45 protein-coding genes (1 of these 45 only partly in view) are annotated in these 57,671 nt (G+C 69.7%); 24 read left to right on the top strand and 21 right to left on the bottom strand.

Annotated elements, in window-relative coordinates; genetic code table 11:
- From EZ242_RS14925 to ppsR, 8 genes are all read right to left on the bottom strand, one after another.
- A protein-coding gene (locus tag EZ242_RS14925) for a (2Fe-2S)-binding protein (protein WP_135285957.1) crosses the window boundary here: on the bottom strand, window positions 1-94 show its 5' end (the start). Its footprint begins 146 nt before the window's first position; the window shows 94 of its 240 coding nt (coding positions 1-94); it begins with the start codon at window positions 92-94; its stop codon lies beyond the left edge, outside the window.
- A gap of 82 nt (window positions 95-176) precedes the next feature.
- Window positions 177-1,295: an alpha-hydroxy acid oxidase gene (locus tag EZ242_RS14920; RefSeq protein WP_135285956.1), complete on the bottom strand. Its 1,119-nt coding sequence runs from the start codon at window positions 1,293-1,295 to the stop codon at window positions 177-179.
- Window positions 1,292-1,978, bottom strand: coding sequence for a Fe2+-dependent dioxygenase (locus tag EZ242_RS14915; RefSeq protein ID WP_135285955.1), 687 nt, complete (start codon window positions 1,976-1,978; stop codon window positions 1,292-1,294). The genes EZ242_RS14920 and EZ242_RS14915 overlap by 4 nt, the downstream gene beginning before the upstream one ends.
- A gap of 5 nt (window positions 1,979-1,983) precedes the next feature.
- Window positions 1,984-4,107: a TonB-dependent receptor gene (locus EZ242_RS14910; RefSeq protein ID WP_338101468.1), complete on the bottom strand. Its 2,124-nt coding sequence runs from the start codon at window positions 4,105-4,107 to the stop codon at window positions 1,984-1,986.
- Between the two features lie 217 nt (window positions 4,108-4,324).
- Window positions 4,325-4,801, bottom strand: coding sequence for a bacterioferritin (bfr, locus tag EZ242_RS14905; protein ID WP_135285953.1), 477 nt, complete (start codon window positions 4,799-4,801; stop codon window positions 4,325-4,327).
- An 86-nt stretch (window positions 4,802-4,887) separates the two neighbouring features.
- Complete coding sequence (ahpF, locus tag EZ242_RS14900) at window positions 4,888-6,453, bottom strand: alkyl hydroperoxide reductase subunit F (protein WP_135285952.1); 1,566 nt, start codon at window positions 6,451-6,453, stop codon at window positions 4,888-4,890.
- 99 nt (window positions 6,454-6,552) lie between these two features.
- Complete coding sequence (gene ahpC / locus EZ242_RS14895; protein WP_135285951.1) at window positions 6,553-7,116, bottom strand: alkyl hydroperoxide reductase subunit C; 564 nt, start codon at window positions 7,114-7,116, stop codon at window positions 6,553-6,555.
- A 157-nt stretch (window positions 7,117-7,273) separates the two neighbouring features.
- Window positions 7,274-8,095: a posphoenolpyruvate synthetase regulatory kinase/phosphorylase PpsR gene (gene ppsR / locus EZ242_RS14890; protein WP_135285950.1), complete on the bottom strand. Its 822-nt coding sequence runs from the start codon at window positions 8,093-8,095 to the stop codon at window positions 7,274-7,276.
- A 184-nt stretch (window positions 8,096-8,279) separates the two neighbouring features.
- Between ppsR and ppsA the strand changes: the two genes are divergently transcribed.
- Window positions 8,280-10,676, top strand: a complete 2,397-nt coding sequence (ppsA, locus tag EZ242_RS14885; RefSeq protein ID WP_135285949.1) for a phosphoenolpyruvate synthase — start codon at window positions 8,280-8,282, stop codon at window positions 10,674-10,676.
- Between the two features lie 300 nt (window positions 10,677-10,976).
- Here ppsA and EZ242_RS14880 read toward each other — a convergent pair whose 3' ends face one another.
- Window positions 10,977-11,387: a hypothetical protein gene (locus EZ242_RS14880; RefSeq protein ID WP_135285948.1), complete on the bottom strand. Its 411-nt coding sequence runs from the start codon at window positions 11,385-11,387 to the stop codon at window positions 10,977-10,979.
- 246 nt (window positions 11,388-11,633) lie between these two features.
- Between EZ242_RS14880 and rpsF the strand changes: the two genes are divergently transcribed.
- Genes rpsF through rplI form a run of 4 tightly spaced genes read left to right on the top strand, consistent with a single transcriptional unit; the run spans window position 11,634 to window position 13,090 of the window.
- The gene (gene rpsF / locus EZ242_RS14875) at window positions 11,634-12,008 is read left to right on the top strand and encodes a 30S ribosomal protein S6 (protein WP_135285947.1); all 375 of its coding nucleotides are present in this window, start codon (window positions 11,634-11,636) and stop codon (window positions 12,006-12,008) included.
- Window positions 12,009-12,031: 23 nt separating this feature from the next.
- Complete coding sequence (priB, locus tag EZ242_RS14870; RefSeq protein ID WP_135285946.1) at window positions 12,032-12,322, top strand: primosomal replication protein N; 291 nt, start codon at window positions 12,032-12,034, stop codon at window positions 12,320-12,322.
- A 20-nt stretch (window positions 12,323-12,342) separates the two neighbouring features.
- Entirely contained in the window at window positions 12,343-12,624 is a 282-nt protein-coding gene (gene rpsR, locus EZ242_RS14865) for a 30S ribosomal protein S18 (protein ID WP_135285945.1), read from the top strand.
- 13 nt (window positions 12,625-12,637) lie between these two features.
- Window positions 12,638-13,090 carry a 50S ribosomal protein L9 gene (gene rplI, locus EZ242_RS14860; protein WP_135285944.1) on the top strand — a complete coding sequence of 151 codons (453 nt, stop codon included), beginning with the start codon at window positions 12,638-12,640 and terminating at the stop codon, window positions 13,088-13,090.
- A 57-nt stretch (window positions 13,091-13,147) separates the two neighbouring features.
- Here rplI and EZ242_RS14855 read toward each other — a convergent pair whose 3' ends face one another.
- The gene (locus EZ242_RS14855) at window positions 13,148-14,173 is read right to left on the bottom strand and encodes a serine hydrolase domain-containing protein (RefSeq protein WP_135285943.1); all 1,026 of its coding nucleotides are present in this window, start codon (window positions 14,171-14,173) and stop codon (window positions 13,148-13,150) included.
- Window positions 14,174-14,177: 4 nt separating this feature from the next.
- Entirely contained in the window at window positions 14,178-14,657 is a 480-nt protein-coding gene (locus EZ242_RS14850; RefSeq protein WP_135285942.1) for a VOC family protein, read from the bottom strand.
- 192 nt (window positions 14,658-14,849) lie between these two features.
- On the opposite strand from EZ242_RS14850, the gene dnaB reads away from it, so the two are divergent.
- Window positions 14,850-16,256, top strand: a complete 1,407-nt coding sequence (gene dnaB, locus EZ242_RS14845; protein WP_135285941.1) for a replicative DNA helicase — start codon at window positions 14,850-14,852, stop codon at window positions 16,254-16,256.
- 6 nt (window positions 16,257-16,262) lie between these two features.
- On the opposite strand, the gene EZ242_RS14840 is transcribed toward dnaB, so the two are convergent.
- The 4 genes from EZ242_RS14840 to EZ242_RS14825 all read right to left on the bottom strand — a co-directional run bounded on the left by EZ242_RS14840 (window position 16,263) and on the right by EZ242_RS14825 (window position 22,044).
- Window positions 16,263-18,989, bottom strand: coding sequence for a cation-transporting P-type ATPase (locus tag EZ242_RS14840; protein WP_135285940.1), 2,727 nt, complete (start codon window positions 18,987-18,989; stop codon window positions 16,263-16,265).
- A 120-nt stretch (window positions 18,990-19,109) separates the two neighbouring features.
- The gene (locus tag EZ242_RS14835; RefSeq protein ID WP_135285939.1) at window positions 19,110-20,828 is read right to left on the bottom strand and encodes a PhoH family protein; all 1,719 of its coding nucleotides are present in this window, start codon (window positions 20,826-20,828) and stop codon (window positions 19,110-19,112) included.
- Between the two features lie 218 nt (window positions 20,829-21,046).
- Entirely contained in the window at window positions 21,047-21,523 is a 477-nt protein-coding gene (locus tag EZ242_RS14830; RefSeq protein WP_135264847.1) for a peroxiredoxin, read from the bottom strand.
- A 143-nt stretch (window positions 21,524-21,666) separates the two neighbouring features.
- A complete protein-coding gene (locus EZ242_RS14825) occupies window positions 21,667-22,044 on the bottom strand; it encodes an Mth938-like domain-containing protein (protein ID WP_135285938.1) in 378 nt (125 codons plus the stop codon).
- A 60-nt stretch (window positions 22,045-22,104) separates the two neighbouring features.
- Between EZ242_RS14825 and EZ242_RS14820 the strand changes: the two genes are divergently transcribed.
- From EZ242_RS14820 to moaE, 7 genes are read left to right on the top strand one after another with little or no spacing between them, the layout of a single operon-like run.
- Entirely contained in the window at window positions 22,105-23,331 is a 1,227-nt protein-coding gene (locus tag EZ242_RS14820) for a pyridoxal phosphate-dependent aminotransferase (RefSeq protein WP_135285937.1), read from the top strand.
- Window positions 23,328-24,638 carry a homoserine dehydrogenase gene (locus tag EZ242_RS14815; RefSeq protein WP_135285936.1) on the top strand — a complete coding sequence of 437 codons (1,311 nt, stop codon included), beginning with the start codon at window positions 23,328-23,330 and terminating at the stop codon, window positions 24,636-24,638. The genes EZ242_RS14820 and EZ242_RS14815 overlap by 4 nt, the downstream gene beginning before the upstream one ends.
- Window positions 24,638-26,047: a threonine synthase gene (gene thrC, locus EZ242_RS14810; protein WP_135285935.1), complete on the top strand. Its 1,410-nt coding sequence runs from the start codon at window positions 24,638-24,640 to the stop codon at window positions 26,045-26,047. Before EZ242_RS14815 ends, thrC begins: the two co-directional genes overlap by 1 nt.
- A 25-nt stretch (window positions 26,048-26,072) precedes the next feature.
- Window positions 26,073-26,606: a molybdopterin-guanine dinucleotide biosynthesis protein B gene (mobB, locus tag EZ242_RS14805; RefSeq protein WP_135285934.1), complete on the top strand. Its 534-nt coding sequence runs from the start codon at window positions 26,073-26,075 to the stop codon at window positions 26,604-26,606.
- Complete coding sequence (locus EZ242_RS14800; protein WP_135285933.1) at window positions 26,603-27,859, top strand: molybdopterin molybdotransferase MoeA; 1,257 nt, start codon at window positions 26,603-26,605, stop codon at window positions 27,857-27,859. The genes mobB and EZ242_RS14800 overlap by 4 nt, the downstream gene beginning before the upstream one ends.
- On the top strand, window positions 27,856-28,107 hold the full coding sequence (gene moaD / locus EZ242_RS14795; RefSeq protein WP_135285932.1) for a molybdopterin converting factor subunit 1: 252 nt from the start codon (window positions 27,856-27,858) through the stop codon (window positions 28,105-28,107). The genes EZ242_RS14800 and moaD overlap by 4 nt, the downstream gene beginning before the upstream one ends.
- An 11-nt stretch (window positions 28,108-28,118) precedes the next feature.
- On the top strand, window positions 28,119-28,598 hold the full coding sequence (moaE, locus tag EZ242_RS14790; protein ID WP_135285931.1) for a molybdopterin synthase catalytic subunit MoaE: 480 nt from the start codon (window positions 28,119-28,121) through the stop codon (window positions 28,596-28,598).
- A 4-nt stretch (window positions 28,599-28,602) separates the two neighbouring features.
- Here the strand turns inward: moaE and EZ242_RS14785 are convergent, their stop codons facing one another.
- Window positions 28,603-29,577 carry a Bug family tripartite tricarboxylate transporter substrate binding protein gene (locus tag EZ242_RS14785; protein WP_135285930.1) on the bottom strand — a complete coding sequence of 325 codons (975 nt, stop codon included), beginning with the start codon at window positions 29,575-29,577 and terminating at the stop codon, window positions 28,603-28,605.
- Window positions 29,578-30,012: 435 nt separating this feature from the next.
- Here EZ242_RS14785 and clpB point away from each other — a divergent pair, with 435 nt between their 5' ends.
- The gene (clpB, locus tag EZ242_RS14780; protein ID WP_135285929.1) at window positions 30,013-32,634 is read left to right on the top strand and encodes an ATP-dependent chaperone ClpB; all 2,622 of its coding nucleotides are present in this window, start codon (window positions 30,013-30,015) and stop codon (window positions 32,632-32,634) included.
- Window positions 32,635-32,736: 102 nt separating this feature from the next.
- The gene (locus EZ242_RS14775) at window positions 32,737-33,081 is read left to right on the top strand and encodes a hypothetical protein (RefSeq protein WP_135285928.1); all 345 of its coding nucleotides are present in this window, start codon (window positions 32,737-32,739) and stop codon (window positions 33,079-33,081) included.
- A 98-nt stretch (window positions 33,082-33,179) separates the two neighbouring features.
- Here EZ242_RS14775 and EZ242_RS14770 read toward each other — a convergent pair whose 3' ends face one another.
- The 5 genes from EZ242_RS14770 to EZ242_RS14750 all read right to left on the bottom strand — a co-directional run bounded on the left by EZ242_RS14770 (window position 33,180) and on the right by EZ242_RS14750 (window position 44,235).
- Window positions 33,180-33,788, bottom strand: a complete 609-nt coding sequence (locus EZ242_RS14770; RefSeq protein ID WP_135285927.1) for a thioredoxin fold domain-containing protein — start codon at window positions 33,786-33,788, stop codon at window positions 33,180-33,182.
- A 73-nt stretch (window positions 33,789-33,861) separates the two neighbouring features.
- Window positions 33,862-38,247 carry a translocation/assembly module TamB domain-containing protein gene (locus EZ242_RS14765; RefSeq protein ID WP_135285926.1) on the bottom strand — a complete coding sequence of 1,462 codons (4,386 nt, stop codon included), beginning with the start codon at window positions 38,245-38,247 and terminating at the stop codon, window positions 33,862-33,864.
- Complete coding sequence (locus EZ242_RS14760; RefSeq protein WP_135285925.1) at window positions 38,244-40,127, bottom strand: autotransporter assembly complex protein TamA; 1,884 nt, start codon at window positions 40,125-40,127, stop codon at window positions 38,244-38,246. Before EZ242_RS14760 ends, EZ242_RS14765 begins: the two co-directional genes overlap by 4 nt.
- Window positions 40,128-40,140: 13 nt before the next feature.
- Window positions 40,141-41,412 carry a phospholipase D-like domain-containing protein gene (locus tag EZ242_RS14755; RefSeq protein ID WP_135285924.1) on the bottom strand — a complete coding sequence of 424 codons (1,272 nt, stop codon included), beginning with the start codon at window positions 41,410-41,412 and terminating at the stop codon, window positions 40,141-40,143.
- Window positions 41,413-41,454: 42 nt separating this feature from the next.
- Window positions 41,455-44,235, bottom strand: a complete 2,781-nt coding sequence (locus EZ242_RS14750; RefSeq protein ID WP_135285923.1) for a PAS domain-containing protein — start codon at window positions 44,233-44,235, stop codon at window positions 41,455-41,457.
- A gap of 127 nt (window positions 44,236-44,362) precedes the next feature.
- Here EZ242_RS14750 and EZ242_RS14745 point away from each other — a divergent pair, with 127 nt between their 5' ends.
- The 9 genes from EZ242_RS14745 (at window position 44,363) to EZ242_RS14705 (ending at window position 57,464) form a co-directional block, all read left to right on the top strand.
- Window positions 44,363-46,750 (top strand): DNA internalization-related competence protein ComEC/Rec2, encoded by a 2,388-nt coding sequence (locus EZ242_RS14745; protein ID WP_135285922.1) that lies wholly within the window; start codon window positions 44,363-44,365, stop codon window positions 46,748-46,750.
- Window positions 46,751-46,822: 72 nt separating this feature from the next.
- Window positions 46,823-48,289 carry a circularly permuted type 2 ATP-grasp protein gene (locus tag EZ242_RS14740; RefSeq protein ID WP_135285921.1) on the top strand — a complete coding sequence of 489 codons (1,467 nt, stop codon included), beginning with the start codon at window positions 46,823-46,825 and terminating at the stop codon, window positions 48,287-48,289.
- 16 nt (window positions 48,290-48,305) lie between these two features.
- Window positions 48,306-49,265, top strand: a complete 960-nt coding sequence (locus EZ242_RS14735) for an alpha-E domain-containing protein (RefSeq protein ID WP_135285920.1) — start codon at window positions 48,306-48,308, stop codon at window positions 49,263-49,265.
- 139 nt (window positions 49,266-49,404) lie between these two features.
- Window positions 49,405-51,465, top strand: a complete 2,061-nt coding sequence (locus tag EZ242_RS14730; protein ID WP_135285919.1) for a hybrid sensor histidine kinase/response regulator — start codon at window positions 49,405-49,407, stop codon at window positions 51,463-51,465.
- Between the two features lie 9 nt (window positions 51,466-51,474).
- Window positions 51,475-51,939, top strand: coding sequence for a tellurite resistance TerB family protein (locus EZ242_RS14725; RefSeq protein ID WP_135285918.1), 465 nt, complete (start codon window positions 51,475-51,477; stop codon window positions 51,937-51,939).
- A gap of 132 nt (window positions 51,940-52,071) precedes the next feature.
- The gene (locus EZ242_RS14720; protein ID WP_135285917.1) at window positions 52,072-53,091 is read left to right on the top strand and encodes an SDR family oxidoreductase; all 1,020 of its coding nucleotides are present in this window, start codon (window positions 52,072-52,074) and stop codon (window positions 53,089-53,091) included.
- Between the two features lie 254 nt (window positions 53,092-53,345).
- Window positions 53,346-56,291 carry a N,N-dimethylformamidase beta subunit family domain-containing protein gene (locus EZ242_RS22060; protein ID WP_167784754.1) on the top strand — a complete coding sequence of 982 codons (2,946 nt, stop codon included), beginning with the start codon at window positions 53,346-53,348 and terminating at the stop codon, window positions 56,289-56,291.
- Window positions 56,292-56,314: 23 nt separating this feature from the next.
- Window positions 56,315-56,713, top strand: coding sequence for a hypothetical protein (locus tag EZ242_RS14710; protein ID WP_135285916.1), 399 nt, complete (start codon window positions 56,315-56,317; stop codon window positions 56,711-56,713).
- 97 nt (window positions 56,714-56,810) lie between these two features.
- Window positions 56,811-57,464, top strand: coding sequence for a DsbA family oxidoreductase (locus tag EZ242_RS14705; RefSeq protein ID WP_135285915.1), 654 nt, complete (start codon window positions 56,811-56,813; stop codon window positions 57,462-57,464).
- Window positions 57,465-57,671: the final 207 nt, after the last annotated feature.

The raw sequence follows: 57,671 nt of genomic DNA, 5'->3' as shown, positions 1-57,671 counted from the left end.
CCAGCTCGAGCTGGATGTCGCTGAAGTCCATGCCGGCATGCACATGGCGTGCGATGTCACGGTCGGAGACGCGGTTGCAGACGCAGACGATCATGGTGGAAAGCGGGCGGGGCTGGCCAGTGGATTTGCGAGCTGCCAGTATAAATGCGAATCGATCGCATTTGCAATCATCGCGATCAGATATCCCTACCGAGGAGAGGTGGCGCGTCGGCGAGCAGCAGGGACCGGTCGAGGTCAGCGAGGCGCGCCGCCCCGCACTGCGCCAGCGCCACGGCCAGCTCGTCCCGCAGCAGCCGCAAACCATGCGCGACCCCGGCGGCCCCCGCGCTGGCCAGGGCCCAGATCAGTGGCCGCCCCACCAGCACCGCCCGGGCGCCGAGCGCCAGGGCCTTGAGCGCGTCGGTGCCTCGAACCACGCCGCCATCCACCAGCAAAGGCAGCGCGCCCGCGACCGCGTCGGCCATGGCCGGGAGCGCCTGCGCCGTCGCGATCGCCGAATCGAGCGTGCGACCGCCGTGGTTGGAGACGATGAGCCCATCCACCTGCAGCCGCGCCGCCTCGCGGGCATCCTGTGGATGCAGCACGCCCTTGAGCAGCAGCGGCAGTCGCGTGCGCGCTTTCAGCCAGGCCACGTCGTCCCAGGTGGGCGCACGCGCGAGGAGCGCGCCGAGGGAGCCGGCCGATGCGGCTTCCGAGGCGGGGAGGTTGACCATGCCGACGCCCGCAGGCAGCTTGAAGCCGGCCCGCTGTTCGGCGGCGCGCGGTGTGCGGACGGCGGCATCGACCGTGAGCACCAGCGCCTCGTAACGCGCGGCCTCGGCGCGCTGGACGAGTTCGAGCGTCGCGGCGCGATCCGAGAGGAAGTACAGCTGGAACCACAAGGGCCCCCGTCCGGAGTCGTCCCTGCGCACGGCCGCCGCCACCGTTTCGAGCAGCGTGCTGGCCTGGCTGCTCAGGACGAAGCCGGCGCCTTGCGCGGCCGCGGCAAGTGCCATGCCGACTTCGCCGTCGGGATGGGCAAGTCGCTGCAGGGCCATGGGCGCCACGAGCAGGGGGCAGGGAAGGGGGCGGCCGAAGAGGGTCGCATCGGTCCGCACTTCACGGACGGCGCGCAGCACCCGAGGCACCAGGCCGATGCGGTCCCAGGCCGCGCGGTTGGCGCGTCGGGTGAGTCCATCGCCAGCGTGCGCGCTGAAGTAGGCCCAGGCGCCTTCATCCAGCCGCTGGCGCGCAGCGGCCTCGTAATCGGCCAGGCTCAGGATGCCGGGAGGGATCGGTTCCAGTGTGGCGCTCATGGGGTGGCCCACAGGCGCAGCAGGTTGTGGTACGTGCCCGTGAGCTGCACCAGGGCCGGGTCTTCGCCGCGCTGGCGCAGCTTGAGCAGGGCCATGTCCATCTCGAAAAGCAGCTGCCGCTTTTCGCCGCCACGCACCATGCTCTCGATCCAGAAGAAGCTCGCCAGCCGCGCGCCCCGGGTGACGGGCGTGACCTCGTGCAGCGTGGTGCCGGGATAGAGGAGCAGGTCGCCCGCGGGCAGCTTGAAGCGCCGCTCACCCTGCGGCTCGTGCACGAGCAGCTCGCCGCCTTCGTACTCGTGCGGCTCGGCCAGGAAGAGGGTGCAGGACAGGTCCGTGCGCACCCACTGCCCGGGCTCGCGCGAATGGACGACCGCGTTGTCCACGTGCGCGCCGTAGTGGCTCGCATGGGGCGTGTAGCGGTTGAACAGCGGGTTGAAGATGCGGCGGGGCAGGGCGGCTGAGAAGAAGAGCGGATCGCGCCCCAGCGCTGCCAGCACCAGGGCCTGCAGGCCGCGGCAGGCGTCGCTGTCCTGCGCAAGCTGCTCGTTGTTCTTGCGGGCGACCGCCTGGTCGCCCGCGCTGCTGCGCCCGTCGATCCACGGCGCCTGCGCATCGAGCAGCACCGCGCGCGCGGCACGCAGCTCGTCGGCCGTGAGGATGCCTTGAAGGTGCAGCAGCATGGGGGCTAGAACATCGCTTTGAGGGTCAGTTCCACCCGTCGCGGCGCGCCCGGCGCGTAGAAGCCGCGGTAAAGGGCATCGGCGTAGAGCTCGTCGGTGAGGTTGGTGACGTTCACCTTCGCGGACCAACGCTCGTCGAAGGTGTATTCGGCCATGGCGTCCGCGGTCACGAAGTTGTCGGCCAGCACGTGGCGGGCGCCCTCGGGGTTCTGCTCGCCGCGCCAGGTCAGGCCCGCCCCCAGGCGCAGCTGGGGCAGCACGCGGTAGGTGGTCCAGAGGCTGCCGCTGTGCCGGGGCGTGAGGCCCGGGCGGTCGCCCTCCACCTGTGCGCCGGTGCCGGCGGCATTGAGCTGCACGTTGCTCTCGTCGATCTGCGCGATCGGGATCCAGGTGTGATTGAAGAACACGTCCCACTTCGCGTTCACGCGCCCGGCCAGGTTGAATTCCAGCCCGGCGGCGTGGCGTTTGCCCGAGAGCAGCTCCTGCAGGGCGGCGCTATCCGGGTCGGTGTTGCGCTCGTTGAATTTCTCGCTGTAGAAGGCCGCGACGCCGAAGAGGGCGCGCCGCTCGAACAGCTCCCACTTGCCGCCCACCTCGAGGTTGCGGCTCTTCTCGGGCGGCGTGTTGGCGGTGCGCTGCGCGCCGGCAGTGAAGTTCACCGCGAACTGGTAGGCGTCGCCCGAGGTGTTGTACGACGTGCCGTAGGACACGTAGTAGGAGCTGGTATCGCTCGGCTGCCACAGCACGCCCACGCGCGGGCTCCAGAGCTTGTCGGTGCGCTCGCCGGTCACCGTGCCGGCGGCGTCGCGGTAGGAGGCGGTGAACCGGTCGAAGCGCAGGCCGCCCACCAGCTTGAGGGTGGGGGTGATGCCGTAGGTGTCCTGCGCGTACAGGCCGATGTCCTTTGCATCGAAGGTGTTGAACGGCGCGGGGCCGCGCGTATCGGGCCGCACCGCACCGTCGTTGGGCGTTGCCACCGTGGTCGTGGGCGAGGGAGCCAGGCCGGTGGTGAAGTTGTTGTTCCGCTTCGCGTCTTCGTGGTACAGGTCCACGCCGGCCAGCAGCTCGTGCGCGCCGAAGCGGCCCGAATAGTCGCTCGCGATCTGGGTGAGCTCGCTCTCGCCCTGGCGGGCCTTGGGCGCGCGGGTGATCACGGTGGCGTCGCCGAGGTTGGCCTGCGTGGTGCCGGGGGCGAAGCGGACGACGCTGGCCAGCAGGTCGCGTTCGAAGCGGCCGTGGCGGATGCGCGTGCGCAGCTCGCCGGGGTGGTCGAAGCGATGGACGTGCGAGAAGGTGGCGTAGGTGGCGCCGGTGTCGAGCCGGTCGTTGGCCAGGCCGTAGTAGTTGCGGGCGGGCAGCGAAGGAATGCCTTCGCCGTTCACCACGAACCAGGGGTGGTTGTAGAGGGGGCGACCCTCCACCTGCAGGTGGTACAGGCCCACGGAGAATTCGTTGCGCGTGCCGATGCCCCAGCGGTAGGTGGGGGCGATGCCCAGCTTCTCCTGCTCGGCGCCCCAGTTCCGCGCGTCGTGGACCATGGCGTTCAAACGGAATGCGGCGTTCTCGCCGGTGTGGAAGTTGAAGTCGCCCGTGAGCCGGTGGAAGTTGCCCGTGCCGACGGTGTAGTCCACCTCGTGCTGGGTCATCAGGAAGGGCTGCTTGCTCACCTGGTTGACCACGCCGCCGGTGGACCCCTTGCCGAACAGCATGGAGGCCGAGCCCTTGAGCACCTCGATGCGGTCGTTGTTGAAGGTGTCGCGCTCGTACAGGGCGCCGTCGCGCAGGCCGTCGGTGTAGATGTCACCGGCCTGGCCGAGCGAGAAGCCGCGCAGGCGCACGTCTTCTTCGCCGGTCTCGCCGGCCTGGAAGGTCACGCCGGCGGTGGTGCGCAGGACTTCGCGGAAGTCGTCGAGGTTGCGGTCGTCCATCAGGCGCTCGGTCTGCACGGTGACGGACTGCGGGATGTCCTTCAGCTCCTGGCTGCCCTTGCCGATCTGCGTCTTGCGCACCCGCAGGCTGTTCTTGGTCTGCGGCGATTCGGCCTGCTCGGTGACCGTGACGGTGCCCAGGGTGCGCTCGCCGCTGCGGGCCGTCTGCGCGGTTACGCCGGCCGACGCGGCCAGGAGCATGGCGCCCAGCGGCAGCAGGGCGTGGTCGGACAAGGAAGATCGCGGATGGGTCAGGGTCGCCAAGAAAGCCTCCGGCATCCCGCACGCGGCGGGTGGGTTGTCGATGAGGCTGGCTGGGGGGGCGCGGGACGCGCGAGCGTGGCTGGCCGGGTGGATCAGCCGCGGATGTTACATCAAATGCGAATCAATCGCATTTGCGGTGGTCGCGTGAAGGCGATCAGGAAGGCTCGTCCATGATGGACTGCAGGTAGTTCTGCAGCCCGACCTTGCCGAGGACGTCGAGTTGCGTCTCCAGGAAGTCGATGTGCTCTTCAGTGTCGCGCAGGATGTATTCGAGCAGGTCGCGCGAGACGTAGTCCTGGCCCTGCTCGCACGCGGCGATGCCTTCCTTGAGGGTGGTTTGCGCGCCGCGCTCGCTGCGCAGGTCGCAGTCCAGCAGCTCGGGAACGTCCTCGCCGATGAGGAGCTTGCCCAGGTCCTGCAGGTTGGGCAGGCCGCCCAGCATCAGGATGCGCTCCATCAGCTTGTCGGCGTGCTTCATCTCGCCGATGGACTCCTCGTACTCCTTCTTGGCGAGCTTGCCGAAGCCCCAGTGCTTGAGGATGCGGTAGTGCAGGAAGTACTGGTTGGTGGCTGTGAGCTCGTTGCGCAGCTGGGCCTGGAGGAGGTGGATGATCTTGGGGTCGCCTTGCATGGGTGCTCCGGGAGAATTCCCGGACGATTGTGGACCAAGTGACCCGGCCTGGGCGAGGGGGCGACAAGCCCTCGCCCAGGGCGCGATCAGGCCGGCGCCGTGGTGCGGATCAGGTGGTCGAAGGCGCTGAGCGCCGCCTTGGCGCCATCGCCTGCGGCGATGATGATCTGCTTGTACGGCACGGTGGTCGCGTCGCCCGCGGCGAAGACGCCCGGCATGGAGGTCTGCCCCTTCGCATCGACCACGATCTCGCCATACCGGGACAGCTCGATCGTGCCCTTGAGCCAGTCGGTGTTGGGCACCAGGCCGATCTGCACGAAGATGCCCTCCAGCGGCACCTGCTTGATCTCGTCCGTGGCGCGGTCCTTGTAGTGCAGTCCGGTGACCTTCTGGCCGTCGCCCGTGATCTCGGTGGTCTGCGCGTTCAGGATCACCGTGACATTGGGCAGGCTTTGCAGCTTGCGCTGCAGCACGGCGTCGGCACGCAGCTTGGTGTCGAACTCGATCAGCGTCACGTGGCCCACGATGCCGGCCAGGTCGATGGCCGCTTCCACCCCGGAGTTGCCGCCGCCGATCACGGCCACGCGCTTACCCTTGAAGAGCGGGCCGTCGCAGTGCGGGCAGTAGGCCACGCCCTTGTTCTTGTATTCCTGCTCGCCGGGCACGTTGATGTTGCGCCAGCGCGCGCCGGTGGACAGGATCACGGTGCGTGACCTGAGCGAGGCGCCGTTCTCCAGCTGCACCTCGACCATGTTCTCGTCCGCGTGCGGCACCAGCGCCTTGGCGCGCTGCAGGTTCATGATGTCCACGTCGTAGTGGCGCACGTGCTCCTCCAGCGCCAGCGCGAAGCGCGGGCCTTCGGTCTCCTTGATGGAGATGAAGTTCTCGATGCCCAGGGTGTCCAGCACCTGACCGCCGAAGCGCTCGGAGGCGATGCCGGTGCGGATGCCCTTGCGCGCTGCGTACACCGCGGCCGCCGCGCCGGCCGGACCGCCGCCCACGATCAGCACGTCGAAGGGTTCCTTGGCGGCCATCTTGGCGGCCTCGCGCTCGCCGCTCTTGCTGTCGATCTTGGCGACGATCTCCTCCACCGTCATGCGGCCCGAGCCGAACATGGTGCCATTGAGGAAGACCGTGGGAACGCCCATGATCTGGCGCTCCTTGACCTCGTCCTGGAACAGCCCGCCCTCGATCATGGTGGCCTTGATGCGCGGGTTCTGCACCGCCATGAGGTTCAGCGCCTGGACCACGTCGGGGCAGTTGTGGCAGGTGAGCGAGACGTACACCTCGAATTCGAAGTCGCCGTCCAGCGCGCGGATCTGGTCCAGCAGTGCCTGCTCCACCTTGGGCGGATAGCCGCCTACCTGCAGCAGCGCCAGCACCAGCGAGGTGAACTCGTGGCCCATGGGCAGGCCGGCGAAGCGCGGCCCCGTGCTGTGGCCGGGGCGGTGGATCATGAAGGAGGGCGTGCGATGAGGCCCGCCCCGGGTTTCCGTGATGGTGATGAGCCTGGAGCTGTCGGCCACGTCGCGCAGCAGCGCCTGCATGTCGCGCGAGGCCTGCGTGTCGTCCAGCGAGGCGGTGATCTCCACCGGCTGGGTGATGCGTTCGAGGTAGCTGGCGAGCTGGGCTTTCAATGCGGCTTCGAGCATGCGGATCTCCCGTGATTCGAGGTGTTCGGAAACGAAAAGGCCCGGGGGCAGGGTGCGCGCCCGGGCCTCCTGAGATGCGCCCAGAGGGCGCGCGCGGGCTTAGATCTTGCCGACCAGGTCCAGCGAAGGCTTGAGCGTGGCCGAGCCTTCCTCCCACTTGGCCGGGCAGACTTCGCCCGGATGCGCCGCGACATACTGGGCGGCCTTGACCTTGCGCACCAGGTCGGTGGCGTTGCGGCCGATGCCCTCGGCGGTGATCTCGATCGCCTGGATCACGCCCTGCGGGTCGACGATGAAGGTGCCGCGGTCGGCCAGGCCTTCGGCTTCACGCATGCATTCGAAGTTGCGGGTCAGCGCGCCGGTGGGGTCGCCGATCATCGTGTACTGGATCTTGCGGATGGTGTCCGAGGCGTCGTGCCAGGCCTTGTGGGTGAAGTGCGTGTCGGTGGACACGGAGTACACCTCCACGCCCATCTTCTGCAGCTGCTCGTACTGGTCGGCCACGTCGCCCAGCTCGGTGGGGCACACGAAGGTGAAGTCGGCGGGGTAGAAGAAGAACACCGCCCACTTGCCCTTGACCTGCTCGTCGGTGACCTCGATGAATTTGCCTTGCCGGAAGGCCTGGTTCTTGAAGGGCTTGATCTGGGTGTTGATGACGGACATTGGTTTCCTCTGGGTTGGTTGTCGCGCACATTCTTGGCGAACAGGCGCGATCTTAGAGGGACCTCATGCCGTGATCCATTCGATTGCTGCAATGCGCAAGATTTAGTTTGACTATCGGGAGGTGTCCGTCCATCGTCTGCACCGCCCCAATGGCGCTTCAGTACTCCAGCCGCTCCGGCCGCAACTCCTGCAGGATCGTCGTCGCGATCTCCTCGATCGACTTGGTGGTGGTGGACAACCAGCGGATGCCGGCCCGCCGCATCATGGCCTCCGCCTCGGCCACTTCCATACGGCAGTTCTCCAGCGCGGCGTAGCGCGAGTTGGGGCGCCGCTCGTTGCGGATCTGCGAGAGGCGCTCGGGCTGGATGGTCAGGCCGAAGATCTTCTTGCGGTGGGGAATGAGGGCGCCGGGCAGCTGCTGGCGGTCGAAGTCCTCCGGGATGAGCGGGTAGTTGGCCGCCTTCAGGCCGTACTGCATGGCCAGGTACAGGCTGGTGGGTGTCTTGCCGCTGCGGCTCACGCCCACCAGGATCACGTCGGCCTGCTCCAGGTCGCGGTTGCTCTGGCCGTCATCATGGGCCAGGCTGAAATTGATGGCTTCGATGCGGTCGTGGTAGGCCTGGCTCTGGCTCACGTCGGAGAACCGGCCCACGCGGTGGTTGGACTTCATGCCCAGCTCGATCTCCAGCGGCCGCACGAAGGTGCCGAACATGTCCAGCAGCATGGCCTTGCAGCCGGCCTCGATGACCTGCAGGATCTCCACGTTCACCAGCGTGGTGAACACGATGGGCCGCCGGCCCTCGATCTCGGCCACGTGGTTGACCTGCCGCACCACCTGATGGGCCTTGTCGACCGTGTCGATGAAGGGCAGCCGCACGTGGCGCGGCTTGAACTCGAACTGCGCGAGGATGGCGTTGCCGAAGGTCTCGGCCGTGATGCCGGTGCCATCGGAAATGAAGAAGACGGTGCGGTTGGGCATGGGGCCTTTCAGGGGCGGACAAGGGGCCACCGCCAGTGCAGCGCCGCCTACAATGGCCTCGATTATCCGAATTCCCCCTCATGCATCGCAGCTGCCCACCAGAACAAGCACAAAGCCGCTCGCCGTGTCATGGGAAAGAGCGCCCCGCGGGCGCCGCACAGGTTTCAACTTCCGGAGCTTTCCCATGTCTTCTTCCACCCGCTTCGAGGCGACCGCCCTGGTCGTTCCGTTTGAGAACCTGAGGATGACCGACGTCGAGGTCGTCGGCGGCAAGAACGCCAGCCTCGGCGAAATGATCTCGCAGCTGCCCGAGGGGGTGCGCGTGCCCACGGGCTTCGCCACCACCGCCCATGCGTTCCGGCAGTTCCTGGCCTATGACGGCCTGGCCGAGCGCATCCACCAGCGCCTGGAAACGCTCGACACCGAGGACGTGCGCGCGCTGGCCGCCGCGGGGGCCGAGATCCGGCAGTGGGTCGAGGCGCAGCCCTTCCCCAAGGACCTGGAAGCCGCGATCCGCGCCGCGTTCGAGACGCTCGCGGCCGGCAATGCCCAGGCCAGCTTCGCGGTGCGCTCCTCCGCCACCGCCGAGGACCTGCCCGACGCCTCCTTCGCCGGCCAGCAGGAGACCTTCCTCAACGTCGTGGGCATCGAGCAGGTGCTGCACAAGATGAAGGAGGTCTTCGCCTCCCTCTACAACGACCGCGCCATCAGCTACCGCGTGCACAAGGGCTTCACCCATGCCGAGGTGGCGCTCTCGGCCGGCGTGCAGCGCATGGTGCGCAGCGACCTGGGCGCGGCCGGCGTGATGTTCACCATCGACACTGAGTCGGGCTTCGAGGAAGTGGTCTTCATCACCTCCAGCTACGGCCTGGGCGAAACCGTGGTGCAAGGCGCCGTCAACCCCGACGAGTTCTACGTGCACAAGCCCATGCTGCAGGCCGGCAAGCGCGCGGTCATCCGCCGCAACCTGGGCTCCAAGCTGCTGCAGATGGTCTTCGCCTCGCCTGCCGAGCAGGCGGCCGGCGCCAAGCTGGTCAAGACCGTGGACGTGCCGCTGGAGCAGCGCAACCGCTACTCGCTCTCCGACGCCGACGTCGAGCAGCTCGCCCATTACGCCCTGGTCATCGAGAAGCACTACGGCCGGCCGATGGACATCGAGTGGGGCAAGGACGGCCAGGACGGACTGCTCTACATCCTGCAGGCCCGCCCCGAGACGGTGAAGAGCCAGGCGCAGGGCAAGGCCGAGCTTCGCTACAAGCTCAAGGGGAAGGGCACCGTGCTGGCCGAAGGCCGCGCCATCGGCCAGAAGATCGGCACCGGCCCCGTGCGGCTGGTCCACAGCACCAACGAGATGGACCGGGTGCAGCCTGGCGACGTGCTGGTCACCGACATGACCGACCCGAACTGGGAGCCGGTGATGAAGCGCGCCAGCGCCATCGTCACCAACCGCGGCGGGCGGACCTGCCATGCGGCCATCATCGCGCGCGAGCTGGGCATCCCCGCCGTGGTCGGCTGCGGCAACGCCACCGACACGCTCAGCGACGGGACGCTGGTGACCGTGAGCTGCGCCGAGGGCGACACCGGCTTCATCTACGACGGCCTGCTTGAGACCGAGGTGAGCGAGGTCCAGCGCGGCGCCATGCCCGCGATCGCGACCAAGATCATGATGAACGTGGGCAACCCCCAGCTGGCCTTCGATTTCGCGCAGCTGCCCAACGAGGGGGTGGGCCTGGCTCGGCTGGAGTTCATCATCAACAACAACATCGGCGTGCACCCCAAGGCCATCCTCGACTATCCCAACGTCGATTCGGACCTGAAGAAGGCCGTGGAGTCGGTGGCCCGCGGGCATGCCTCGCCGCGCGCCTTCTACGTGGACAAGGTGGCCGAAGGCGTGGCCACCATTGCCGCGGCCTTCTGGCCCAAGCCGGTGATCGTGCGCCTGTCGGACTTCAAGAGCAACGAGTACCGCAAGCTGATCGGCGGCTCGCGCTACGAGCCCGAGGAAGAAAACCCCATGCTGGGCTTCCGCGGCGCCGCGCGCTACCTCAGCGCGGAGTTCGGCGAGGCCTTCGCCATGGAGTGCGAGGCCCTGCGCCGCGTGCGCAGCGAAATGGGCCTGACCAATGTGCAGGTGATGGTGCCCTTCGTTCGCACGCTGGGGCAGGCCGAGCGGGTCACGACGCTCCTGGGCAAGTTCGGCCTGGAACGCGGCAAGGAGGACCTGAAGCTCATCATGATGTGCGAGGTGCCGAGCAACGCGATCCTGGCCGACGAGTTCCTGCAATACTTCGACGGCTTCTCCATCGGCTCCAACGACCTCACCCAGCTCACGCTGGGGCTGGACCGCGATTCCGGACTGGAGCTGCTGGCCGTCGATTTCGACGAGCGCGACCCGGCCGTCAAGGCCCTGCTGCAGCGGGCCATCGAGGCCTGCCTCAAGCAAGGCAAGTACGTGGGGATCTGCGGCCAGGGGCCCAGCGACCATGCCGACTTCGCCCAGTGGCTCGCGCAGCAGGGCATCTCGTCCATCTCGTTGAACCCGGACAGCGTGATCGAGACCTGGCAGAAGCTCGCGGGCTGACCTCTACAGGGTGACAGGGGTCGCCCGACCAAACACATCCGTTCGCCCTGAGCGTTTATTCACCGCGGCCGCAGCCGCGGTGACAGACATCCCCGATCACATCCGTTCGCCCTGAGCCTGTCGAAGGGCTCGCGTGGTGAGTCTCGCGCGATGGGCTTCGACAAGCTCAGCCCGAACGGTGCGACCCGACGGAGTCCGTGGATTCGCTGCTTGTTGAGAGCCTGTCGAAGGGCTCGCGTGGTCGTCTGGCGCAGGGGCTTCGACAGGCTCAGCCCGAACGGTTGGGGGCCGCTTACCCGGTCAGTCGTCGGCGATGACCCAGGGATGGTCGCAGCGGCGGCAGCGCACCTGGGTCATGCGGGCGCGGCGATCTTCCCCGGTCACCTGGAAGCGGCCGTACTCGCCGCACTCCGCGCAGTTGGCCTGGTGCGCCAGCGCCTCGGCCCGCATCAGCAGGTAGAGGTAACGGCGCAGGGCCCACAGTGCGATGGCGCCGCAGGCCAGGCCCATCAGGGCGTCGAGCAGGCGCTCGCCGCCGCTGCCGCCGGCGAAGGCTTCCACGCTGGCCAGCATGGCGAAAAAGCTCAGGAGCGCCAGCAGCATGTGCCCATGGCTGGACAGCAGCTGGCGCTCATACCACTTGCGGAAACCGTGCCGCGCGACCCCTTCGGCCAGGCGGGTGTCAAGCGCTTTTTCGGGCAGGATCTTCATGATGCCGGTCATCATGCGCCCCGGCCGCTGCGGCTCCAAGCTACAAAGCCCTGCACCGGCGTAGGTCGGTACCGCGGCCTCGGTGCGCGGCTTTCCCGGCGGCTTGAAGGACGTGCGGACCGGACTGCTACAATCGCCGGCTTTGCCTTGCCACACCACCTGGATTTCGGGGCCGCATGCCCGGGAAGTCCTCGACGCCCGGGCGCCAGTCCGGAAGGTGGGTGGCTTCATCCACAAGGAGAAAACATGCGTCATTACGAGATCGTCTTGCTGATCCATCCGGATCAGAGTGAACAGGTTCCGGCCATGCTGGAGCGCTACAAGGGCATGATCACCGCCGGCGGCGGCAAGATCCACCGCGTGGAAGACTGGGGCCGCCGCCAGCTGGCCTACCAGATCAACAAGCTCGCCAAGGCGCACTACCTGTGCGTGAACATCGAGGCCGACCAGGCCGTGATGAACGAGCTGGAGCACGCCTTCCGCTTCAACGACGCCGTGCTGCGCCACCTCACCGTCGTGCGCAAGAAGGCCGACACGGGCCCGTCCTCCATGATGAAGACCGTGGAGCGCGAGGAAGCCCGCAAGGCGCAGCAGGCGGAGTTCCAGCAGCAGCAGGCCTGAGCCGCGAGGGCTGCGCCGCACGCGTGAACCAGCTTGTCCTGAGTGCCCGTATCGCCGAAGCCTTCGTGCTGCGATACACACCGGCCGGACTCCCGGCCCTGGACCTGAGGCTCGAACATGAGTCCGAGGTCCGGGAAGCCGGAACCACCCGGCAGGTGAAGGTGGCCCTCAAGGCCGTGGCGTTCGGCACCGATGCCGAAACCCTGGCCCGGCAGGCGGTGGGAAGCCAGTGGCGATTCGCCGGCTTTCTCGCCAACCCGCGCAACGGCAAGCACCCCGTGCTCCACATCCAGCAGTTCCAGATTCAAGACTAGTTTTTCGAGAGAGGTCCCACATGGCCACGTTCAAGAAGTTCAACAAGGACAAGCGTCCGAAGCGCAACACCCAGTCGCTGCTGTTCAAGCGCAAGCGCTTCTGCCGCTTCACGGTCGCCGGTGTCGAAGAGATCGACTACAAGGACGTCGACACCCTGCGTGATTTCGTTGCCGAGAACGGCAAGATCATCCCGGCCCGCCTGACCGGCACGCGCGCCATCTACCAGCGCCAGCTCAACACCGCCATCAAGCGTGCCCGCTTCCTGGCCCTGGTGCCCTACACCGACCAGCACCGCATCTGAGGAGCGCCAGACCATGCAAGTCATTCTTCTCGACAAGGTCCTCAACCTGGGCAACCTGGGTGAGATCGTCAAGGTCAAGGACGGTTACGCGCGCAACTTCCTGATCCCCACCGGCCGCGCCCGTCGCGCCACGGAAGCCAACAAGGCGGAGTTCGAAGCCCGCCGCGTGGAGCTGGAGAAGGCTGCCGCCGCCAAGCTGGCGGAGTCGCAGTCCCAGGGTGAGAAGCTGTCCGGCAGCACCGTGAAGCTGACCCAGAAGGCCGGCGTCGACGGCCGCCTGTTCGGCTCGGTGACCAACCAGGACATCGCCGAGGAACTCGGCAAGATGGGTTATCCCGTCGCCAAGTCGCAGGTTCGCATGCCCAATGGTCCCATCAAGCATGTGGGCGACAGCAACGTGAGCGTGGCCCTGCACACCGACGTGGTGGTGGAGATCAACGTCACCGTGTACGGCGAAACGGCCTGAAGCCGCTTGACGCTGCACAAGCCGCCTTCGGGCGGCTTTTTTTCTGGGCGCCTGCTTTCATCCACGCACGAAGCGGCTTTGCGCCGCCGCGACCACGCCGCCCCTGAGCATCTGCAGCGCGTGTCCGCGCTGCTGGCTCGCGGCCGAGATGGTGGAGGTCGCCGCCACCACCAGTTCCAGCGGTGGGTGCACCCAGATCATCTGGCCTGCGTAGCCGCTGGCAAGGAAGGTGCGCCGCGGCGCTTCGCCGGGGATGATCCACCAGAGATAGCCGTACGGCATGGCTGCGGGCGGACCGCCCCGGTTCTGGGGTCGCGTGGCATCGGCGACGTAGTCGGCCGCGAGGATCTGCCGCTCGCCCCAGCGTCCCTGCTGGAGGAGCAGCTGTCCGAGCGCCGCCATGTCCCGGGTGCGCAGGTGCAGCTGTCCGTAGCGGGGCTCCGCCATGCCCAGGGGCTGCACCAGCTCGCGGCGCGCGAACTCCGGCAAAGCCATTCCCGAGACCCGCTCGAGCAGGCCGACGAGCATTCCCACCACCGCGTTGTCATAGGCGAAGCGTTCACCCGGGGCGGCGGCGAGCGCACGAGCCCACCCGCGCTGCGGCGGCATCTTCCCGCTGATGGCGGTGGCCGATCCCAGGTCGAAGCCCGGCGTCATGGTGAGCAGGTGGCGCACGGTGATCGCCTGCACGCGGGGATCCTCGTTCACGCCGGCCCACTCGGGCACCAGCGCGAGCACCGGCTGGTCGAGGCTGGCGACCAGGCCTTGCCGCAGTGCGACGCCCACCAGCGCGGACAGCGCACTTTTTTCGACCGATTGCACGTTGCGCAGCCGCTCGGGTTCGGCGTCGCGGTAGAACTCGAAGACGCTGCGCCCCTGCACGGCCACGTACATGCTCTCCACGTCGGACCAGCGCGAGCCCAATTCCGCCAGCACGTCGGCGAAGGCGCCTTCGTCCGCGGCGCGATCAGCGGCCAGGGGAGGGCGTATCTGCGCGAAGGCGCTCGCGCGCCACCCCAGGCCGGCCGCGCCGGTGGCTGCGATGACGAGGGCGCGCCGCACGAAGGAAGGAGGAGGTGTCACGCGATCACCCGCGCCACGCTGCCTCGATCGCCGCGACGTCGATCTTCGTCATCTGCATCATGGCCTCGAAGGCCCGCCGCGCGGCCGCGCGGTCCGGGTCGGCAATGGCCTGGGTGAGGACGCGCGGCGTGATCTGCCAGGACACGCCCCACCGGTCCTTGCACCAGCCGCAGGCGCTTTCCTGGCCGCCGTTGCCCACGATGGCGTTCCACAGGCGGTCGGTCTCGTCCTGGTCGTCGGTGGCGACCTGGAAGGAGAAGGCCTCGGTCTGCGGAAAAGCCGGACCGCCGTTCAGGCCCAGGCAGGGAATGCCCAGGACGGTGAATTCGACGGTGAGGACGTCGCCTTCCTTGCCGGCGGGATAGTCGGCCGGCGCGCGGTGCACGGCGCGGACCTCGCTGTCCGCAAAGGTGCGGGCATAGAACTGCGCCGCTTCCAGGGCGCCGCCGTCGTACCAAAGGCACAGGGTGTTCTTCGGATGCATCACGGGTCTCTCCTCGCCGGTGCCGCCGGCGGCCGCCGGGCAGTCTGCCACGAATGTCACGGCTTCGGGCCAGCGCAGGAGCTGCCCACAGCTTCCGGGCGGTTGTGCCCCGATTGACCACCTGTTTTCCACAGGCTTGTCCAGTGACCGGCGGGCTCATCCCCTCTACCATTGGCGCCCGAAAGAACCTCCATGTCTGCAGTACTGACAAGCGTCGAAGACGACTTCCCGCGCGACCGCGAAGTCGCGAAACTGAGGGTGCCGCCGCACTCCATCGAAGCCGAATCCAGCGTCCTGGGTGGACTGTTGCTCGATAACGGCGCCTGGGACCGCATGGGCGACCTGCTGTCCGACAACGATTTCTACCGCTACGAGCACCGCCTGATCTTCAAGGCCGTGGCCGACCTGGTGAACGCCACCAAGCCGGCCGACGTGATCACGGTGTTCGAGCACCTCCAGAGCCTGGGCAAGGCCGAGGAGGTCGGCGGCCTGGCCTACCTCAATTCGCTTGCGCAGTACGTGCCGAGCGCCGCCAACATCCGGCGCTACGCCGAGATCGTTCGCGAGCGCGCCATCCTGCGCAAGCTGGTCACCGCCTCGGACGAGATCGCCACCGCGGCCTTCAACCCGCAGGGCAAGGCCGTGGACAAGATCCTGGACGAGGCCGAGCAGAAGATCTTCCACATCGGCGAGGAGGGCTCGCGCAACAAGCAGGGCTTCCACGACATGGGGGCGCTGGTGGTGGACCTGCTGGACCGGGTCCAGGAGATGGCCGACAACCCCAGCGACATCACGGGCGTGCCCTCCGGCTTCTACGACCTGGACCGCATGACCTCGGGCCTGCAGGCCGGCGACCTGATCATCCTGGCCGCGCGGCCGTCCATGGGAAAGACCTCCTTCGCGATCAACATCGCCGAGCACGTGGCCATGAACGAGGAGCTGCCGGTGGCGGTGTTCTCCATGGAAATGGGCGCCGCGCAGCTGGCCATCCGTATCGTGGGTTCCATCGGACGCATCGACCAGGGGCATCTGCGCACGGGCAAGCTGAACGACGAGGAGTGGCCGCGCCTGACCGAGGCCATCGAGAAGCTGCGCAACGTGTCGCTGCACATCGACGAGACGCCCGGCCTCACCGTCAGCGAACTGCGCGCCAACGCCCGGCGCCTGGCGCGCCAGTGCGGCGGCAAGCTGGGGCTGATCGTCATCGACTACCTGCAGCTCATGAGCGTGTCCACCGGCATGAGCGACGAGAACCGCGCCACCGCCGTCGGTGAAATCTCGCGCGGCCTCAAGATGCTGGCCAAGGAGCTGGGCTGCCCCGTGATCGCGCTGTCGCAGCTGTCCCGCGGCGTGGAGTCGCGCACCGACAAGCGGCCCATGATGAGCGACCTGCGCGAGTCCGGCGCCATCGAGCAGGATGCCGACGTCATCATGTTCATCTACCGCGACGACTACTACAACAAGGACTCCAAGGAGCCGGGCGTCGCCGAAGTCATCATCAGCAAGCAGCGAAACGGCCCCACCGGCACGGTGAAGCTGGCCTTCCTGCGCCAGCTCACGAAGTTCGAGTCGCTCGCCTCGGGCAGCGACGACTTCTGATCCGCCTCAGGCGGCGCGCTCGCGCAGGCGCGCCGCGAGCGGCCCGCGCAGGCGCCGCACCAGGGCCTTCTCGCCCTCCGCGGCCAGGAACACGAAGAGTCCTGCGCCCACCACCCGCAGCCACTCGCCCACCGAGAGCGGCGCCGTTCCGAACCACTCGTTCATCTGCGGCGTGTACGTGAACAGGAGCTGCAAGGGCACGCAGGCCGCGATCGACAGCAGCACATACGGATTGCCGGTCAGTCCCTCGCGCGTGAGCACCGGCGCCAGGACGTAGCGGCTGTTCAGGAGGTAGAACATCTCGGCAGCCACGATGGTGTTCACGGCCATCGTGCGTGCCGTCTCCACGCCCGTGCCGCGCTCCAGCTCCCACAGGAACAGGCCGAGGGCGGCCACCATCATCAGCACCGACACCATCACGACGCGCCAGGCGAACAGGCCCGTCAGCAGCGATTCGCCAGGCGGGCGCGGCCGACGCGCCATGATGCCGGGCTCGGGCGGCTCGAAGGCCAGGGCCAGGCCCAGCGCCGCGGAAGTCACCATGTTGATCCACAGCACCTGGGCCGCGGTGAGCGGCAGCGTGAGCTCGAACAGGATGGCGGAGATGACGATCAGCGCCTCGCCGCCGTTGGTCGGCAGGATGAAGAGGATGAACTTGCGGATGTTGTCGTAGACCGCGCGGCCTTCGCGCACCGCCAGCACGATGGTGGCGAAGTTGTCGTCGGCCAGCACCATGGCGGCGGCCTCCTTGGCGGCTTCGGTGCCCTTGTGGCCCATGGCCGTGCCGATGTCGGCCTGCTTGAGCGCCGGCGCGTCGTTGACGCCGTCGCCCGTCATGGCCACCACCTCGCCGCCGGCCTGCAGCGCCCGCACCAGGCGCAGCTTGTGTTCGGGGCTGGTGCGGGCGAACACGTCCACGTCCTGCACCACGCGCCGCAGCTCCGCGTCGTCCATGAGCGACAGCTCGGCGCCGGTGAGCGCGGGCTTGCCGCTGCCGATGCCGAGCTGCGCACCGATGGCGCGTGCCGTCTCGGCGTGGTCGCCGGTGATCATCTTGACCTGCATGCCGGCGCTGCGGCACTCGGCCACGGCCGCCCGCGCCTCGGCGCGCGGCGGGTCGATGAGGCCCACCAGCCCGAGCATCAGCAGCTCGCCTTCCAGCGCGTCGCCGTCGAAGCGACCGCCGGGCAGCTCGCCGCTTCGCAGCGCCAGCGCCAGCACGCGCAGGCCCTGGCTCGCCATGTCGGTGGCGATGCGGCGCCAGCCGTCCACGTCCAGTGGGGCTTCGCCCGCGTCCGTCCATTGCGCGCGGCACAGGTCCAGCACGCGCTCCGGGGCCCCCTTGACGCAGATCCTCGCCTCGCCGCCAGCGGCGCGGTGCTGCGTGGCCATGAAGCGGCGCTCCGACTCGAAGGGGATGACCTTCTCGCGCGGCCAATCCTGCTTGCCCTGCTCGCGGGACCAGTTCGCCTTCTCGCCGAGCACCAGCAAGGCGCCATCGGTCGGATCGCCCTCGACGCGGCGGCCGCCGTCGCCCGCGCGCATGCGCGCATCGTTGCACAGCACGCCGACTTCCACGCACAGCCGCAGCGCCGGATGCGCGCCGGGGTCCACCGCGTGGTCGCCGATGCAGAAGGTCCCCTGCGGCTCGTAGCCCACGCCCTCGACCCGCGCCGCGCCGCCGGCCCAGGCCACGCGCTGCACCGTCATCTCGTTGCGGGTGAGGGTGCCGGTCTTGTCCGAGCAGATCACGGTCACGGACCCCAGGGTTTCGACCGCCGGCAGGTGGCGCAGGATCGCCCGGTGGCGCGCCATGCGCTGCACGCCCAGGGCCAGCGTCACGGTGAGGATGGCGGGCAGGCTTTCCGGAATGGCGGCCGCCGCCAGCGCCACGACCATCATGAACATCTCGGCGGCGGGTTGTCCGCGCCACAGCGTACCCAGGAGGAAGGTGAGCGCGGACACGCCGAGGATGGCCGCCGCAAGCAAGCGGCCGAAGCGGTCGATCTGCTGCAGCATCGGCGTGCGTGCCCGCTCCACCTGCGTCAGCAGGCGGTTGATGCCGCCCAACTCGGTGGCCGTGCCGGTGGCGACCACCACGCCTTCCCCTTGGCCCTGGACCACCAGCGTGCCCGAATAGGCCATGCCCTCGCGGTCGCCCAGGGGCGCATCGGTCGCCACCGGCTCCGTGCTCTTGTCAACGGGCACGGATTCACCGGTCAGCGCCGACTCGTCCACGCGCAGCTGCAGGGCGTTCACCAGCCGCAGGTCGGCCGGCACGCGGTCGCCGCTGGCGATCACCACCCGGTCGCCGGGCACCAGCGATGCGGCGGGCACCTCCTGCCGATGGCCTTCGCGCACGACCGTCGCGTGCGGCGAGAGCATCCGGCGGATGCCCTCCAGCGCGGCCTCGGCCTTGCCTTCCTGGAAGAAGCCGATGAGCGCGTTGACCAGGGCGGCGGCGAGCAGCACGGCCGTGTCCACCGTGTGTCCCAGGAAGGCCGTGATGCCGGCCGCGGCCAGGATCAGGTACAGCAGGACGTTGTGGAACTGGCCCAGGAAGCGACGCAGCGCGCTGCGTCGCGGCGGCTCGGGGAGGGCATTGGCGCCGTGCTGCGCGAGACGACGCTGCGCTTGCTCATGGCTCAGACCGCCCGGCGGCGACTTCAGGTGCTCACCGACTTGCGGCGCGTCGAGCGTGTGCCAGTCGGGCGTGGAAGGCCGCTCGGTCACGGGTACTCCTCGGCTGCAATGCGAACCCGCCACCGGCGGGGCCGCGGTATCCCCGAAGTCTGCCGTGATCCGTCGGCCCTGGCTTGATGAACCTCAAGCCGGGCGTCGGGCGCGACCGTCCTACAGGGCTTCGGACGCGAAGTCCGCCAGCCGCGAGCGTTCGCCCCGCGCCAGCGTGATGTGCCCGCCGTGCGGCCAGCCCTTGAACTTGTCCACGGCGAAGGTCAGGCCCGAAGAGCCTTCGGTGAGGTAGGGCGTGTCGATCTGCGCGAGGTTGCCCATGCAGATGATCTTGGTGCCCGGGCCGGCGCGGGTGATCAGGGTCTTCATCTGCTTGGGCGTGAGGTTCTGCGCCTCGTCGACGATCACGTACTTGTTGAGGAAGGTCCGTCCGCGCATGAAATTCATGCTCTTGACCTTGATGCGGCTGCGGATGAGCTCGTTGGTGGCGGCACGTCCCCACTCGCCGGCGCTGGTCTCGGTCTTGGCCAGCACTTCGAGGTTGTCGTCCAGCGCACCCATCCAGGGGCCCATCTTCTCTTCCTCGGTGCCGGGCAGGAAGCCGATGTCCTCGCCCACGCTCACCGTGGCGCGGGTGACGATGATCTCGGTGTAGCGCCGCTCGTCCAGCACCTGCGTGAGGCCCGAGGCCAAGGCCATCAGCGTCTTGCCGGTGCCGGCGGTGCCGGTGAGCGTCACGAAGTCGATCTCCGGGTCCATGAGCAGGTTCATGGCGAAGTTCTGCTCGCGGTTGCGCGTGGTCACGCCCCACACGGCGTGCTTGAGGTGGCCGTAGTCCTTCAAGGTCTTGAGCACGGCGGTGCGGCCGCGGATCTCGGTCACGCGGGCATAGAGGCTGGGTTCGCCGGGCGCCTCGAAGTACACGAACTGGTTGATCAGCAAACTCGGGACGATCGGCCCGCTGATCCGGTAGAAGGTGTGCAGCCCGCTCTGCCAGCTCTCCACCGTCTTGCCGTGCTTGGCCCAGAAGTCCGGCGGCAGGGCCAGGGCGCCGGAGTACAGCAGCTCCAGGTCGTCGATGGTCTTGTCGTTGCGGTAGTCCTCGGTCGCCAGGCCCAGCGCGCGGGCTTTCACGCGCATGTTGATGTCCTTGGACACCAGCACCACCTCGCGGGGCGCATGCTGGTCGCGCAGCGCCTGCACCACGCCCAGGATCTGGTTGTCGGCCTTGCCCTGCGGCAGGTTCTGCGGCGTGGTGATGGCCAGCGCCTGGGTCTGGAAGAACAGGCACCCGCCCGCTTCGCGGTGGCCGGTCGCATCCAGCTGGATGCCGGCGGCGATGTCGGCGCCGTTGGAGCCGGCCAGTGCGTCCAGCGAGCGGCTCGCCTGCCGTGCGTTGCGCGCCACCTCCGTGGTGCCCTTCTTGTGGCTGTCCAGTTCCTCCAGCACGATCATGGGCAGGAAGATGTCGTGTTCCTCGAAGCGGAACAGGCACATCGGGTCGTGCATCAGCACGTTGGTGTCGAGCACGAAGAGCTTGGCCGCGGCAGTCGCCTTGGCCTTGGGCTTGCGCGGCCGGCCTTCGCTTGCGGCGGCAGGGCGGCGGCGCGCGGTCTCCACCGGCGCCGGCTCGGGGGCGTCGATGACGACGATGTCCTCGTCGTCCACCTCGACTTCCAGCAGGGACTCCGCGTGCGCATCGCCGCCGCCGCTGCCGGGCCGCGGATCGAAGACCACGGCCTGGGGCCGCTCAGGCGCCTCCAGCGCCCCGGCCGCCGCCGGTTTTCGAGCCGCCTTGGACGAGGTCCGGGCCGGTGCCTCGTAGGCATCGGACGGAAGCAGGGCGGCGCGTTTGGTGGGGGCGGCGGGCAGCGGCATAGGCGAGGGTGTTCCCGGATGGAGTGGACTGCGGAAAAGAAAAAAGCCGCCCCGAGAACCGGGCGGCTTTTGCGGAGCTTGCAGCGGTGACGCGGCGCGTCAGGGACAACAGCATGCGGACCATTATGCATGCCCGAGGGGGCGTGGCAATGACGGGTGAACCGCTGTTGTGGCAGCGCCTCGAATCGGTGAAGCGAGGCGCGCCGGGCAGGTGAAGCTCAGGCAGCCTTCTTGAGGAGCTTGACGGCCTTGAGCACCTCGTCCACGTGGCCGGGCACCTTGAGGCCGCGCCACTCCTGCTTGAGGATGCCGTCGGCACCGATGAGGAAGGTGCTGCGCTCGATGCCCTTGACCTTCTTGCCGTACATGATCTTGTTCTTGACCACGCCGAACATGTGGCACATTTTCTCTTCGGTGTCGGCGATGAGTTCGAAAGGCAGCTCGAGCTTGGCCTTGAAGTCGTCGTGCGACTTCATGTTGTCGCGCGAGACGCCGAAGACCGTGGCGCCGGCCTTGACGAAGTCCTTGTACTTGTCGCGAAATTGCATGGCCTCGGTGGTGCAGCCGGGCGTGTTGTCCTTGGGGTAGAAATACAGCACCAGAATCTGGCCCAGGTGCGAGGTGTTGGACACCTTGAGCCCACCGGTGGCGTTCGCTTCAAATTCTGGAATGGGTTTGTTGACAACGATCGCCATGGACTTGTATCTCGCGTGACAGGGTTTTCTCGTGGCGGCGCCAAGGCGTAGCCGTGGCGTGGGTCGTCGATTTTAACCGATTTACATCTCTGGCCGGGGCGCAGGGTCCGTGCGCGGCCCCCACCGCCGGTTGTGCGCGTGCTTCAGGCCGGTGTTTCGACCACCAGCGCGGCGGCCACGCGACGACCTTCCTGGGCCAGGATGTTGTAGGTGCGGCAGGCCGCGGCCGTGTCCATGGTCTCCACGCCGATGCGTCGCGCGACCAGCGGCGCGAGCCACGCCGGCCGCGGGAAGCGGATGCGTGATCCGCTGCCGAAGATCACCACCTCCACGTCCAGGGCGGCCAGGGTCTCGAAGTGCGTGGGCTGCAGGGCTTCCCACGCAGCCGCGGGCCAGTCGATGCGCTCGCCCTGCGAGCCCACGATGACGCTGTGTTCGATGCGCTGTCCGTCCACGGCCACCCAGCCGGGTCCATGACCCGTGATGGTCGGTGCGCTGGAGCGGTCGGGCTGCAGTTTCATGGTGGTTCAACTATGGTCAAATTGTAGGTTTTCACCGCGAGACGCCTTGCCGGAGGCCCTTTGAAGACCATCCAGAAATCGGCCAAGCTGGCCAACGTTCTCTACGATATCCGCGGGCCCATCATGGACGCCGCCCGGCGCATGGAGGACGAGGGCCAGAAGATCATCAAGCTCAACATCGGCAACCTCGCCGCCTTCGGCTTCGACGCACCCGAGGAGATCCAGCAGGACATGGCCCGCAACCTGCCCAACTCGGCAGGTTACTCGGACAGCAAGGGCATTTTCGCCGCCCGCAAGGCGGTGATGCATTACACGCAGCAACAAGGCATCAAGGGCGTCACGCTGGACGATGTGTACCTCGGCAATGGCGCGAGCGAACTCATCGCCATGGCCACCAACGCGCTGCTCGACGACGGCGACGAGCTGCTCATCCCCACGCCCGACTACCCGCTGTGGACCGCAGCCACCACGCTGTCCGGCGGCACGCCCGTGCACTACCTGTGCGACGAGGCCAACGAATGGATGCCCGACGTGGCGGACATCCGCCGCAAGATCACGCCGCGCACCAAGGGCATCGTGGTCATCAACCCCAACAACCCCACGGGCGCGCTGTACTCGCCCGAACTGCTGCGCGAGATCGTCGCCGTCGCGCGCGAGCATGGCCTGGTGATCCTGGCCGACGAGGTCTACGACAAGGTGCTCTACGAGGACGCGCAGCACACGGCCATCGCCAGCCTGTCGGAAGACGTGCTCACGCTGACCTTCAACTCGCTGTCCAAGAGCTACCGGTCCTGCGGCTACCGGGCCGGCTGGATGGTGGTCTCGGGCGACAGGAAGCCCGCGGCCGACTACATCGAAGGCCTGAACATGCTCACCAACATGCGCCTGTGCGCCAATGTGCCGGGGCAGTGGGCCATCCAGACGGCGCTGGGCGGCTACCAGAGCATCCATGAGCTGGTCGGGCCCGGCGGGCGCCTGCGCCGCCAGCGCGACGTGGCCTACGAGATGCTCACGGCCATTCCCGGCGTCAGCTGCGTCAAGCCGCGCGCGGCGCTGTACATGTTCCCGCGCCTGGACCCGCAGGTCTATCCGGTCCAGGACGACCGGCAGTTCTTTCTGCAGCTGCTGCAGGAAACGCGCGTGATGCTGGTGCAGGGCACCGGCTTCAACTGGCCGCGGCCCGACCACTTCCGCATGGTCTTCCTTCCCCATGAAGACGACCTTCGCGAGGCCATCGGCCGCATCGCGAAGTTCCTCGAAACCTACCGCAAGCGTCACTCCTCATGAAACCCATCCAAGTCGGCCTGCTGGGCATCGGCACCGTCGGCAGCGGCGTCTTCAACGTCCTGCAGCGCAACCAGACCGAGATCACCCGCCGGGCCGGGCGCGGCATCGAGATCGCCATGGTCGCGGACCTGGACACGGAGCGCGCCCGCACCGTGGTGGGCGAGGGCGTGCGCGTCGTCGCCGACGCGCGCGCCGTCATCGCCAATCCGGACATCGACATCGTGATCGAGCTGATCGGCGGCTACGGCATCGCCCGCCAGCTCGTCATGGAGGCCATCGAGGCCGGCAAGCACGTGGTCACGGCCAACAAGGCGCTGCTGGCCGTGCACGGCACCGAGATCTTCGCGGCGGCGCACCGGCGCGGCGTGATGGTCGCGTTCGAGGCGGCCGTGGCCGGCGGCATCCCCATCATCAAGGCGCTGCGCGAGGGTCTCACGGCCAACCGCATCGAGTGGATCGCCGGGATCATCAACGGCACCACCAACTTCATCCTCTCGGAAATGCGCGACAAGGGCCTGGACTTCGAGGCCGTGCTCAAGGAGGCGCAGCGCCTGGGCTATGCCGAGGCCGACCCCACCTTCGACATCGAGGGCGTGGACGCGGCGCACAAGGCCACCATCATGTCGGCCATCGCCTTCGGCATCCCGGTGCAGTTCGACAAGGCCCACGTGGAAGGCATCACGAAGCTCGGCGCGCAGGACATCCGCTATGCCGAGCAGCTGGGCTACCGCATCAAGCTGCTGGGCATCGCCAAGCGGCGCGACAGCGGCGTGGAGCTGCGCGTGCACCCCTGCCTGGTGCCGGCGCGGCGGCTGATCGCCAACGTCGAGGGCGCCATGAACGCCGTGATGGTCCAGGGCGATGCCGTGGGCACCACGCTCTACTACGGCAAAGGGGCCGGCAGCGAGCCCACGGCCAGCGCGGTGATCGCCGACCTGGTGGACGTCACGCGCCTGCACACGGCCGATGCCGCGCACCGCGTGCCGCACCTGGCCTTCCAGCCCGACAGCCTCTCCGACCAGCCCGTGCTGTCCATGAGCGAAGTCGTCACCAGCTATTACCTCCGGCTGCGCGTGGCCGACCAGGCCGGCGTGCTCGCGCAGGTGACGGGACTGCTGGCCGGGGCCGGCATCTCCATCGACGCCATCCTGCAGCGCGAGGCGGGCGAGGGCGAGAACCAGACCGACCTCATCATCCTCACGCACGACGTGCGCGAGGGCACCATGGACGAGGTGCTGGCCCAGGTGCAGGCGCTGCCCACGGTGGTGGCGCCCATCGTGCGCATCCGCAAGGAAGAACTCGCCTGATGCGCTACCTGTCCACCCGCGGCCATCCGGATCGCAAGCGCTTCAGCGAGATTCTGCTCGAAGGCCTGGCGCCCGACGGCGGCCTCTACCTGCCCGAGCACTACCCGCAGGTCGATGCGGCCACGCTCGCGCGCTGGCGCGGCCTGCCCTATGCGGACCTCGCCTTCGAGATCCTCTCGCTCTACATCGACGACATCCCGGCCGAGGACCTGCGCGCCATCTGCCGCAAGACCTACACGCAAGAGGTCTTCGGCACGCGCGAGATCGCGCCGGTGGCGGCGCTGGCGGACGGCCTGTACCTCCAGGCCCTGTCCAACGGCCCCACGCTGGCCTTCAAGGACATGGCCATGCAGCTGCTGGGCCACCTGTTCGAGTACGAGCTGGCGCGTCGCGGCGAGGAGCTCAACATCCTGGGCGCCACCTCGGGCGACACGGGCAGCGCCGCCGAGTACGCCATGCGGGGCAAGAAGGGCGTGCGGGTCTTCATGACCTCGCCGCATGGGCGCATGAGCCCCTTCCAGCAGGCGCAGATGTTCAGCCTGCAGGACGAGAACATCCACAACCTGGCCATCGAAGGCGTCTTCGACGACTGCCAGGACATCGTCAAGGCCGTCTCCAATGACCTGGAGTTCAAGCGGCGCTTGCGCATTGGAACGGTCAACTCCATCAACTGGGCGCGCCTCGTGGCCCAGGTGGTGTACTACTTCGCCGGCTGGTTCCAGGCCACGCGCGGCGAGGGCGAACGCGTGAGCTTCGCCGTGCCTTCGGGCAACTTCGGCAATGTCTGCGCCGGGCACGTCGCGCGCATGATGGGCCTGCCCATCGAGACGCTGGTGGTCGCCACCAACGAGAACGACGTCCTCGACGAGTTCTTCCGCACCGGCATCTACCGCGTGCGCGGCGCCGCCGACACGTACGAGACCTCCAGCCCCAGCATGGACATCTCCAAGGCCAGCAACTTCGAGCGCTTCGTCTTCGACCTGCTGGGGCGTGACGGCGAGCGCGTGCGCGCGCTGTTCGCAGCGGCCCTGCAGCAGCAAGGGCGCTTCGACCTGTCCGCCGAGCTGCCGCTCGCCCGCGATCGCTTCGGGTTCCGCAGCGGCCGCAGCACGCATGCCGACCGCCTGGCCACCATCCGCGAGGTGTACGAGAAGCATCACCGGATGATCGACACGCACACGGCCGACGGCCTGAAGGTCGCGCGCGAGCACCGCCAGCCCGGCGTGCCCATGATCGTGCTGGAGACGGCGCTTCCCATCAAGTTCGCCGCCACCATCGTCGAAGCGCTGCGGCGCGAGCCCGAGCGGCCGGCGCGCTTCGAGGGCATCGAGCTGCTGCCGCGCCGCGTGACGGTGCTGCCGGCCGACGTGGGCAGGGTCAAGGACTACATCGCGGCGCATTGCGCGTGAGCGCGGCACGAAACGGCAGGACGACATGAAGGTAGTGGGTTTCGCCGGCTACTCCGGCTCGGGCAAGACGACGCTGGTCGAGCGCCTCATTCCTGCGCTCAGGCTGCGCGGGCTGCGCGTATCGGTGGTCAAGCATGCGCACCATGCCTTCGACATCGACCATCCGGGCAAGGACACCTATCGCCACCGCGAGGCCGGCGCCTTCGAGGTGGTGGTCGCGTCCGAGCGGCGCCTGGCCCTGATCCGCGAGTTCGAGCAGCCCGCGCGGCTGTCGGTGCACCACCTCGTCGCCGAGCTGTGGGAGGGCGTGGACTGGGTGCTGGTCGAGGGCTTCAAGGAGAGCAACCTGCTCAAGGTCGAGGTCTGGCGGGCATCCGCGGGCAAGCCGGCGCGCTACATGGATGACGACTTCATCGTCGCCATCGCCACGGACGAGCCGGCGAATCTGCCCGAGGCGACCCTGCGGCCCGTGCTGGACCTCAACGACCCCGACGCGGTCGCCCAGTGGCTGACCGACAATGGCGAGCGATTCGACTATCGCCCGGAGATCTACGCATGAATGCGGCGCGTCCCACCCTGCGGCCTTTGGACGATGCGCTGGCCGAGCTGCTGGCGCACGCGCGGCCGCTCGCGGGCCGCGAGACCGTCTCCACCTTCGACGCCGACGGGCGCGTGCTCGCGCAGGACCTGGTCTCGGCCCTGCAGGTGCCGCCGCAGGACAACAGCGCCATGGACGGCTACGCGGTGCGCAGCGCCGAGGTGGCGCGGGCCCTCGAGCAGGGCGCGGCGCTGCCGGTGAGCCAACGCATCCCCGCGGGCGCGGCGGCCGCGCCGCTCGCGCCCGGCAGCGTGGCGCGCATCTTCACCGGCGCGCCGGTGCCGCAGGGCGCCGACGCCGTCGTCATGCAGGAAGACACCGCGCCGGCGCAGGAAGAAGGCCAGGTCCGCATCCTCAAGCCGGCCCCGGCCGGCGCCTGGATCCGCCGCAGCGGCGAGGACGTCACGCGGGGCGCCACCATCCTGCGCGCCGGTGAGCGCCTCGGCCCCGCGGCCCTGGGCCTGGCCGCCGGCATCGGCATGGCGCGGCTGGAGGTGGCGCAGCGTCCTCGCGTGGCCCTGTTCTCCACCGGCGACGAGCTGGTCATGCCCGGCGAGCTGCCGCCCGAGCGCATGCCGCCCGGGGCCATCTACAACTCCAACCGTTTCTTCCTGCGCAGCCTGCTGCTGCGCCTGGGCTGCGAGGTCTCGGACCTGGGCATCGTGCCCGACCGGCGCGAGGCCACGCTGGAGGCCTTGCGCTCGGCCGCGGGTTCGCACGACCTGATCCTCACCAGCGGCGGCGTCTCCGTGGGGGAGGAAGACCACATCAAGCCGGCCGTGCAGCAGCTCGGCCGGCTGGACCTGTGGCAGATCGCCATGAAGCCGGGCAAGCCCTTCGCCTACGGTGTCGTCGGCAGGCAAGCGGACGGCGAGTGCCACTTCATCGGCCTGCCGGGCAACCCGGTGTCCAGCTTCGTCACCTTCCTGCTGCTGGTACGGCCCTTCCTGCTCAAGCTCCAGGGCGCCACGCAGCTGGCACCGGTGGCCAGCGCGCTGCCCGCCCACTTCGACTGGCCGCGCGCGGACAAGCGGCGCGAGTTCCTGCGCGTGCGGCGCGACGGCGAAGGCGGACTCGCCTTGTTCCCCAACCAGAGCTCGGGCGTGCTCACCTCGGCGGCCTGGTGCGACGGGCTGGTCGATGTCGCGGCCGGCCGCACCATCCAGCGCGGCGAAGCGGTGCCTTTCCTCGACCTTGCGCAACTGCTGTCATGAAGCTCTCGCTGCGTTACTTCGCCTCGGTTCGCGAGGCCATCGGCACCGCCTCGGAAACCATCGACACCGAGGCCACCACGCTCGGCGCGCTGCGCGAGCAGTTGATCGACCGTGGCGGGCGCCATGCCGAAGCGCTCTCACGCGAGCGGGCCCTGCGCATGGCCATCGACCAGGTCATGGCCGATGAAACCACGGCCCTTCGCGAGGGGGCCGAGGTCGCGTTCTTCCCCCCGGTCACCGGGGGCTGAAGGGGATGGCCATGGCGTCCGCGCGCGTTCGCATCCAGGCCGGGGACTTCGACCTCGGCGCCGAAGTGGCGGCCCTGCGCGCGGGCGACGCAGGGGTGGGCGCCGTGTGCAGTTTCGTGGGCACCGTGCGGGACCGCAGCGAGGGCAGCGCCGTGAGCGCCATGGAGCTGGAGCACTACCCCGGCATGACCGAGGCGTCCATCGAGGCCATGATCGACGAGGCCCTGCGCCGCTTCGACATCCGCGCCGTGCGCGTCATCCACCGCGTGGGGCCGCTGCAGCCGCAGGACCAGATCGTGCTGGTGGCCGTCACCTCGGCGCACCGCGGCCAGAGCTTCCAGGCCTGCGAGTTCCTGATGGACTACCTCAAGACCCAGGCGCCGTTCTGGAAGAAGGAGCGCACGCCCGAGGGTGAGCGCTGGGTCGATGCCCGGGTGAGCGACGACGCGGCGCTCGCCCGGTGGGGAATCGCCGGTACCAACGCCGGCTGAATGCTCACTTGGGCTCGAAGCCGCTGGACCGGATGATGCGCTCCCAGGTCTGGCCGTACCGGCGCACCGTGCCGGCGAACGCGGCCTGCGGCTGGTAGCCCACGTTCAGGCCCATGGCCGTGAGACGCTCGCGCACCTCGGGCATCGCCACCACCTTCTGCAGCGCCTGGCCGAAGCGGTCCAGTTCGGCGGCCGGCGTTCCGGCCGGCGCGAAGACGCCGTAATACGGCAGGTCGTCCAGGTTGGAAAAGCCCAGTTCCGCGAAGGTGGGCACCTCGGGCAGCAGGGGCTGCCGCTTGTCGCCGATCACGGCCACGATGCGCAGCTTGCCGGCGCGGTGGTTCTCGATGAAGTCGGGGATGGAACCGATGCCGGCCTTGATCTGGTTGCCCAGCATGTCGGCCATCATGGGAGCGCTTCCGCGGTAGGGCGCGGCCTGCAGGTCGAGCTGGTATTTCCGGCCGATCATGTCCACCAGGAACTCGGGGATGGAGCCCGGTGCCGGCACGCCGATCGTGTCCTTGCCGCCCGTGCTGCGCACCGCCTTCACGTACTCGTCCACGCTGCGCGCCGGGGTGCCGCTCGAGACGGCCAGCGCGTTGGCGAAGGTGGCGAAGCCGGCCACCGGCACGAAATCCGTCGCGGGCGCGAAGCCGGGGTTGCGCGTCACCAGCGGCAGGATGGCGACGGTGTGGTCGTGGCTCAGGAAGAAGGTGCGGCCGTCGGCCGGCGCGGCCTTCAGGGCCTGGGCGGCGATCTGGCCGCCCGCGCCGGCGCGGTTCTCCACCACCACCGGTGCGCCGAGCACGTCCTTGAGCTTGTCTGCCAGGGTGCGGGCGATGGCGTCGCTGCCGCCGCCGGGCGGGAAGCCCACCAGCAGGCGGATGGGCGAGGCCGACTGTGCGAAGGCGCAGGCCAGGGGTGAGAGCGCGAGTGCGGCGAGCAGGTGGCGGCGGGTGGAAGAGGGAGAAGAAGGCATTGTTGAAGAAGGTAGGTGTCTGACGGCGGCCGATCAAACACATCCGTTCGCCCTGAGCCTGTCGAAGGGCCTGTCCTGAGCTTGTCGAAGGTCCTGTCCTGAGCTTGTCGAAGGGCTCGCGTGGTCCTCTGGCGCAGGGCTTCGACAGCCTCAGCCCGAACGGTTTGTGGGCCGAGACGGGCTTGAGGGTCCGCTGTTTGTTGAGCCCTCGTCTGCTCGAACGGAGTGGATGGGACCGCGAGTCGCCGAGGATACCCGCAGCCAGGCGGCGACCTCAGCTGGGGCATTTGCCTTCATTTGACGCAGCGGCGCGACTCCTGCGATGCGGCGCCGGCGCATCGCGGCGCGGCCGCAGTACGCTGATGCGGGCCGGATGACCCTTGAAATCGCGGGGTCGGGCCTAAAGCTGCGGTGCAACCAGGAGCGTTGGACAACATGCGACTCGACAAACTCACCACCAAGTTCGCCGAAGCCCTGAGCGAAGCGCAGAGCCTCGCGCTGGCGAACGACCATGCCTACATCGAACCGGAGCACGTGCTCGTGGCCATGCTGCGCCAGGAGGATGGCCCGGCCGCGCTGCTGCAGCGCGCCGGCGTCAACGTGCCCGGGCTGCTGGCTTCGGCCGAGGCTGCCATGCACAAGCGCCCGCAGGTGCAGGGCCAGGAGCAGGTGCAGATCGGCCGCGAGCTGGTCACCCTGCTGCAGGGGGCCGAGAAGGAAAGCCTCAAGCGCGGCGACCAGTACATCGCCAGCGAACTCTTCATGCTCGCCGTGGCCGACAGCAAGCAGGATGTCGGCCGCATCGCGCGCGAGCACGGCCTGTCGCGCAAGTCGCTGGAGGCGGCGGTGGACGCCGTGCGCGGCGGCCAGAACGTCAACAGCGCCGAGGCGGAAGGCCAGCGCGAGGCGCTCAAGAAGTACTGCCTGGACCTCACCGAGCGCGCCCGCATGGGCAAGCTGGACCCCGTGATCGGCCGCGACGAGGAGATCCGCCGCGCCATCCAGGTGCTGCAGCGGCGCACCAAGAACAACCCGGTCCTGATCGGCGAGCCCGGCGTGGGCAAGACCGCCATCGTCGAGGGCCTCGCGCAGCGCATCGTGGCCGGTGAGGTGCCCGAGACGCTCAAGAACAAGCGCGTGCTTTCGCTGGACATGGCGGCGCTGCTGGCCGGCGCCAAGTACCGCGGCGAGTTCGAGGAGCGCCTGAAGAACGTGCTCTCCGAGCTGGCCAAGGACGAGGGCCAGACCATCGTCTTCATCGACGAGCTGCACACCATGGTGGGCGCCGGCAAGGCCGAGGGCGCCATGGACGCAGGCAACATGCTCAAGCCGGCGCTGGCGCGTGGCGAGCTGCACTGCGTGGGTGCGACCACGCTGGACGAATACCGCAAGTACATCGAGAAGGACGCCGCGCTGGAGCGCCGCTTCCAGAAGATCCTGGTGGGCGAGCCCACGGTGGAGGCCACCATCGCCATCCTGCGCGGCCTGCAGGAGAAGTACGAGGCGCACCACGGCGTGGACATCACCGACCCGGCCATCGTGGCGGCGGCCGAGCTCTCGCACCGCTACATCACGGACCGGTTCCTTCCGGACAAGGCCATCGACCTCATCGACGAGGCCGCCAGCAAGATCAAGATCGAGATCGACTCCAAGCCCGAAGCCATCGACCGCCTGGACCGCCGCATGATCCAGCTGCAGATCGAGCGCGAAGCCATGAAGAAGGAGACCGACGAGGCATCCCGCAAGCGCTTGGGCCTGATCGAGGACGAGATCGGCAAGCTGCACAAGGAGATCGCCGACCTGGAGGAAATCTGGAAGGCCGAGAAGGCCACGGCGCAGGGCAGCGCGCAGATCCGCGAGGAGATCGAGAAGGTCAAGTTCCAGATCGAGGAGTTCAAGCGCAAGGCCGACTTCAACAAGGTCGCCGAGCTGCAGTACGGCAAGCTTCCGGAACTGGAAGGCAAGCTCAAGGACGCCCAGGCGCAGGAAAGCGGCAAGGCCAAGTCCGGCAAGCCGCAGCTGCTGCGCACGCAGGTCGGCGCCGAGGAGATCGCCGAGGTCGTGGCGCGCGCCACCGGCATCCCGGTCTCCAAGCTGATGCAGGGCGAGCGCGAGAAGCTGCTGCAGATGGAGGAGCGCCTGCACCAGCGCGTGGTCGGCCAGGACGAGGCGATCAGCGCCGTGGCCAACGCCATCCGCCGCTCGCGCTCGGGGCTGTCGGACCCCAACCGCCCGACCGGCTCCTTCCTGTTCCTGGGCCCGACCGGCGTGGGCAAGACCGAGCTGTGCAAGGCGCTGGCGAGCTTCCTCTTCGACACCGAGGAGCACCTCATTCGCGTGGACATGAGCGAGTTCATGGAGAAGCACTCCGTGGCCCGCCTGATCGGCGCGCCCCCGGGTTACGTGGGCTACGAGGAGGGCGGCTACCTCACCGAGGCCGTGCGGCGCAAGCCCTACAGCGTCATCCTGCTCGACGAGGTCGAGAAGGCGCACCACGACGTCTTCAACGTGCTGCTGCAGGTGCTGGACGACGGGCGCCTGACCGACGGGCAGGGCCGTACCGTGGACTTCAAGAACACGGTCATCGTGATGACCAGCAACATCGGCTCGCACATGATCCAGGCCATGGTCGGCAAGCCCTACGAGGACGTCAAGGAAGCGGTCTGGGACGAGCTCAAGTCGCACTTCCGTCCGGAGTTCCTCAACCGCATCGACGAAACGGTGGTCTTCCACGGCCTGGGCGCCGCGCACATCGCGCAGATCGCGCGCATCCAGCTGCAGGTGCTGGAGCGGCGGCTCGCCAAGATGGACCTGCGCCTGCAGGTCTCAGAGGCGGCGCTGGAGGAACTGGCCAAGGTGGGCTTCGATCCGGTGTTCGGCGCCCGGCCGCTCAAGCGGGCGATCCAGCAGCGCATCGAGAACCCGCTGTCCAAGCTCATCCTGGAGGGGCGCTTCCCGCCCAAGAGCGCGATTCCGGTCGAGGTCGATCCGGTGCGCGAGCCGGGCGTGTTCAAATTCGGCAACGCGCAGCCGGCGGCCGAAGAAGCCGAGGCCTGAACTATCGGGCGCGAGGGCTGTCACACGGGGCGGGGACGCGGTCCCCGCCTTGTCCATTGACGACGGGGTTCAGCCCGTCTTCTCCATCAACGACGCACTCGAATGAATGATTTCCTCGGGCGGCTCCTCCGTCTCCTGACCAGCCTCGTCCTGCTGGCCGTCGGCCTGGTCGTGGCCCTGAGCCTGGCCTTTGCCGGCCTGGTGCTTCTGGCCGGCTGGGGGCTGTACGCCGGCTGGGCGCGCCTGACCGGCCGGCCCATCGTGCCCTTCGCCATGCGCATGGACCCGCGCGCGGGTTTCGGGCGCTTCTACCGGGCGGCCGCCGAGAAGGCGGCTCCGGCGAGCCGCACGCCGCGCGCCGACGCGAACCGCAGCCATGTCCCGAACCGGCGCCTCGGCGTCACTGACGTGGAGGCGCGTGAGCCTGAAGGTGTGAAGGAATCGTAGCGAGCGGCCCGAGGTGGCGCGGAGCATCGCAGCCGTACCTGGGTACGGCGAGAAGCGCAGGCGCCAGATCGGGGCGCGCAGTAGATTCATTCACACCTTCAGTTCCCGGCCGGCACCTGCAGCCCCAGCGCGTTGGCCAGGACCGACGTGGGCATGCTGCCCTCCTTGACCACCACCTCGCCGGTCACGGCGTGGTTGGCCACGATGGTGGGCACGCTCGCGAAACCATAGCGGTTCATGAGCGCGGTGTTGGCGGCCACGGCCTGCTTCTGTGCCTCGATGTCCGCGGCCGGCGCGATGCCGCCCTGCTTGGCGAGGATGGACGCCTCGTGGCGGTCCATGGCCTCCACCGGGTCGCTGGCGGCCAGGAGGGTCGCGCCCTGCAGGGTGCTGTTCGGGTTCATGAGCCCCACCGGGATCCAGATGAAGCGCGCCTGCGAGCGCAGGGGCTTGGCCGCCTGCCACAAGGCCGCGCAGTGCGGGCACTGCGGGTCGAAGAAGACGAAGACGCGCCGCACGTTCATCTCGGAGCCGACGGTGAAGCCCTTGGCTTCGGCGGCGATGGCGGCCGGGGAGGGCGCCTGCGTGGCCGATTGCGTGCCGGTGGGGCCGGCGGGCGCGGCGGAGGTGGTGGCAGGCTTGTCGCCGCAGGCGGCCAGCAGGGTGGCCGACAGGGCGGCCGCGAAGAACTTCAGCTTCAGGCTCATGGCATGACAGAACGTGGAATGAACGGGCCGGACCTTACCAGAGCGCGTCCGGCCCCTCGGAAGCCAGCGGCTTTCAGTTGTAGCTGAAGCGGTAGATCAGGTCCACGGCCGTGCGCCCGCCGGTCTCGGCCCGCAGCGTGAGGCGGCTGGTGATGTCGTAGAAGACGTAGAGCGTGCCCAGCGCCCCCGAGAGGCTGCGCTCGAAGGAGGCGTAGAGCTTCTCGCCGATCTGCTTGCCGATGGCCAGGGCGGCACCCGACTCGTCGCTGCGCCGCACCGACAGCTCGTCCAGTCCGATGAGGCCGGCGATGCCGCCCGCCCCGCCGCCGGTCCCGCCGCCGCGGCTGGTGAGCAGGGCCAGCGCCGCCCGCTGCAGCAGCGCCGCCTCGGCACCGCCCGTGCTGGACGAGCGGCCCAGCACCAGCATGGACAGCTTTTCCGCCTCGGACATCGGGGCAGCCGAATAGAGGCGGATGTCCGGCGCCTCGGCGCGGCCGGTGACCTGCACGCCGACGGCCGGCTCCATGCGCGGCCGCACGGCCAGGATGTCCAGCGCCGGGTTGGTGGCCGGCCCGTTGAAGCGCAGGATGCCGCGTTCGATGTTCAGCCGCTGGCCGTAGGCGGCGAATTCGCCCCGCACGATGCGGACTTCACCGTTGACCTGCGGCTCGGCGATATCCGTCCCGCTCACCTGGAGTTGGCCGCGCAGCCCGGCATCGATGCCGCGTCCGCGGACCTGGAAGTCCTGGCCCAGGTCGATGGCAAGGTCCAGCCGCAGGGGCAGGCCGCCGCCGGCCGCCCGGGCCTCGGGCCGCAGCACCACGCCCGGCGGCAGGTTGGTCACGACCACGTCCTCGCTCAGCTGGGGCGCCGTTTCGTCGGGCAGCACGATCAGGGCCCGGTCCACCCGCAGGTCGCCCGTGACCTCTACGCCTTGCGGCCCGACGACCGCGCGGGCATCGCCCGAGACCGTGAGCTGCCGGTCGTTGCGCACGCTGGCGCGCAGCTGGTCCAGGTCCGCGTCCAGCCGCAACTCGAAGCCGGACGGCCCCAGGCCGGCGCTGCCCGTTGCGGTGAGGGTGCCGCCATTGGCGCCTGGGCCGCGGAACAGCAGTTCCTCGATGACCAGCCGCTGGCCCTCCAGTCGCGCGCGCAGGCGCCCGTCCTGCAAGGCGATGCCTTCGGTGATCGAGCGCACCGCCAGGTCCTGCGCCGTCACGGTGCCGTCCAGGCGCGGTTCGTCGATCGTTCCGCCCACGTCCACCTGCGCCTGCATCGAGCCGCGCACGCGCCAGCCGGGCGGCGCGAGCAGGGACCAGGCCCGCAGGCGCGGCAGCGAGGCGCGCAACTGCCCGGACAGCGGCGCCGGTTCGGTCAGCTCCCAGCCGAGCGGCCCGCCGCGCGCCAGCGGGGTGGAGACCTGCCCCTGGATGCTCCCGGCGCGTTCGCTGTCGAACTGCAGCCCGGCGACCAGGCGCTGGCCGTCACCGCGCAACGTGAGCTGCGCCTCGCGGATGCCGGCGGGCAGGCGCAGCGTTTCGCCGTTCGCACCCTCGGCCAGCACGAAGAGGTCGCCCGCGCTGCGCTCCACGCTGGCCTGCAGGTCCAGGGTGTCGCCGCCGGTGCGAAGCTGCCAGCGGCCGTCGAAGCGCAGGTCGCCGGCCAGTTGCCCGCCCAGCAGCTCGCCCCCGGTGAAGAGGGAGACCCACTCCAGCGGCACGCCCTGGATGCGGCCGGCCGTCCGCAGATTGCCCGGCTCCCACTGCGTGGCCTCCCAGGCGATGCGGGCAGGCTGCGTGCCTTGTCCGGGCGGCTGCAGCGTCGCGCTGCCGGGTGACAGCTGCAGGACGCCCCCGGGCTGCCAGAGGACGCTGACGGGCTCCTGCAGGGCCAGGCGCCAGTCGCCCGGCACGCCGCCGATGCCGCTGGCGGCCAGCCGCAGAGCCTCCAGTTGCAGGCGCCAGGCGTCTGCGCTGCGCTGCACGTCTGCCTCCACCTGCACGCGCGCGCGCAGGTCCTGCATCACGGCCGTCGCTTCCAGGGCGACCTGCGCGTCGTCGAGGTCGCCGTCGAGGTCCAGCGCGAGGTCGCGCAGAACGAGCGGCTGCCCGCCTTCCTCGCCCGCGGCCGGTGGCAGTCGCAGCTGCGGCGCCCGCAGCTGGGCCTGTAGTTGGGGGTCTTCCCAGCCCCCGCGCCAGTCCAGGTCCAGGCGGGCCGTGCCCTCCAGGGGTGGAATCAGGTCCTGCGGCACGCGCGGCAGGCTCTGGATCCAGCGGGTGGCGCGGGCGAGTTCGCTGGCGCGCACCTCCAGGGTTCCGCCCCCGCTGCGCGCGGCCAGCTTGCCGTCGAACAGCACGGCCAGGCCGGGCGCCTCCAGTCGCAGCCGCCCTTCGCCAGAGGGCGCGCCGGGCTGCGCCTGCAGCGTGCCCCGCAGCCGCGCGTCGGCCGTGCGCAGGTCCAGCCCGGAGACGCTCAGCTGGCCGTCCGACCAGCGTGCCCTGGCGTCCAGCGCGCGCACCTGAAGGGCCTGCAGGAGCTCGCGCCAGTCGCTGCGAAAGTTCGTCGCGGCCGAGGCATCGAAGCGCAGCTGCGGCGCCTTCACGTCCACCTGCACGCTGGGGTTCTCCCAGCCGCCTTGCCACTGCAGGTCGACATCGGCGCGGCCCTGCAAGGGCGGGATCAGCTCCTGCGGAATGCGCGGGAGGGTGCGGATCCAGCGCAGGGCCCGCGCCAGATCGCCGGCCTGCAGGTCCAGCGTGCCCTGGCCGCTGCGCGCGGCGATGCTGCCGTCGATGCGGGCGTTCATGCCGGGCGCCTGGAGCTGGAGCTTGCCCTGGCCGGAGCGTTCGCGCGGGTTCACGCGCAGGCTGCCGCGCAGTCGCGCGTCCTGCGTCTGCACGTCCACGTCGGGCAGGATGAGTTCGCCCTTGGACCAGCGCGCCTTGCCGATCAGGCGGCGCAGCTTGAGCGCCTCGAGCAGGTCCCGGAACTCCTGCTGCGGTGCTTCAGCGGCGGGTGCGGCCGGCGCCGTGGAGGCCGCAGGCGGGGCCGCGCTGGCGGGAGCGGTCGGTGACGCTGCGCCGGGTGGGGACGGCGCCGCGGCCGCGGGCCGCGCCGGCGCCGTGGGCGCCGAAACCCAGGTGAGCGCGGGCAGCGTCATCGCGCCCGCGAGGCGCGCCCGCGGGGCCGGAGCGACCGAGCGACGCTGCGCCGGCGCGGCGCCCGGCGACTGCAGGTCGATGTCCAGTTCGAAGTCCTCGCCCTGTCCGCGGACGTTCACGCCACCGGTCAGCGGCTCCGAGCCCATCTCGGAATAGACGAGGGAGGGGTCGAGCGCACGCACCTGCGCGTTGAGCTCGAAGCCCTTCTCCGGATCCCAGCGGCCCTGGCCCTCGGCGCTGCCCGCGCCCACCTGGGCGCGGAACTGCTCGACGACGGCCGCCCCGCCGGGGCGCCAGTCGCCCCTGGCGTCGATTTGCGAGAAGGGAAGCCGGCCCCGGTCATAGGGACCGGGCAGGCGGTTGGACAGCTGCGCCTGCAGGGCCAGCGTGCCTTCGGCCTGGGGCGTGAGCTGCAGCCGGCCGGCCAGGTCGGACTGGGGCAGGCCAGGCTGCAGGATGGCCAGGTCCAGGTTCTCCACCTGCGCCTGCGCTTCCTTCACCGGCGCCTCGGCCCAGGGAGCCACCACGGCCTGCACGTCGGCCGACGGGACACGGCCCGCGGCGAAGGCCTGTGGGTCGCCGCGCAGCTGGGCACTCACGGCGAGCTGCGTGAGCGGTCCCTGGGCGCGCGCCTCGAAGCGCAGCGGCAGCGGCTGCGCGCGGCCCGGCACGGGCGCGCGCAGTTCGCCCTTGAAGGCAGCCTGCAGGGGCAAGGGGGCACGGTCGCCCAGGGTCAGCTCGCCCTGGAGACGGCCCTGGTCGAGTTCCACGTTGCCGATCTCCAGCCGGTGCTGCGAGCCGTCGTAGCGGTACTTGCCGGTGAGCTGGCGCGCCTCGACCGGCGTGGTGCCCAGCCAGCGCAAGCGGCCGACGGCGAACTCCTCCAGGGCCACGGGGAAGGGCAACTCGAGGGACTCGGGCGGGGCGTTCGGCCCGGCCTGCGCCGGCCGCTCGTCCACGATGTCCAGGGACTCGGCCCGCAGCCGGTCCACGCGCAGCTGGCGGCCGAGCAGGGCGCGCGGGTCCCAGGCCAGGTCCACGCCGCGCGCCTGCACCTGCAGCCCGTCGCTTTCCCAGCGCAGCTCCTGGGCCAGCAGGCCTTCGCGCAGCGAGCCGGTGGCCCCCTGCACCCGCAGGCCGGCCGGCTCGCCGAAGCGCCGCAGCGCCCAGTCGAGCGAGCCTTGCGTGCCGCTCCACCACCACAGGGAGGCGGCCGCCACCAGCAGCAGTGCGAGCAGGCCCAGCAGCACGAAGGCCAGCGCCCGCACCGTCCGCCGTGGGAGGCTGCGGGTACTCAAAACACCACTCCCACCGACAGGTGCAGCCGCAGCCGCCGGGCATCGACGCCGTAGGCGATGCTGGCCTGCAGCGCACCGATGGGGCTGAGGTAGCGCACGCCGGTGCCGATGCCCAGCTTGGGATCGAGCTGGCCGGGCTCGTCGGCCACGGCGCCGGCGTCGATGAAGAGCGTGTGCTCCAGGTTGGTCGGCTGGTCGTTGCGCCGGATCGGCCGCATCCACTCGATGCTGCCCACCACCAGATAGCGCCCCGGGGCATCGACGCCGTTGGCGCGGGTGACCCCGATCTCGCGATAGCCGTAGCCGCGCACGGTGGTGTCGCCACCGGTGCGAAACAGCGAGGTGGACGGGATCTCGGCCTCGTCGGCGGCGAATACGGCGCCGGTCTCGGCGCGCAGCAGCAGGCGCGAGGATTCCAGCGGCACGTAGCGGGCTCCGCGCAGCACGGTGCGCTGGAACGGACTGCGCTCGCCGGTGAGCGTGTAGCCCGCCCCCAGCTCCACGCCCACGCCCCAGCCGCGGGTGGGCAGGGTGGGACTGTCGAAGTAGCGCCAGGTGACGTTGTAGTTGGCCGTGATGGCGCTGCCGTCGCCGCGCTCCACGCTGGGAAGGCCGGTGGTGTCGCGCACGCTCGCGCGGTCGAGCTGCAGGTACATCTCGCGCTCGATGTTGTCGCTCAGCCGGCTGCGGCCGCCCCGCAGGCGCAGCGCCCGGGTCTCCAGGCCGTCGTCGTCCAGCAGGCGCGAGGCGCGGGCGAGGCCGCCCCAGCGCCAGCCGTCCTCACCCGGAATGGACAGCAGCTCCACCTCCGCCACGGGGGCCTTCTTCTCGATCTGCAGCCGCGCCTTGGTCAGCCAGTAGGACGTGGGCCAGGCGTTGTTGCGGTACTCGACCGAGGCGTGCGGCCCCAGGTCCGTGGTCAGGCCGACGCCGAGCACCCACTTGTGCTGGTCGGCCTCGCGCACGTTGATCTGCACCGGTGCCGCCTCCGGGTTCTGGGCCGAATCGACGAAGATGAAGGCGGTGTCGTAGTAGCCGCTGCCGGTCAGGCGCAGCTGCGCGTCGAAGATGTCCTGGCGGTCATAGACGCTGCCCACCGCCAGCCGCGCGATGCGCTCGGCAATGACCTTCGGGTAGCGCTCGGCGCCGATCACCACCGGCTCGCCCAGGCGCACGAGCGGCCCGGAGTCCAGGCGCAGGCCCAGGCGTGCGCGCGAGGCGCCGGCGTTCACGGCAGCCAGGCTGTAGCTGATCTTCGCCAGCGGGTAGCGCTTGGCCAGCAGGACCTGCAGCGCCTGCTCCTTCGCCTCGCTCCATGCTTCCTGCGTGAAGCGCTCGCCGGGCGGCAGCGCCCACTCGTCGCGGATGGTCTCGCGCTGGGCGACGGCGGTCGGGTCGCTGCTTTGCGCCACGGCGCCTTCGAATCCGATCTCCACCGCCTCCACCTGTGCGGCCTCGCGCGGCTGCACCACCACCACGACGCGCGTGGGCTGGCGCTCGCGCTCGATGCGGATCTCCACCACGGGTGCGAAGTAGCCCTGCGTGGCCACGAGCTGGCGCACTTCGGTCTCGGCCACGGCCACGAGGCGCTCGATCTCGGCGTCCTCCAGGTCGGGCACGTCCCGGAAGCGCTGCAGGCTCAGGTGCTTTTCGAGCAGCTCCTTCAGCTCGTCCGGTGCGCGCACCTCCAGGTCGAAGGCCTTGGCCTCGCGCTCGTCTTCGACCGCATTGGCTGCGGACGGGGCGGCGGCCGGGTCGGCCGGCGCGGGGGCGGCCTGGGCGGCGAGCCGCAGGGGCATCAGGAGAAGGGCGGCCAGCAGCGGCGCCGCGAGCAGGCGCAGCGCGGCGCTCGCGGAAGGACCCGGGACACGGTACTGCATCGATCCGCGCCCCTTACAGCACCGGCGCGAGCAGCGTCGCCAGACGTTCGTGGACCTTCTCGCGCACCGGGCGGTGCTGCCACTCGGCCAGCGTGATGCGGTGGCACAGCCGCAGGTCGGCCTCGAAAAGGGCGGTCATGCGCGCGGCGAACTCGCGGTCGTACACGTTCAGGTTGGCCTCGTCGTTCAGGTGCAGGGAGCGCGGGTCGAAGTTGGTCGAGCCGACCGAGGTGAGGATGCCGTCCACGATCATCACCTTCACATGGAACATGGTGGGCTGGTACTCGTACATCTCCAGGCCGTGTTCGAGCAGGTCACCCCACAGGCCGCGCGAGGCGCGCCGTACCGTGGCCTCGTCCGTGTGCTTGCCGGGCGTGATCACGCGCACGCGCACGCCGCGCTTGAGGGCGGCGCAGATGGCCTTGCAGCTGATGGCATCGGGGACGAAGTAGGCGCTGCCGATGTCGATCGTGCGCACCGCGGCCGTGATGGCCAGGTGAACCATCAGCGTCATGCTCTCGCTGCCGCCGCTGGGGGAGCTGGCGAACATCTGCGCGGGCTGGTCCCCCACGGGCTCGAGCGCGGGGAAGTAGTCCTCGCCGTGCAGGATGCAGCCGGTGGTCTTGCTCCAGTTGGACAACATCACGCTTTGCATCTGCGCGACGACCGGTCCCTCGACCCGGAAATGCGAGTCGCGCCAGTGCTCCGGGTCCTGGGCGTTGCCGGTCCACTGCGGCGCGATGCCGACGCCGCCCGTGAAGCCGATGCGGCCGTCCACGATCAGCAGCTTGCGGTGGGTGCGGTTGTTCATGCGTCCGAGGTGGTACCAGTGCAGTGGATGGAACAGGCGCACTTCGACGCCTGCTTCGCTCAGAAGCTTGGGCACCTCGGGATCGACCCGGAGGCTGCCCAACCAGTCGAGCAGCACATGCACCTTCACGCCGGCGCGCGCCCGCTCGGCCATGGCCTGCGCGAGCTGCGTGCCGATGTCGCCCGACCAGTAGATGAAGGTCTCGAAGAGCACCGTCCGCTGCGCGCCGCGAATGGCTTCGAGCATTTCGGGGAAGATCTGGTCGCCGTTGACCAGCTCCTTGATGCGGTTGCCGTGCGTGATCTCCGGACCGAGCAGCAGCCCCATGGAGCGGAAGAACTGCGGATCGTCCAGGCTGTAGAGGTGCTCGACCTCCTGCTCCACGCGGCGCTCGCCCACGCTCAGGTTGACCACGACGAGCGCGATCAGGATGGTGACGAGGATGGAAAGCGCAACCAGCACGACCCCGAGCATCGCAGCCCGCGCGATGGCTCAGCGTAGGACGGCTGCCAAGGCTCACCCGCTGGCGAACCCCGGATTGCGGCCCGGCGCGCCCGGCTCGACGCGCGGCAGGTGGACGGTGAAGCGGCTACCCAGGCCGGGGCCGTCGCTCTCTGCGCTCACGCGGCCGCCGTGCAACTCCACGAGCTGGCGCACCAGCGACAGGCCGATGCCCAGTCCACCCTGCGCCCGTGCCAGCGCGTCGTCGGCCTGGATGAAGAGGTCGAACACGCGCGGCAGCATGTCCGCGGGGATGCCGCAGCCGTTGTCGGAGATCCGCATCCAGGCGCCCTGCGCATCCTGTCCCGCTTCCAGCAGGATGCGGCCGCCCTCGGGCGTGTGCTTGCCCGCGTTGTTCAGCAGGTTGATGGCCACCTGCGCCAGCCGGGTGAAGTCACCGTTGACGCGGATCGGCTCGTTCGGCAGCCGCAGGACCAGGACGTGGCCGCTTCGATCGAGGGCCGGGCGGCAGGCCTCCAGGGCGCTGTCGATCACTTGCTGCAGCACCAGCGTCTCGCGCCGCAGCTCGATCTTGCCGCGGCTGATGCGCGAGACGTCCAGCAGGTCGTCCACAAGCCGGATGAGGTGCGAGAGCTGGCGCTCCATCATGTCGCGCGTGCGGGCCGGCGATCCGACCAGCTTGCCGGTGCGACGCAGGATTTCCAGGCCGTTGCGGATGGGGGCGAGCGGGTTGCGCAGTTCGTGGGCCAGGGTGGCGATGAAGTGGTCCTTGCGCCGGTCAGCCTCGCGCAGCGACGCGTAGAGGCTGGCGTTCTCGAAGCCCGAGGATGCGATTGCGGCCAACTGCACCAGCACGGCCTTGTCCTCGCGGGCGAAGGCGCCGTCCCGCGGATCGGACAGCTGCATCCGTCCGAGCAGCTGGCCCGCATGGCCGGTGTGCTTCACGGCCAGGGTGCGGTGGGCGTGCGGGTGCGCCTGCGTCGGCGTGGCGCCCTGGCGGACGGCTGCCTGGGCCGTCGAGACCACGTGCAGGGACTGGCCCTGGAGGAAGTCGCCAGCCAGCCAGGTTTCTGCACGGCCCGCGCCGATGATCCGCCGGGCCTGTTCCGTGAGCACCCGGGCGATGTCCTCCGCCGAGAGGCTGCGATGGACCAGGCGCGAGGCTTCGGCCAATCGCACCAGAAGGCGCGTGCGGCGGCGCAGGCTGCGCTCGGCGCGCCGCCGCTCGGTTTCGTCGTGCAGGACGGCCAGCACCTGCGCCACCTGGCCGGCCGCGTCGAACTCGGGCACGAAGCGGCCCTGCAGGTGACGGCGCCCGGTGGGCGCATCCACATCGAAGTTCACGCGCTGGACCAGCCCGCCGCGGAACGCCTCCTCGACAGCGACCTCCCAGCGCCGGCACACGCCGGTCGGCAGGCCGATCTCGCGGGCCGTGCGGCCGAGGAACTGCGCGGGAGCGTGGCCGGTGAGGCGCTCGATGGCCGTGTTCGCGAAGCGATGCCGCATCTGCCGGTCGAAGCGCAGCAGCACGTCCGGCGTGTTGTCGGCCACGGCCTGCAGCTCGCGCTCGCGCGCCTGCAGGGCGGCCTGGGCCTGGCGCAGGGGCGTGATCTCGATCGAGACGCCGCAGACCGCATAGGTGTGGCCCGAGCCATCCACCAGCGGGAACTTGCTGGACAACCAGCGCGTGGGGGCGTCCCGCGGCCCCCCGCATTCCTCCACCACGATTCGGCGACCATGGGCCAGCACCTGCCGATCGCTGGCCCGCACCGCCCGCGCCATCTCCGGGTCGAACACGGCGTCGTCGGTGATGCCGCGCGCACGGTCCTCGTCGATCCCGAAGTGCGCCTGCCACGCCTGGTTGGTCATCAGGTAACGGCCCTCCAGGTCCTTGGCGAAGACCAGTGCGCCGGCCCCGTCGATGATGGTCTGCATCAGGCGCTGGGCCTGCCGCAGCTGCTCTTCGGCCTGCTTGCGGGCGCTGATGTCGACCCAGCTCACGATCAGGCCGCGCCCGTGGTAGGGCCGCCGCGCGTGCATCATCAGCCATGGCTGCGGCCCATGGCCCTGCCAGCGGTACTCCAGCAGGCATTCGGGCAGCTGGCGATCGAGCAGCTTCTCCAGGCCCTCCAGCACGGCCACAGCGCCCGGATCGTCACCCGCCTCGGCGGCCTGCCGGCACAGCGCGAGGTAGTCGGCGCCCGGCCGGGCGGTGGCCAGGCCCGCAGGGTGCGTGCCGGCGCAACGCAGGAACGAATCGTTGACGGCCTCGATGCGGCCCTGGTCGTCCAGTACCAGGACCTGCTGCGGCAGTGAATCCAGGATGCCGCGCAGGAAAGCCTCGCTGCGCTGCAGGTGCGCCTCGTGCTCGCGCAACTGCCGCTCGTGGGACCAGCGTACCTGCGCGTTGTCGATCGCCCGCGCCAGTCCATGCGGGCTCAGCCAGGCCTGGCCGATGTAGTCCTGCGCGCCGGCACGCAGCAGTGCCGATCCCTGCTGGCGCCCGGTGCCTTCGGTGACCACCACCACCGGACAGGGCGGCAGGCCGGCCCCTGCGCCCAGGCGCGCGAGCAGCGCCTGGGCCGCCATGTCGTCCACGCTCGCGGCCAGGAGCACGCCGGGCCGGCCGGCCAGCGCCCGCACCGCGGCCAGCGCCATTTCCCCGGAGACGACCGGCTGGACTGCGAAGTCGCCCGTCATGCCGATCTCCAGCAGCTCGCACAGCCACTCGCGATCGTCGTGGCGACTGCCCGCGGCGATGACCTGCAGGCGCGCCGGCGGGCGCCTGGTGGCGGGCCGGGCCGGGCTCGTGAACGTTCCTGGGAAAGCGGACATGGGAAAGAGTTCTTTAGACTTGACTGAGTTAAAAAGTATAAAAACTCTTGAAGGCCGCTTGCCGCTCCTTTTGCGTGCGATTCGCACGGAATGCGCGGGCGGGCGACTCACCACGGGGAGATCTCACATGGGCACAGGCAGGGGCCGCGGGCTGGCCTGGATGCTGGCGGGCGTTCCGATCGGGGCGGCCTGCCAGTTGCAGCAGGCGCAGCTCGCGCCTGCATGGGCGTGGTGGGCCGCGCTTGCAGCGTCGGCCGTGGTGGCCATCCTGATGGCATCGTCGCGGCGTCCGCGCGCCACCTGGGCGGGGCGTGCCGCGCTGCTGCTCGTAGTCGCGTCGGCCAGCTTCACGCTGACGGGACTGCGAGCCACGCACTACGCCCGCGGCGCGTTGCCGGCTGGCCTGGAGGGCCGCACGGTGCTCGTGCAGGGCCGCGTCGCCGCGATGCCGCAGCGCGTCGAGGGCGGGTTGCGCTTCCTCTTCGAGCCCGATGCGTCCGCGCGTGCGGGCCGGGCGGTGGAACTGCAGGGGCCATTCCTGCTGGGCTGGTACGCGTGGCCGGACCGCGGGGCAGCGGCCCCCTTGCCCGTCCTGCGCGCCGGCGAGCGCTGGCGCCTGTCGGTGCGGCTGCGTGCGCCGCATGGACAACTCAATCCGCACGGCTTCGACCACGAGCTGTCCTTGTGGGAGCAGGGCGTGCGTGCGACCGGCTATGTCGTGGGCACCGGAGAGCGGCTCGATGCGGGCGGTCCGGGGATCGAGCGCGCGCGGCAGTCGGTGCGCGACGCGATCCTTGCCCGTATCGCCGACCCCGCGTCGGCCGGGATCGTGGCCGCGCTCGTGGTGGGGGACCAGCGCGCCATCCTGCGGGCCGACTGGGACGTCTTCCGCGCCACGGGCGTGTCGCACCTGGTGAGCATCTCAGGCCTGCACATCACCCTCTTCGCCTGGCTGGCCACGGCCGCCCTCGGACGGCTGTGGCGCTGCAGCTCCCGGCTGTGCCTGGCCGTGCCGGCGCAGCACGCCGGGCTGCTGGGCGGGGTGCTGCTGGCGGCGGCCTATGCGGTTTTCAGCGGCTGGGGCGTGCCGGCGCAGCGCACGGTCTGGATGCTGCTGGCCGTGAGCCTGCTGCGGCTGTCCGGGCGGCAGTGGCCCTGGCCGCTGGTGTGGCTGCTGGCCATGGCCGCGGTCGTGCTGGTGGACCCCTGGGCACTGGTGCAGCCCGGCTTCTGGCTCAGCTTCGCCGCCGTCGGCGTGCTGTTCGCCCGTGGTGCGGAGCCGGGCGGGCGCCTGCTCGGGCTGCTGCGCGAGCAGGCGGTCGTGACGGTGGCTCTGGCACCCCTGACGCTGCTGCTCTTCGGGCAGGTCTCGCTCATCGGCCTGCCGGCCAACCTGCTGGCGGTGCCTTGGGTGACCCTGGTGGTGACGCCGCTCGGCCTGGCGGGTGTGCTCGTGCCGCCGCTGTGGGACTTGGCCGCCGTTGCGGTCGAGGGCCTGGGCTGGGTGCTGCGCGCGCTGGCCGAGGTGCCCGGCGCGGTGTGGCAGGCCGCCACGCCGCCGCTGTTGCTGGCGGCCTTCGCCGCTGGCGGGGCCTTGCTGCTGGTCCTGCCGCTGCCGCCCGCGCTGCGCGTGCTGGGCCTGCCGCTGCTGCTGCCCGTGCTGCTGTGGCAGTCCCCGCGACCGCCGCCGGGCACCTTCGAGCTGCTGGCCGCCGACGTGGGCCAGGGCAGCGCGGTGCTGGTGCGAACGGCCCGCCATGCGCTGCTCTACGACACCGGGCCGCGCTGGGGTCCGGAGAGCGAGGCGGGCTCGCGCGTGCTGGTGCCGCTGTTGCAGGCGCTGGGCGAGCGGCTGGACATCGTCGTGGTGAGCCACCGCGACGTGGACCACATCGGCGGCGCACCGGCGGTGCTCGCGGCGCAGCCCGGGGCTCGGCTGTGGTCGTCCATCGAAGCGGACCATCCGGTGGCGGCGCTGCGCCGACCGACGCGCTGCGAAGCCGGACAGCGCTGGCAGTGGGATGGGGTGGAGTTCGAGTTCCTCCACCCCGCGGCCGCCGACTACGAGGCCGGCCGCCAACGGCCGAATGCCCTCAGCTGCGTGCTGATCGTCACCGCGGGCGGGCGCTCGGCCCTGCTGACCGGGGACATCGAACTGGCGCAGGAGCGCCAGTTGCTGGCCCGCGCCGCGCAGTCGCGCTCGCCCGACAAGCCGGCGCCCTTGCAGGCGGACTTCCTGCTGGTCCCTCACCACGGCAGCCAGACCTCGTCGAGCGCGGTCTTCATCGAGGCGGTGCGGCCGCGACTCGCACTGGTGCAGGCGGGCTGGCGCAACCGCTTCGGCCATCCGGCGCCGGGCGTGCTGCAACGCTTGCGCGAGGCCGGCGTCGAGCTGCGCTCCACGGTCGAGTGCGGCGGCGCGACCTGGTCCTCCGCTGCGCCCGACCGCATCGACTGCGAGCGCGAGCGCCGCCGACGCTACTGGCATCACGTTCCCGCTGAATCGCCCGGATGAGCAGCGCGTTTTCGGGAAGTCCGCAGGGCTCGGGCGGCCCGGATATTGCTATGCTGCCCCGAGGAGCTGCGAATGAGAACCTTCGACGAGATGCTGGCCCGCCCGCCCGAGGGCACGGGACCGCTGCAGTGTGATCCGGCCGCCGTGCGGCCGCACTACGGAAGCTATGCCCGCTGGCTGGCCCGCCAGAGCGAAGAGGCCATGCGGGCCCGCCGCGTGGAAGCCGAGCTGATCTTCCGCCGGGTGGGCATCACCTTCGCGGTCTACGGCGCCAAGGACGAGGACGGCGCCGGCACCGAGCGGCTCATCCCCTTCGACCTCATCCCGCGCATCATCCCGGCGCACGAGTGGCGCACCCTGGAGCAGGGCCTGGTGCAGCGCGTCACGGCACTCAACCGCTTCCTGCACGACGTCTATCACGAGCAGGAAATCCTCAAGGCCGGGGTCATCCCCGCCGAGCAGGTCCTGGGCAATGCGCAGTTCCGCAAGGAAATGATGGGCATCTACACGCCCCACCGCGTGTACTCGCACATCGCCGGCATCGACATCGTGCGCGCGCCGAACGAGCAGGGGGAGGGCGAGTACTACGTGCTGGAGGACAACCTGCGCGTGCCCAGCGGCGTGAGCTACATGCTGGAGGACCGGCGCATGATGATGCGCCTCTTCCCGGACCTGTTCAGCCAGTACCGCATCGCGCCGGTCATGCACTACCCGGACCTGCTGCTGGAGACCCTGCGCGCCTCGGCCCAGCCCGGCGCGGCCGATCCCACGGTGGTGGTGCTCACGCCCGGCATGTACAACAGCGCCTACTTCGAGCATGCCTTCCTCGCCCAGCAGATGGGCGTGGAACTGGTGGAGGGGCAGGACCTCTTCGTCAAGGACCGCTTCGTCTACATGCGCACCACGCGCGGTCCGCGCCGGGTCGACGTGATCTACCGCCGCGTGGACGACGACTTCCTCGACCCGGCGGTGTTCAGGCCCGACTCCACCCTCGGCTGCCCGGGCCTGCTGGACGCCTTCGCGGCCGGCAACGTGACCATCTCCAATGCCGTGGGCGCGGGCGTGGCGGACGACAAGTCCATCTACCCCTATGTGCCGCGCATGATCGAGTTCTACCTGGGTGAAAAGCCGATCCTCAAGAACGTGCCCACGTACGTGGGCCGCGAGCCCGACCAGCTGGACTACATCCTCTCCCACCTGTCCGAGCTGGTGGTCAAGCAGGTTCATGGCGCCGGCGGCTACGGCATGCTGGTGGGCCCGGCGTCGAGCCGGGAGGAAATCGAGGACTTCCGACGCGCGGTCCAGGCGCACCCGGCCGGCTACATCGCGCAGCCCACCCTCAGCCTGTCCACCTGTCCCACGTACGTGGACGCCGGCATCGCGCCGCGCCACATCGACCTGCGCCCCTTCGTGCTGACCGGCAGCCAGGTGCAGATGGTGCCCGGCGGGCTCACGCGCGTGGCGCTCAAGGAGGGTTCGCTGGTGGTCAACTCCTCGCAGGGCGGGGGCACCAAGGACACCTGGATCCTCGAGGCGTGACGACAAGGACGACACCATGCTTTCACGCACCGCCGACCACCTGTTCTGGATGTCCCGCTACACCGAGCGGGCCGAGAACACCGCCCGCATGCTCGACGTGAGCTACCAGACCTCGTTGCTGCCGCAGTCGGCCGCGGTGGCACAGCTGGGGTGGCAGGGGCTGCTGTCCATCAGCGAGCTGCTGCCGGCCTACACCATGCGCCATGGCGAGATCACGCCGCAGGCCGTCATGGAGTTCATGGTCAAGGACCCGGACAACCCCTCGTCCATCGTCTCGTGCCTGCGCGCCGCGCGCGAGAACGCGCGGGCCGTGCGCGGCACGCTCACCACCGAGACCTGGGAGACCCAGAACCAGACCTGGCTGGAGGTCAATCGCATGCTCGCCGTCGGCGAGTTCGAGCGCGACCCCGGCCAGTTCTTCGAGTGGGTCAAGTTCCGCTCGCACCTGTCGCGCGGCGTCACCGTGGGCACCATGCTGATGGACGAGTCCCTGCACTTCATGCGCCTGGGTACCTTCCTGGAGCGGGCCGACAACACCGCCCGCCTGCTGGACGTGAAGTTCCACGCCGTGCACAGCGACTTCTTCGGCACGGCCACCCAGCAGGACCAGGAGTACGACTTCTACCACTGGAGCGCCATCCTGCGCAGCGTCTCCGGCTTCGAGATCTACCGCAAGGTGTACCGTGACGTGATCAAGCCCGAGCGCGTGGCCGAGTTCCTCATCCTGCGCGCCGACATGCCCCGGTCCCTGCACGCCAGCCTCAACGAAGTGGTGGCCAACCTGGCCGTGGTGGCCAATGACCAGTCGGCGGAAACCCAGCGCCGCGCCGGGCGCCTGCGCGCCGAGCTGCAGTACGGCGCCATCGACGAGATCCTGGCCACCGGCCTGCACGCTTTCCTCACGCAGTTCCTGGACCGCGTCAACGAGCTGGGCGGACGGATCAGCCGCGACTTCCTCGTGCCGGCTGGAAACTGAAGAGCAGTTAACGCTCTGCAATCTGGAGCGAAGACGCGCATCGGGCGAAACCCGGGTACCGCGATCAAGTCCACACGAAGCCGGGCGTTTGTCGTTACGCTCTGGCTTCGGCCTGCGGGTCGTTCCACCTCGAGGAGTCATGTCCGCGTCCTCTCCCACGCCCACGGTGCAGGCCGCCGATGCCTACCGGCGGATGGTCGACAGCGCGTTCGACTACGCCATCGTCAGCTGTGACGACGCGGGGACCATCCTCACCTGGAGCGAAGGCGCGCGGCGCCTCTTCGGCTGGACCGAGGCCGAGATGCTCGGGCAGCCGATGCAGCGCCTGTTCACGGCCGAAGACGTGGCGGCGCGAATCTTCGAGCAGGAGTGCGAAGCCGCCCGCGTCCACGGCCGCGCGAACGACGAGCGCTGGCACGTGCGCAAGAGTGGGGACCGGTTCTGGGCGTCGGGTGAGCTGATGTGCCTGGCCGCCGCGCCGGGGCTCGCCCCGGGTTATGTGAAGGTCGTGCGCGACCGCACGCACCAGCGGCGCGAGGACATGGCGCGGCGCCAGATGGCGGCCGACATGGAGTTCCTGGCGCGGGCCAGCGACGAGCTGGCCGACCTGGACGACCTGCAGGCCACGCTGGACAAGATCGCCCACCTCGCGGTGCCGGGCTTTGCCGACTGGTGCACCGTGGACCTGCTCGAGGAGGGCAATGCGCTGCGCCGCGTGGCCATGGCCCACCAGGACCGCGAGCGCCTCGCGCGGGCCCAGGAGCTGCAGGCGCAGTACCCCCCCGATCCCCGCACCACCGGCGGCGTGTGGGACGTGCTGCGAAGCGGTCGCGCCCGGCTGGTGGAGGAGCTCACGCAGGACACCCTGCAGCGCTTCGTTCCCGACCCCGGGCGGCAGGCGGCCGTGCGCGAGCTCGGGTTCCATTCCTACATCATGGCGCCGCTGGTCGCGCACGGGCAGCCCTTCGGCATCCTGAGCTTCGCCACGGCCGAATCGGGCCGGCGCTACAACCAGGACGACCTGGCGCTGGCCGTGGACCTGGCGCGTCGCGCCGCGGTCGCGATCGAGAACGCCCGACTGCTGCGGGCCCTGCGCGACGCGGACCGGGCCAAGGACGTGTTCATGGCCACGCTGGCCCACGAGCTGCGCAATCCGCTGGCGCCGATCTGGAACGGTTTGTCGATCATCAAGCGCGTCTCTGGCGACCGCTCGCGTGTCGAGCAGGTCAGCGGAATGATCGAGCGGCAGGTCGCGCAGCTTTCGCGCCTGGTGGACGACCTGCTCGACGTTTCGCGCATCGCCGCCAACAAGCTGGAGCTGCGGCGTGAGCGCACCAGCCTGGTGCGGGTGATCAATGCAGCGGTGGAGATCGCGCGGCCGCACATCGAAGCGCTGCACCACAAGCTCAGCCTCGTGTTCCCGGACGAGCCGGCCGAGATCCTGGGCGACCCGGGCCGGCTCTCGCAGATTTTTTCCAACCTGCTGATCAATGCCGCCAAGTACACCCGGCGCGGCGGCCACATCGAGCTGCTGGTGGACGTGCAGGACGACGAGGTCGTGGTGCGCGTGCGGGACACGGGCATCGGCATCGCCCCGGACATGCTGGGCCGCGTCTTCGGCCTCTTCACGCAGGTGGAGCAGTCGGAGGACCGGCGCCAGGGCGGCCTCGGGATCGGCCTGTCGCTGGTGCAGGGCCTGGTGCGCCTGCATGGCGGCCGCGTGGAGGCCCGCAGCGCCGGGCTGGACCAGGGCAGCGAGTTCTCCGTCTGCCTGCCGCGCCTGAAGCCCGGCGACGTGCCGGACACGGTGGAGGAGACCGAGGCCAGGCCGCCCGCCGTGGCCACCGCGCGGCGCATCCTGGTGGTGGACGACAACCTCGACGCGGCCAGTTCGCTGGCGGACCTGCTGGTGCTGGCCGGCAACGAGGTGCAGGTCGCGCACGACGGGCAGGGCGCGGTCGAGCGCACGGAGAGCTTCCGACCCGACGTCGTGCTGCTGGACATCGGCCTGCCCGACTTCAGCGGCTACGAGGCCGCGCGGCGCATTCGCAAGCTCGAGGGGGTGCGCCAGCCCCTGCTCATCGCCCTGACCGGCTGGGGGCAGCAGCAGGACAAGGAAGACGCCGCCGAGGCCGGCTTCGACCAGCACTGGACCAAGCCGGTGGACCCGGCGCACCTGCTGGCGCTCGCATCGCGCTAGCATGGCCGCATGCTGCGAACCCTGAAGGACCTCTTCGATTCGATCGCCGCGCCGCAGAAGGACCCCGGCGACCGCGAGCACTCCCTGCAACTGGCCACGGCGGTGCTGCTGGTGGAGGTCATGCGCGCCGACGAGGGCTTCGGCGAGAGCGAGCGAGAGGCCGTGCTGCACGCACTGCGCCAGACCTTCCCGCTGGCCGAGGATGAAGGCGAGCGCCTGGTCGAGCTCGCGCACGAGCATGCGCGCTCCTCCTCGGACTTCCACCAGTTCACCTCGGTCCTCAACGAACGCCTGGAGACCGAGGAGAAGATCCGCATCGTCGAGTACATGTGGCGGGTGGCCTATGCGGACGGCCACCTCGGCGCGCACGAGAACCACATCATGGCGCGCATTGCCAGCCTGCTGCACGTCACGCACGGCGAGTACATCGCGGCCAAGATGAAGGCCAAGGGCGAACCCCTGTCGCCCCTGTAGTCCCGTTCCCACAGCGGCGCGCAGGTGCGCTCTACACGGCGCGTGCCGCCGCATGGCCATAGTGCTCCATCGGCGGCGCAGTGCCAGGCGGGGGCGGCCCTGCGGCTGCGCCGCCTCCCAAGGAGTGAGCACATGAAGGACAAACCCGGCGCGCGCGACGCGACGCGACAGGCCGATCCCTCGCAGGCGGCCGAGCACCAGCGCGAGCTGCAACGCGAGCAGGACCGCAAGGACAAGGAGAGAAAGACGTCCGAAGGGCAGGGCGCCTCCGGCCAGAAGGCCGTGCAGGCGGGCGCGCGGCGCCAGCCCGAGGACCTGCCGGCCCAGCACCAGCCCAAGCCGGGCCTTGAAGCCGACATGGAGCTCAAGCCGCGCTTTGACGCGCCGGATTACCGCGGCAGCGGCAAGCTCGAAGGCATGGCGGCGCTCATCACGGGGGGCGATTCCGGCATCGGCCGCGCCGTGGCGGTGCTCTATGCGCGCGAGGGCGCCGACGTTGCCATCGTCTACCTCAGCTCGCACGAGGACGCCGAGGAAACGCGCCGCTGCGTGGAAAAGGAAGGCCGGCGATGCCTGCTGATCGCAGGGGACGTGAAGGACTCGGTCTTCTGCAAGAAATCGGTCGAGCAAACCCTCAAGGCGTTCGGCAAGCTCGACATCCTGGTGAACAACGCGGCCTTCCAGGAGCACGCGGACAGCTTGGAGGACATCACCGACGAACGGCTGGAAGAGACCATGAAGACCAACATCTTCGGCTACTTCCACATGGCCCGCGCCGCCGTGCCGCACCTGAAGGCCGGCGCGTCCATCATCAACACCGGCTCGGTGGTGGGGCTGCGCGGCAGCGGACAGCTTTTGGACTACTCGGCCACCAAGGGCGCCATCCACGCCTTCACCATGTCCCTGGCGAGCAACCTGCTGGACAAGGGCATCCGCGTGAACTGCGTCGCCCCGGGCCCGGTCTGGACGCCGCTGAACGTGGCGGACCGGCCCGCCGAGAAGGTCGCGGAGTTCGGTAAGGGCAGCGACATGAAGCGGCCCGCGCAGCCGGAGGAACTGTCGCCCGCCTATGTCTTCCTCGCCTCGCCGGTCTGCGCCAGCTACATCACGGGCATCGTGCTGCCGGTCACGGGCTCGGTGGGTGCGAGCTGAAACAGGACTTTGTGATTTCAATGACCTGAGATGCCCGGGCAGGCTCCCGCCACCCCCTCCACGGCCGGCCGACGCAAGGCGCGCGACTTCCTCAAACTGCATCGCAACGGCCGAGCAACCGTTACAGAAAACGTAACGTAAGTCTCTGCGTGTACAGCCGCGCCTCAGAGTGTGAACCGCTTTGCACAATGAGCCCGGCAAGCTGATGGTCGAGGTGGAGTTGCCCGCTCGGCTTGCGAGGAAAGGCTCCCCGCTTGCTCGCCAGCACGATCAGGATCAGCTTCGGTGCCGCCGTGTTCGCCTGTTCGCTGGCGGTGCTGGCCCAGCAGAACGTCATTCAGCTCGAGAACGCCAAGCCCGGCCATAGCGACTGGCCGCTCACGGCGCTCGCGGACAACCCCACGGTGGAGGGCTACGCCTCCCACACCAGCGTCAACCGCGGCGAGACCATCCGCTTTTTCGTGAGCAGCGCTGCGCCCAGCTACACCATGACCATCTACCGGATGGGCTGGTATGGCGGGGCGGGCGCGCGCCGGGTGCATACGGTGACCCTGCCGGGTACGCGCCAGCCGGTCCCCGCGCCGGACCCGGTGACCGGCATGGTCGATGCGGCATGGGCGGAGTCATACCGCCTGACCATTCCGGCCACCGGGGACTGGCCCACCGGCGTCTACCTGGCCAAGCTCACGCCGAGCACGGGCTCGCAGAGCTACATCATGTTCGTGGTGCGCGACGACGACTCGCGCGCGCCCTTCACCTTCCAGAGCGCCGTCACCACGCACCAGGCCTACAACAACTGGGGCGGCAAGTCGCTCTACCCCTACAACAGCGGCGGCGCACCCGCGCGCAAGCTGTCCTTCAACCGTCCGTACAAGCGCCAGGGCTGGGCCGATGCCGGCACGGGCAAGTTCCTGAACTGGGAGATCTACTTCCTGCGCTTTTTGGAACGCGAGGGCTACGACCTCAGCTACATCACCAACCTGGACCTGCACCGCGACGCCGCGCGCCTGACGCGCCATCGCGCGCTCCTCATCGCCGGGCACGACGAGTACTGGACTTACGAAATGAAGGCCGGGGTGCACCAGGCGCAAGCCCAGGGCGTGCACCTGGGCTTCTTCTCGGCCAACCAGACCTACTGGCAGATCCGCCTGGAGCCGAGCGCCTCGGGCCAGGCCGACCGCACCATCGTGGCCTACAAGGAAGCGGCCCAGAGCCAGGACCCGCTGGCGCTGGATGCCGACCGCAGCAACGACCGCTACATCACCGCGCGGTACCGCGACCTGGGGCCGGTCTTCGGCGTGAACGACCCCATTGCACGGCCCGAGAACGAGCTGGTCGGCGTGATGTACCACGGCGACCCCTTCAACGGCGACATGGTGGTGTCCGATCCCGGGCACTGGAGCTTTGCCAACACGGGCGTGGCGCTCGGCACGCGCTTCGGCGGCCTGCTGGGCTACGAGACCGACGCCATCTTCGACAACGGCTTCTCGCCGCCGGGGCTGCGGCGCCTGGCCGACTCGCCCGACCCCTGGGGCAGCTCGCACATGACCACCTACACGACGGCCAGCGGCTCGATCGTGTTCGCCACCGGCACCATGCAGTGGAACTGGGGCCTGGACAACTACGGCTGGCGCAACCTGGAAAACGAGGCCGTCAAGCAGACCACGCGCAACGTGCTGGCCCGCTTCGCGAGCGCGGCGCTGCTGGCGCCCACGGGGCTCACGGCCCTGGCCGCGGCCGATCGCGTGGACCTGAGCTGGACGGCGCCGACGGGCGCGACCTCCTTCAATATTTTCCGGGGCACGTCGCCCGGGCAGATGGGCGACACGCCGTACCGCACGGGCATCACCTCGCCCAGCTTCAGCGACACCGGCCTTGCACCGGGCACCTGGTACTACCAGGTCACGGCAAGCAACGGATCCACGGAAAGTGGCCGCAGCGGCGAGGTGTCGGCAACAGTGGTGACGCCCGCACCTGCACCTGCGCCTGCGCCTGCGCCAGCGCCAGCGCCAGCGCCAGCGCCAGCGCCCGCGCCAGCGCCCGCGCCTGCACCGGCACCGGCACCAGCACCAGCACCAGCACCAGCACCAGCACCAGCACCAGCACCAGCACCATCCTGCAGTTATGCAAGCTGGAATGCCTCGACGCGCTACCTCAGTGGTGATCGTGTGCTGCGGCTCGGTGAGGCCTACGAGGCGCTGCCTGTTTCCTCCACGGTCTGGAACGTCAACAGCCCGCCGGAATGGACGCCGTCGTACTGGACGCGCATCAGTTGCGCGGCGCCTGCTCCGGCACCCGCACCCGCGCCTGCGCCGACACCAGCGCCTGCGCCCGCGCCTGCGCCCGCGCCTGCGCCGGCACCAGCACCGACACCAGCGCCAGCACCCGCACCCGCACCCGCACCCGCACCTGCACCAGCACCAGCACCAGCACCAGCACCAGCACCAGCACCCGCGCCAGCACCAGCACCAGCGCCTGCGCCAGCGCCTGCGCCTGCGCCAGCGCCAGCGCCAGCGCCAGCGCCAGCACCTGCACCGGCACCGGCACCGGCACCAGCGCCTGCGCCTGCGCCGGCGCCGGCGCCAGCACCTGCACCTGCACCTGCACCTGCACCCGCGCCAGCACCCGCGCCTGCGCCTGCGCCTGCGCCGGCACCGGCACCGGCACCAGCTCCCGCACCGAGCTGCAACTTCGCCAGCTGGAGTTCGTCCACGCGGTACTTGGGTGGGGCGCGTGTCATGCGGCTGGGGCTTGCCTACGAAGCGCTGCCGATTTCCTCGACCGTGTGGAACATCAACAGCCCGCCGGAGTGGACGCCTTCGTACTGGACGCGGATCGACTGCGCGGCACCAGCACCGGCACCGGCACCCGCACCGGCACCCGCACCCGCACCCGCACCCGCACCTGCGCCTGCGCCTGCACCTGCACCTGCACCTGCACCTGCACCTGCACCTGCACCTGCACCTGCGCCTGCGCCTGCGCCTGCGCCTGCGCCAGCACCCGCACCTGCACCTGCACCTGCACCTGCACCTGCACCCGCACCCGCTCCCTCGTGCACCTACCCGCAGTGGGTCCGCTACCAGAACTACCCGGCAGGGTCCATCGTGAGCTACCAAGGTGGCCTGTACCGGGCCAGGTTCGCCAATCCCGGCTACGTACCCACCATCAGCACCTACTACTGGGAGCCCTACACGTGTTGACGCGCCTGGCTCGAAGGACGCCGATGCGTCCGCTCCTTCTTCTTCTGTCCCTTGCGGGCGCCGTCGCGGCTTCGGCCCAGGAGATCGGCACCGAGGCCTGGTATGCGGTTCCCGACGCGCGCGGCGTGCAGGTGGTGAACATCGTCTGCGGTCCCAACTTCATCGACCCGCGCGAGGTCGTGGTGGAGCCGGGCGTGCCGGTGGAATTCCGGGTGCGGGCGCAGGGTCCTGCACGAGAGGAGTTCGTGAGCGGCCTGGGCCGCAGCATCGCCGCGGAGCGCAGTGCCCGCAGCCTGAGCGTGACGCCGCCCGGGCGGGGGCGGCACGTCATGGAGTGCCGCCAGCCGGGCGAGGCCGCGGCCAATGCGAACCCCAGGCGCAAAGGCGTGCTGCACGTCGGAAATCCGCATCGACGCGAGTGAGCGATGCGCTGGCCGTTCGCGCCTTCCGGCGTCCCGCCGTCCGGCCGGTCCTCTGGCTCCACGTGAACGCTCCTGGCGTCGCCGCTACCATGCGCCGATGCAAAGACTGACCATCGATTTCGTCTCCGACGTCGTGTGCCCCTGGTGTGCCGTGGGGCTGGGCTCGCTGGAGGCCGCGCTGCGGCGGCTGGAGGGCGAAGTGGAAGCCGAGGTGCGCTTCCAGCCCTTCCAGCTCAACCCGGACATGCCGCCCGAAGGCGAGGACATCACCGAGCACCTGGCGCGCAAGTACGGCTCCACGCCCGAGCAGCAGTCGGCTGCCTGGCGTTCGCTGCGCGAACGGGCGGCGGCCGTCGGCTTCGACTTCCGCGAGCAGGGGCGCGGGCGTACCTGGAACACGTTCGACGCCCACCGGCTGCTGCACTGGGCCGGCGAGCTCAGCCTGCAAGCGCAGCGCAGCCTCAAGCGCGGCCTGCTCGAGGCTTATTTCGGCCAGGGTGAGAACCCGTCGGATCCCGCGGTCCTGCTGCGCGAGGCCGAGCGCGCCGGCCTGGACGCGGCGCGCGCAGCCGAAGTTTTGGCAAACGGGGAGTTTGCCGACGAGGTGCGCAGGCAGCAGGCCTTCTACGCGGCCCATGGCATCCGGGCGGTGCCCTCGGTCATCGTGAATGGGCGACACCTGCTGCAAGGCGGCCAGCCGCCCGAGGTATTCGAGGCAGCCTTGCGGCAGATCGCGGCGGCGCCGACCTGAGTTCCGGGAACACTGGCACCCGGCCCGGTCTGTGAAGCGATTGGTCGTCACGACGAGTGCCAAAGCTCGCTCGGCCCGAGGTCGTGCGACTCCTGCGGATGCAACGGTCCGGTTTTGCAGGGTGGCCTGGGGTACCATGGCCTGCCCCGTCGAGCGCCGGACAGCGTCGATCCGCGTTGGCCGGCCGCGTCGCCTCGATCGACAAGC

Origin of the sequence: Ramlibacter rhizophilus, assembly GCF_004681965.1 — a bacterium.
Lineage (GTDB): Bacteria > Pseudomonadota > Gammaproteobacteria > Burkholderiales > Burkholderiaceae_C > Ramlibacter > Ramlibacter rhizophilus.
This window is presented reverse-complemented; position numbering and strand designations above follow the sequence as displayed.

Coding starts and splice junctions, on each gene's coding strand:
- ppsA (WP_135285949.1), top strand. CDS start 8,280: ATGTCTTCTTCCACCCGCTTCGAGGCGACCGCCCTGGTCGTTCCGTTT.
- EZ242_RS14850 (WP_135285942.1), bottom strand. CDS start 14,657: ATGCATCCGAAGAACACCCTGTGCCTTTGGTACGACGGCGGCGCCCTG.
- dnaB (WP_135285941.1), top strand. CDS start 14,850: ATGTCTGCAGTACTGACAAGCGTCGAAGACGACTTCCCGCGCGACCGC.
- EZ242_RS14825 (WP_135285938.1), bottom strand. CDS start 22,044: ATGAAACTGCAGCCCGACCGCTCCAGCGCACCGACCATCACGGGTCAT.
- mobB (WP_135285934.1), top strand. CDS start 26,073: ATGAAGGTAGTGGGTTTCGCCGGCTACTCCGGCTCGGGCAAGACGACG.
- EZ242_RS14720 (WP_135285917.1), top strand. CDS start 52,072: ATGAAGGACAAACCCGGCGCGCGCGACGCGACGCGACAGGCCGATCCC.
- EZ242_RS14775 (WP_135285928.1), top strand. CDS start 32,737: ATGAATGATTTCCTCGGGCGGCTCCTCCGTCTCCTGACCAGCCTCGTC.
- EZ242_RS14815 (WP_135285936.1), top strand. CDS start 23,328: ATGAAACCCATCCAAGTCGGCCTGCTGGGCATCGGCACCGTCGGCAGC.
- EZ242_RS14725 (WP_135285918.1), top strand. CDS start 51,475: ATGCTGCGAACCCTGAAGGACCTCTTCGATTCGATCGCCGCGCCGCAG.
- EZ242_RS14735 (WP_135285920.1), top strand. CDS start 48,306: ATGCTTTCACGCACCGCCGACCACCTGTTCTGGATGTCCCGCTACACC.
- moaD (WP_135285932.1), top strand. CDS start 27,856: ATGAAGCTCTCGCTGCGTTACTTCGCCTCGGTTCGCGAGGCCATCGGC.
- bfr (WP_135285953.1), bottom strand. CDS start 4,801: ATGCAAGGCGACCCCAAGATCATCCACCTCCTCCAGGCCCAGCTGCGC.
- EZ242_RS14745 (WP_135285922.1), top strand. CDS start 44,363: ATGGGCACAGGCAGGGGCCGCGGGCTGGCCTGGATGCTGGCGGGCGTT.
- EZ242_RS14830 (WP_135264847.1), bottom strand. CDS start 21,523: ATGGCGATCGTTGTCAACAAACCCATTCCAGAATTTGAAGCGAACGCC.
- ppsR (WP_135285950.1), bottom strand. CDS start 8,095: ATGCCCAACCGCACCGTCTTCTTCATTTCCGATGGCACCGGCATCACG.
- rpsR (WP_135285945.1), top strand. CDS start 12,343: ATGGCCACGTTCAAGAAGTTCAACAAGGACAAGCGTCCGAAGCGCAAC.
- EZ242_RS14785 (WP_135285930.1), bottom strand. CDS start 29,577: ATGCCTTCTTCTCCCTCTTCCACCCGCCGCCACCTGCTCGCCGCACTC.
- ahpF (WP_135285952.1), bottom strand. CDS start 6,453: ATGCTCGAAGCCGCATTGAAAGCCCAGCTCGCCAGCTACCTCGAACGC.
- EZ242_RS14710 (WP_135285916.1), top strand. CDS start 56,315: ATGCGTCCGCTCCTTCTTCTTCTGTCCCTTGCGGGCGCCGTCGCGGCT.
- EZ242_RS14835 (WP_135285939.1), bottom strand. CDS start 20,828: ATGCCGCTGCCCGCCGCCCCCACCAAACGCGCCGCCCTGCTTCCGTCC.
- EZ242_RS14910 (WP_338101468.1), bottom strand. CDS start 4,107: ATGCTCCTGGCCGCGTCGGCCGGCGTAACCGCGCAGACGGCCCGCAGC.
- moaE (WP_135285931.1), top strand. CDS start 28,119: ATGGCGTCCGCGCGCGTTCGCATCCAGGCCGGGGACTTCGACCTCGGC.
- thrC (WP_135285935.1), top strand. CDS start 24,638: ATGCGCTACCTGTCCACCCGCGGCCATCCGGATCGCAAGCGCTTCAGC.
- EZ242_RS14920 (WP_135285956.1), bottom strand. CDS start 1,295: ATGAGCGCCACACTGGAACCGATCCCTCCCGGCATCCTGAGCCTGGCC.
- EZ242_RS14740 (WP_135285921.1), top strand. CDS start 46,823: ATGAGAACCTTCGACGAGATGCTGGCCCGCCCGCCCGAGGGCACGGGA.
- EZ242_RS14880 (WP_135285948.1), bottom strand. CDS start 11,387: ATGAAGATCCTGCCCGAAAAAGCGCTTGACACCCGCCTGGCCGAAGGG.
- EZ242_RS14770 (WP_135285927.1), bottom strand. CDS start 33,788: ATGAGCCTGAAGCTGAAGTTCTTCGCGGCCGCCCTGTCGGCCACCCTG.
- EZ242_RS14705 (WP_135285915.1), top strand. CDS start 56,811: ATGCAAAGACTGACCATCGATTTCGTCTCCGACGTCGTGTGCCCCTGG.
- EZ242_RS14750 (WP_135285923.1), bottom strand. CDS start 44,235: ATGTCCGCTTTCCCAGGAACGTTCACGAGCCCGGCCCGGCCCGCCACC.
- EZ242_RS14800 (WP_135285933.1), top strand. CDS start 26,603: ATGAATGCGGCGCGTCCCACCCTGCGGCCTTTGGACGATGCGCTGGCC.
- clpB (WP_135285929.1), top strand. CDS start 30,013: ATGCGACTCGACAAACTCACCACCAAGTTCGCCGAAGCCCTGAGCGAA.
- EZ242_RS14755 (WP_135285924.1), bottom strand. CDS start 41,412: ATGCTCGGGGTCGTGCTGGTTGCGCTTTCCATCCTCGTCACCATCCTG.
- EZ242_RS14760 (WP_135285925.1), bottom strand. CDS start 40,127: ATGCAGTACCGTGTCCCGGGTCCTTCCGCGAGCGCCGCGCTGCGCCTG.
- ahpC (WP_135285951.1), bottom strand. CDS start 7,116: ATGTCCGTCATCAACACCCAGATCAAGCCCTTCAAGAACCAGGCCTTC.
- rpsF (WP_135285947.1), top strand. CDS start 11,634: ATGCGTCATTACGAGATCGTCTTGCTGATCCATCCGGATCAGAGTGAA.
- EZ242_RS14730 (WP_135285919.1), top strand. CDS start 49,405: ATGTCCGCGTCCTCTCCCACGCCCACGGTGCAGGCCGCCGATGCCTAC.
- EZ242_RS14915 (WP_135285955.1), bottom strand. CDS start 1,978: ATGCTGCTGCACCTTCAAGGCATCCTCACGGCCGACGAGCTGCGTGCC.
- rplI (WP_135285944.1), top strand. CDS start 12,638: ATGCAAGTCATTCTTCTCGACAAGGTCCTCAACCTGGGCAACCTGGGT.